This window comes from Klebsiella sp. JB_Kp031 (genome assembly GCF_040064295.1).
GTDB lineage: Bacteria > Pseudomonadota > Gammaproteobacteria > Enterobacterales > Enterobacteriaceae > Klebsiella > Klebsiella quasipneumoniae.
Genome location: NZ_JBEAJW010000028.1, coordinates 1 through 57,671 on the forward strand (window position 1 = coordinate 1; position 57,671 = coordinate 57,671).

Below are 57,671 nucleotides of genomic sequence, written 5' to 3' on the forward strand. Positions count from 1 at the left end.
TCTGGGCACATCTGATGGCATGAGGCCCGAAGGTCCCCCACTTTGGTCTTGCGACATTATGCGGTATTAGCTACCGTTTCCAGTAGTTATCCCCCTCCATCAGGCAGTTTCCCAGACATTACTCACCCGTCCGCCGCTCGTCACCCGAGAGCAAGCTCTCTGTGCTACCGCTCGACTTGCATGTGTTAGGCCTGCCGCCAGCGTTCAATCTGAGCCATGATCAAACTCTTCAATTTAAGTTTGATGCTCAAAGAATTAAACTTCGTAATGAATTACGTGTTCACTCTTGAGACTTGGTATTCATTTATTGTCCGAAGACATTAAGAATCCATGTCACTTTGAGTGCCCACACAGATTGTCTGATAAATTGTTAAAGAGCAGTGCCGCTTCGTTTTTCGCTGCGGCGCGGGGTGTGCATATTACGCTTTCCCGCTGCAGAGTCAAGCATTTATTTTTGCTTTTCTCTGCGAGGTTCTCACCGGAACCTCGCTGACCCGGCGGCTTGCTTGCCGTTGTTCCGTGTCAGTGGAGGCGCATTATAGGGAGTAATTCCGAGGTGACAAGGGGAAATGCAAAAAAACTTTTCAACCGTCTCTTTTTTCAACAATGCGGCGAGGAATGTCGCAAAAAACCGCCGTTTTGCTGTTTTAACCGACGAAACGGGGCGCCTGGTGGCATACTGTTAGAGTAGAGAAAAGAAAGGAACGGCATTTATGTCTTTAAGCGCACAGCAACTGGCGGCACAAAAGAACATCTCCTGGGTACTAGCCGAGAAGCTCGCCCAAAAAATACTGACTGGCGAATATCAGCCGGAAAGCATTCTTCCCGGCGAAATGGAGTTAGGGGAGCAGTTCGGCGTGAGTCGTACCGCCGTCCGCGAAGCGGTGAAGACACTCACTGCAAAAGGCATGCTGCTGCCCCGCCCTCGCATTGGCACCCGGGTCATGCCGCGCAGCAGCTGGAACTTCCTTGATAAAGAGCTCCTCTCCTGGTGGCTAACAGAAGATAACTTCGAAGAGGTGGTGAGCCACTTTCTCGTCATGCGCAGCAGCCTGGAGCCACAGGCCTGTTTTCTCGCCGCCGCCCACGGCACCGCAGAGCAGAAAGCGCAGCTCAATACCCTAATGGAAGAGATGATTGCCCTGAAACGCCATTTTCAGCGCGATCGCTGGATAGCAGTCGATATGGCCTGGCATGAACATATCTATGAAATGAGCGGTAATCCTTTCCTCAGCTCATTCGCTTCTTTATTTCATTCGGTCTACCACACTTACTTCACATCAATTACGCAAAATGAAGTGGTGAAGCTCGATCTCCACCAGGCGATTGTCGATGCCATTCTCAACAGTGATGCGCCGGGTGCCTTACTTGCCTGCCAGGCGCTGCTAAACGCCCCCCACCACGTAAATCAATAACAAGGATTTGGCATGAGCGGAAAAAAAGGGCGCAGCATGGCCGGCCTGCCGTGGATTGCGGCGATGGCCTTCTTTATGCAGGCGCTGGATGCCACCATTCTTAACACTGCCCTCCCGGCTATCGCCCACAGCCTGAATCGTTCCCCGTTAGCAATGCAGTCGGCCATCATCAGTTATACGCTGACGGTGGCGATGCTGATCCCGGTCAGCGGCTGGCTGGCCGATCGCTTCGGCACGCGTCGGGTCTTTATCATCGCCGTTAGCCTGTTTACTCTCGGCTCCCTCGCCTGCGCGCTCTCCAGTTCATTAACGGAACTGGTCATTTTTCGCGTCATTCAGGGGATCGGCGGGGCGATGATGATGCCGGTGGCGAGGCTGGCCCTCCTGCGCGCCTATCCGCGCAGCGAACTGCTGCCGGTTCTGAACTTTGTCACCATGCCAGGACTGGTGGGACCGATTCTGGGTCCGGTGCTCGGCGGGGTATTTGTTACCTGGGCCAGCTGGCATTGGATTTTCCTGATAAACATACCCATCGGCGTGATCGGCATTCTGTACGCCCGTAAATACATGCCAAATTTCACAACGCCGCGCCGACGCTTCGATATAACCGGTTTTCTGTTATTTGGCTTAAGCCTGGTGTTATTTTCCAGCGGTATTGAACTGTTTGGCGAAAAAATTGTGGCGACATGGCTGGCGCTGGCGGTGATCGCCGTCAGTCTGATACTGCTCATGGCCTATGTCCGTCACGCGCGCCGCCATCCTGCGCCGCTGATCTCGCTCTCTTTATTTAAGACCCATACGTTCTCGGTTGGCATTGCCGGCAACCTTGCCACGCGGTTGGGTACCGGTTGCGTGCCGTTTCTGATGCCGCTCATGCTACAGGTTGGCTTCGGCTATCCGGCTATTATCGCCGGCTGTATGATCGCCCCCACCGCTATCGGCTCGATTATTGCGAAATCTACCGTTACCCAGGTGCTGCGCTGGTTTGGCTATCGTAAGACCCTGGTGGGGATCACCGTGTTTATTGGCCTTATGATTGCCCAGTTCTCGCTGCAGTCGCCAGAAATGCCGCTGTGGATGCTTCTTCTGCCGCTGTTCGTGCTGGGGATGGCGATGTCCACGCAGTTTACCGCCATGAATACCATTACCCTGGCCGATTTGACGGATGACAATGCCAGCAGCGGCAACAGCCTGCTGGCCGTCACCCAGCAGCTTTCCATCAGTCTCGGGGTGGCCATCAGCGCTGCGGTGCTGCGCTTCTATGAAGGTTTTGACAGCGCCAGCACCGTAGAGCAGTTTCACTACACCTTTATTACCATGGGCGTGATAACCATCGTGTCGGCGCTGATGTTTATGCTGTTAAGAGCGAAGGATGGCCGCAACCTGATTAGCGAGCGGCACAAACGCTAAGCGGAACCGCGGACCACCAGCTCCGGGGTTAACTGTACGCGCTGCTGTTTTTGCTGCGGGTCGGCCATGCGATGGATCAGCACGTCGATGGCCAGTTCCCCCAGCTCATCTTTTGGCTGATGAATGGTGGTCAACGGCGGCGTCATATAGCGAGCCAGTTCAATATCATCGTAACCCACCAGCGCCATATCCTGCGGGATCTGCAGCCCGGCCTGGTATAACGCCTGATAAGCGCCAACCGCCATGGCATCGTTACCGACAAACACCGCCTGCGGCCGCTGCGGCAACGCCAGCAGCCGCTGCATCGCGCTAAACCCGCCGCCAAACTCAAAATCGCTGGTCACCACGTATCCCTCTGCTACGGGCAGACCGCAGCGCGCCATCGCGGCATGGTAACCTTCAAGGCGCAGACGCGCCGGGGTTTTATCCAGCGGGCCGGCAATGCAGGCGATGTGTGAATACCCTTGATCGATCAGGTACTGGGTCGCCATATCACCACCGAGCAGCGAGTTATCCTGAATCAGATCGCTATCGCCATCAAACGGCGCCCAGTCCATCATGACCGTCGGAACCGACGGATAGCGCTGCATAATTTCCGGAGAGGGTTGGTGGGTCTCAGTGCACAGCAGCAGTAATCCATCGACGCGTTTTTGCATTAACGTCTCCAGATTACGATTCATTCGCTGCTCATCACCTTCCGTATTACAGAGTACGAGACTATAACCCCGCTCAAAGCAGCTGCGCTCCACGCCCCGCACCAGCTCCGAATAAAACGGATTGGTACTGGCGGTGATCAGCATGCCGATGGTGCGGGTTTGATTAAGCTTGAGGCTACGCGCCAGCGCAGAGGGGGCGTAGTTAAGGCTTTTGATCGCGGCGTCGACTTTGGCGGTGATCGCCTCGCTGACAAAGCGGTCCTTATTGATGACGTGTGACACCGTCGATGTGGAAACGCCCGCTACGCGGGCCACATCTTTCATCGTAGCCAAGCATTACCCCTGTTGCGCTAAAAATTCATCGATCTCTGTGCGCCACGGCACGGAAGGCTGCGCGCCTTTGCGGGTTACGGCAATCGCCGCCGCGGCATGCGCAAAGCGGATCGCCTCCGGCAGGTCGGTCCCTTCCAGCAGCGCGGTTACCAGCGCGCCGTTGAAGGTGTCGCCGGCGGCGATAGTATCAATAGCCTGCACACGAAACCCTGGGATCCGGCGGCTTTCGCCTTCGGCACTGAGCCAGACGCCGCGGCTGCCGAGGGTGATCATCACGGTACCAATGCCTTTGGCATGCAGCACGTCGGCGGCTTTTGCCGCATCCTCGTCACTCTCAACGCGAATACCCGTCAGCTTTTCCGCTTCGGTTTCGTTGGGGGTAATGATATCCACCAGCGCCAGCAGTTCATCGGACAGTTCACGCGCTGGCGCGGGATTAAGCACCACGGTGGTCTGATGGTGATGGGCGATTTTCGCCGCCGCCAGCACGCTCTCCAGCGGTGACTCGAGCTGCATCAACAACGCCTGCGCGCTGGCGATCCGCGCTTTTTCCGCCTCTACCTGAGCGACGGATAATGCCGCATTGGCGCCGGCATGAATACCGATGACATTCTCACCTTCGGCGTTAACGAAGATTAACGCCACGCCGGTTGCTTCCCCGGCGACCGCGCGCACAGGCGCCACATCGATTTTATCGCTTGCCAGCTGGCGGCGGATGCGTTCACCGATGTCGTCATCGCCGGTGCAGGCGATAAACGCGATATCCGCCCCGCTGCGCCCGGCGGCCACCGCCTGGTTGGCCCCTTTCCCCCCAAACGCCAGCTGGTAGTGGTTGCCGGTGACGGTTTCACCCGGTGTCGGGAAAGCGTCAAGGTTGAGAATGTGATCGGCATTGATGCTGCCAAGGACGACAAGTTTGCCTGCAGTTTTCATCGTTTCTGTTCCCGGGAAAGCGCGCCACGGGTATCGGGTGGCGCATGCCCTGCTTTTCTTTTTTATATTGTCCCTCGGACCGTTGCCAGTCCGAATCGCATATTACTGCTTAACGACCAGCTTCAGCTCAACCGGGTAGTTAGCCTCCACTTTTTCGCCCTTCAGTACCTTATCAGCAGTCTCAACGCCTTTCGCGCCGATCTGCTCCGGCAACTGTGCGACGGTCGCCGCCAGTTTGCCACTGTTTACTGCTTTTTCGCCATCCGGAGTGCCGTCAAATCCAACCACCATCACATCGGACTTGCCTGCGGTCTGCAGCGCGCGCAGGGCGCCGAGCGCCATTTCATCATTCTGCGCGAACACCGCCTGGACGTCAGGATGGGCGGTCAGCAGGTTCTGCATCACGTTCAGCCCTTTGGTACGGTCGAAATCGGCCGGCTGGCTGGCCAGAACATTGAACTTGTGCGCCGCCACAGCCTGTTTGAAGCCTTCGCCACGCTCGCGCGCCGCGGAAGTCCCGGCAATGCCCTGCAGCTCAATAACTTTCGCACTTTCACCCAGCTTTTTCGCGATGTAATCGCCCGCCATTTTTCCGCCCTGCACGTTGTCAGAGGCGATGTGGCTCACGACATCGCCTTTTGTCGCCTGACGGTCAAGGGTGATGACCGGGATTTTTGCCTGGTTCGCCATCTTCACAGCATTGCCGACGGCATCAGAGTCGGTGGGGTTGATCAGCAACAACTTCGCGCCGCGCACCGTTAAATCCTGAACGTTAGCCAGCTCTTTCGCCGGGTTGTTCTGGGAATCGAGCACCACCAGGTTGTAGCCCAGTTTGTCAGCTTCTTTTTGCGCGCCGTCTTTCAGAGACACGAAGAACGGGTTGTTGAGAGTAGAGATAACCAGAGCGATGGTGTCTTTGGCCATCGCGTTCGCGCTAACGGTCGCACTTAGCGCAACAGCAGAGACCAGGGTCGCCAGTTTTTTCATATTCATAGTTAAGATGTCCTGTAGAGTTCTCAGTTACTGCTTTTTGTTATCTACCAGTACCGCCAGCAAAATCACCACCGCTTTAACGATCATCTGGTAATAGGAAGAAACGCCTAAAAGGTTCAAACCATTATTCAGGAAGCCAAGGATCAGCGCGCCAATCAGCGTGCCGACAATGCGTCCTTTGCCGCCCGCCAGGCTAGTGCCACCGAGCACGACTGCCGCAATGGCGTCCAGCTCATAGCCTGTCCCGGCCGTTGGCTGTGCGGAGGAGAGGCGCGCCACTTCGATAATCCCGGCCAGCGACGCCAGCATCCCGCACAACGCGTAAACGATAATTTTGACTTTATTGACGCTAATCCCGGACAGACGCGTCGCTGCCTCATTACCGCCAAGGGCATAGATATAACGGCCCAGGCGAGTATGGTGCAGCATGTACCAGGCCGCCAGGAAGACAATCGCCATGATCCATACCGGCGTCGGGATCCCCAGCGGACGCCCGATACCAAACCAGCCGAACAGATCGGCATTATCGCTAAAGCCGGTATTGATCGGGCTGCCGTTGGTGTACACCATGGTCACGCCGCGCAGCAGCAGCATCATCACCAGGGTGGCGATGAAAGCCTGCACGCGGCCTTTCGCCACAATCACCCCGGTGACTGCGCCGATCGCCGCACCTAATGCGAGGGCAGCAGCGACCGCCACCAGCGCATTCACCTCAATGCCAACGATCGACGCCGCCACCGCGCCGGTGAGCGCCAGCAGGGAACCGACGGACAGGTCGATCCCCGAGGTCAGTATGACCAACGTCATCCCTACCGCCATAATGGCGTTAACGGAGGTCTGCTGCAGAATATTGAACAGGTTATTGACGGTAAAAAAGTTGGGGCTCATGGTCGATACCACCGCGATCAGCACCAGCAGGGCAATCAGCGATTTTTGCTCCATCAGCCACGCTTTCGTGAAATAACGGCGACCAGAAACAGCCTGGGTTGTCATCTTTCTTACTCCTGATTCACACGGTTAAGCTTGCCCACAGCGGCAGCCATCAATACTTCCTGGGTGGCCTGCTCGCGTGTGAATTCACCGCCGAGATGCCCTTCATGCATCACTATGATGCGATCGCTCATGCCCAACACTTCCGGCATCTCGGAGGAGACCAGAATGATGCTCAGGCCATCGGCTTTGAACTGATTGATGAGCTGGTAGATCTCTTTCTTCGCCCCGACGTCGACGCCACGGGTCGGCTCATCGAGGATCAGGACCTTCGGCCGGGTCATCAGCCCGCGGGCGATGGCGACCTTTTGCTGGTTGCCGCCGGAGAGCAGGCCGATCGCCTGCTCCATGGACGGCGTTTTCACGTTAAACAGCCGGATGAAATCACTGACCGCCTGCTGTTCATCTTTATGCTTGAGGCTCCCTCCCGTCCGGCTAAAGTAGCGCAAGGCGGTCAGGGACATATTTTCTTTTACCGACATCCCGAGCACTAAGCCGTCGCGCTTACGGTCTTCGGAGATATAGACAATGCCGTTCGCCAGACCATCCTGCGGCGAACGGGTCACCACTTCGTGACCGTCGAGCGTCACAGAGCCGCTGCTGCGCGGCAGTGCGCCATACAACACTTTCATCAGCTCGGTCCGCCCGGCGCCCATCAGCCCGGCGACGCCGAGGATTTCCCCCTGGCGCAGGGTAAAGGTCACGTTTTCCACGCCCGGGCCGCAGAGATTATCGACTTTCAGACGCACCGCGCCCGGCGCCTTAGCCAGATGCGGATACTGATCTTCCAGCTTCCGGCCAACCATCATTTCGATCAGACGGTCTTCATCCAGCGAGGAGACCTCGCGTTCGGCGATAAACTGCCCGTCGCGGAACACGGTCACGTCGTCGCAAATCTCGAAGATCTCTTTCATGCGGTGGGAGATGTAGACGATGCCGCGCCCCTGCGATTTTAGTTCGCGGATCACGCGGAACAGCGATTCGGTTTCGGTATCGGTCAGCGCGTCGGTCGGTTCATCCATAATGATGACCTTCGACTCGAAGCTCAGCACTTTGGCGATCTCCACCATTTGCTGATCGCCAATCGACAAATCGCCCACCAGCTTCTGGCTGGTAAAACGGAGATTCAGCTTCGCCAGCAACTTGTCGGCTTCGGCATACATCCGCTTCCAGTCGATTTTGCCAAAGCGGTTAACGAACTCGCGGCCAAGGAAGATGTTCTCGGCGATCGTCAACTGCGGGATCAGGTTCAGTTCCTGATGGATAATGCCGATCCCGGCTTCCTGGGAAGATTTTGGGCCGTTAAAGGTGGTCTCTTTACCGAGCCATAATAAAGCGCCGGCGTCACGGGTGTAGATCCCGGTCAGCACTTTCATCATGGTGGATTTACCGGCGCCGTTCTCACCCACCAGCGCCATCACCCGGCCAGGATAGACATTCAGCGAGGCGCCGGAGAGCGCCTTGACGCCAGGGAACGCTTTATCGATCCCTTTCAGTTGCAATAAGGCTTCCATGACGGCGACCTCAGAACGTAACGCCGGCACAGAGAATGATATTCGCGAACGGGGAACACTCCCCGCTGCGAATTACCGCCTGACTGTCTGCGGTTTGTTTTTTGAACTGCTCATGACTGGTGTAACGAATTTCAATGGTATTTCCCTGGTGCTGCTGCAGCTGCTCAAGATGGTTGAGCAACGTCGCGTGGAGCTGCGGATTATGTGTCTTAATTTCCTCCGCGATGACAGCCGCTTCAACCTGCATTTCCGTCGTCACCACTTCCAGAACCTGCATAAATGAAGGTACGCCCTGGGTTAACGCCATATCGATGCGCGCGCTGCTGCGGGGAACCGGCAATCCGGCATCGCAGACCACCAGCGTATCGGTGTGACCCAGGCGGGAGATGACCGCGGAAATATCAGCGTTAAGTACGGTGCCTTTTTTCATTTTTTCTCTTTTGCTCCACTAGCGAAACGTTTCGCTACAATAATTATTATCAATGTGTGAGCAGAAAACCATCACCAGAAGAGAGAAATGTGATCGCCATCGAAACGTTTCGCGAGACAGCGACAGGACATGACAAACGGAGTGAGAAACAAAAAGCCCTTCGCAACGGAAGGGCTTTTTTGACATCAGATTTCGACCTGAGTACCGAGCTCGATAACCCGGTTTGGCGGGATTTCAAACTGATCCGGCGCGCGCAGGGCGTTACGCTGCAACAGCAGATAAAGCTTGCCGCGCAGACGCAGATACCACGGCCGTTTGCCGATAATCAACGACTCATGGGACATAAAGAACGAGGTCTCCATCATCCGGCAGCTGAGTCCTTCCAGGCCACAGCGATGGAACACCTCTTCGACATTTGGCGTTTCCCGCCAGCCGTAGCTGGCCACCACCCGCCAGAACGAGGGCGACAGCTGCTCAATCTGCACCCGGCGAACGTTATGCACGTAAGGCGCGTCCTCGGTGCGCAGGGTCAGGAGGATCACTCGCTCATGCAGCACCTTGTTGTGCTTCAGGTTATGCAGCAGGGCAAACGGGATCACGTTCAGGGCGCGGGACATATACACCGCGGTACCCGGGACGCGTACCGGCGGCGATTTCTCCAGTGAAGAGATCATCGCTTCCAGCGAGTTGCCGTGCTCGTGCATCCGACGCAGCAGGCGGAAGCGCTCGCTCTTCCAGGTGGTCATCACCGTAAACATCACCAGACCCAGGGATAACGGCAGCCAGCCGCCGGAGACAATCTTATCGAGGTTCGCCGAGAACAGCGGAACATCAATGCACAGGAAGGCCACCAGCATCAGCCCAACGAACAGCTTATTCCAGTGCCAGTTTTTGCGCGCCACCGTTGCCGAAAGGATGGAGGTCAGCACCATGGTGCCCGTTACCGCGATACCGTACGCCGCCGCCAGGTTAGAGGAGTGCTCGAAGCTGACGATGACGATCACTACCGAGACATACAGCAGCCAGTTAATAAACGGGATATAGATCTGCCCGGACTCCATTTCCGAGGTGTGGATGATGCGCATCGGCGACAGATAGCCCAGACGCACCGCCTGACGGGTTAAGGAGAAGACCCCGGAGATCACCGCCTGCGAGGCGATAACCGTCGCCAGCGTGGCGATAATCAGCATCGGGATCAGCGCCCACTCCGGCGCCAGCAGGAAGAACGGGTTTTTAATCGCTTCCGGATGCTTAAGCAGCAATGCCCCCTGGCCAAAATAGTTCAGCACCAGCGAAGGCAGTACGACGGAGAACCAGGCGACGCGGATCGGCAGTTTGCCGAAGTGCCCCATATCGGCGTACAGCGCTTCCACCCCGGTAATCGACAGCACCACCGCGCCAAGCGCAATAAAGGAAACGGTCTTGTACTGCAGGAAGAAGTGCACCGCCCAGTAGGGGTTCAGCGCCTGCAGAACTTCCGGGTTAGCGTAAATGCTTCGCGCGCCAAGCACCGCCAGCAACAGGAACCAGATCAGCATAATCGGCGCAAACAGCTTGCCGACCATCCCGGTCCCGTGCTTCTGGATCATAAACAGCAGGGTAAGCACGATAATGGAGATCGGCACAATCCAGCTATCGAGCTGCGGGGCGATAATTTCTAACCCCTCTATCGCCGACATGACCGAAATCGCCGGGGTTATCACCACTTCGCCATAGAAGAAACTGCCGCCGATCAGGCCGAGGATCACCAGCACAGAGGTCATCCGCGCCGAGGTATTGCGTCCGGCCAGTGACATCAGCGTTAAGATCCCGCCTTCCCCGGCGTTATCCGCCCGCATCACGAAGGTGATGTATTTAATCGATACGGTAAAGATTAACAGCCAGAAAATCAGCGACAAAAAGCCAAAAACGGCATCGCGCTCAACGCCAAAGCCAAACTGACCTGACAGGCATTCACGCAGGGTATACAGTGGACTGGTACCGATATCACCGTACACCACGCCGATGGCCGCCAGCGTTAACGCCGGCAACGATTGTTTATTATCAGTGCTCATAGACTAGTCTTTTCGTTTATAAAACAAATGTGTGCCTAGTCCCTTGGCCCACAAAAAGCGCACAGTATGCACGATTATTTGTGAAATCGTACCCCTAACAGACACCATATTAACCTGGCTCAAAAAAAATAAATCGATTCTTCAGGCTATTACCGCCCCTGCTCTAACATCTATACTCGTCCCAATAACGATACATGACAAAGCACGCAACTCAATTATGGCTCAAACACATTTACTGGCTGAAAGAATTTCCCGACTCAGCGCGGCACTCGAAAAAGGACTCTTTGAACGCAGCCACGCGATACGCCTGTGCCTGCTGGCGGCGCTCAGCGGCGAGAGCGTATTTTTGCTCGGTCCGCCGGGGATCGCCAAAAGCCTGATTGCCCGCCGCCTCAAGTTCGCCTTCCAGCAGGCGCGCGCTTTTGAATACCTGATGACCCGCTTTTCCACCCCGGAAGAGGTTTTTGGCCCACTGTCCATTCAGGCGCTGAAAGATGAAGGGCGCTACGAGCGTTTAACCGCCGGCTACCTGCCGGAAGCAGAAATCGTGTTCCTCGATGAAATATGGAAAGCGGGTCCGGCTATCCTCAACACCCTGCTGACGGCGATTAACGAACGTCACTTCCGCAATGGCGCTCACGAAGAGAAAATCCCAATGCGCCTGCTGGTGGCCGCCTCGAACGAACTCCCCGAAGCCGACAGCAGCCTGGAAGCGCTGTATGACCGAATGCTGATCCGTCTGTGGCTTGATAAAGTGCAGGATAAAGGAAATTTCCGTTCGATGCTGGTCAGCCAGCAGGATGAAAACAGCAATCCGGTGCCCAGCGCGCTGCAGGTAAGCGACGAGGAGTTTACGCAATGGCAGCAGCAGATCGGCAATATCAAACTACCGGACGCGGTGTTTGAGCTGATATTCCAGCTGCGCCAGCAGCTGGATGCCCTGCCAAACGCGCCGTACGTTTCAGATCGCCGCTGGAAAAAGGCCATTCGCCTGCTGCAGGCCAGCGCCTTCTTCAGCGGCCGCGACAGCATCGCCCCGATAGATCTTATCCTGCTGAAAGATTGTCTGTGGCACAACGTCGAGAGCATGCACCTGATGTCGCAGCAGCTGGAAACGCTGATGACCTGCCACGCCTGGCAGCAGCAGGCAATGCTGACGCGGCTCGGGGCGATTGTGCAGCGACGCATTCAAATCCAACAGCAGCAAAGTGACAAAACGGCGCTAAAGGTCACCCGCCTTGGCGGCATGTTTAGCCGCAAGCCGCACTATGAGCTGCCGGCGGAGATCCAGGGATCCACCCTGACCCTGCTGCTGCAGCAGCCGCTCAAACTTCACGATATGGAAGTGATCCACATTACTTTTGAGCGCGAGGCGTTAGCCAGCTGGCTGGAAAAAGGCGGCGAGATCCGCGGCAAGCTCAACGGGATCGGCTTTGCCCAACTGCTCAATATGGATGTCGACACCAGCCAGCATCTGGTCGTTCGCGACGTCAGCCTGCAGGGCTCACGCCTCGCGCTGCCCGGCAGCGCGTCGCAGGAGAACATGCCGGCGGAAATTCGCCAGCAGCTGGAGGCGCTGGACGATGAGTGGCACCAGCAACATAACCGCTTCAGCGAGCAGCAGAAGTGCCTGTTTATCCCGGTCGAGTGGCTGGGAAGAATCGAAGCCAGCCTGCAGGACGTCGGCGCGCAGATTAAACAGGCGAAGCAGCCATGACGCTGGATATGCTGAATGTCATGCTGGCAGTCAGCGAAGAGGGAATGATCGAGGAGATGCTGCTGGCGCTGCTGGCCTCACCGCAGCTGGCGGTTTTCTTTGAGAAATTTCCCCGCCTGAAAAACATCATCGCGGCGGATATTCCGCGCTGGCGGGAAGCCGTTCGCGCCCGCTTAAAAGAGGTTAACATCCCGCCGGATCTGGACGCCGAAGTACAAACCTATCAGCAGGCTCAACTGCTCTCTACCTCACAGTTTATCGTCCAGCTACCGCAGATCCTCGGCAAGCTGCACCAGCTCCAGTCCCCTTTTGCCGCCCAGGCGCAGAAGCTGGTGGACGACAATGCTACCTTTACCCCGGCGCTGCATACGCTGTTTTTACAGCGCTGGCGCCTGAGCCTGGTGGTGCAAGCCACCAGCCTTAACCAGCAGTTGCTGGATGAGGAGCGCGATCAGTTGCTTAGTGAGGTCCAGGAACGAATGACACTCAGCGGTCAGCTCGATCCGGTGCTGGCGGAGAATGACACCGCCGCCGGACGCCTGTGGGATATGAGTGCCGGCGAACTGAAACGTGGCGACTATCAGCTGATCGTGCGCTATGGCGATTTTCTTAACCAGCAGCCGGAGCTGCTGCAGCTGGCGGAACAGTTGGGGCGTTCACGGGAAGCGAAATCCGTGCCGAAGAAAGACGCGCCGATGGAGACCTTCCGTAGCCTGGTGCGCGAGCCAGCGACGGTGCCGGAACAGGTCGACGGCCTCCAGCAGAGCGATGACATTCTGCGCCTGCTGCCGCCGGAGCTGGCGACGCTCGGCATCACGGAGCTGGAGTTTGAATTTTATCGCAAGCTGGTGGAGAAACAGCTCCTGACTTACCGGCTGCACGGTGACGCCTGGCGCGAAAAAATCACCGAACGCCCGGTGACGCGGCAGGATTTTGATGAACAGCCTCGCGGGCCCTTTATTGTCTGCGTCGATACGTCAGGATCGATGGGCGGTTTTAACGAGCAGTGCGCCAAAGCCTTTTGTCTGGCCCTGATGCGCGTCGCGCTGGCGGATAACCGCCGCTGCTTTATTATGCTGTTCTCCAGCGAAGTGGTGCACTACGAACTGACCTGCGAGGGCGGCCTGGAGCAGGCGATCCGCTTTCTGAGCCAGCGCTTTCGCGGCGGCACCGATCTGGCCAGCTGTTTTCGCGCCATTATTGAACGTCTGCAAAACCCGCAGTGGGTGGATGCGGATGCCGTGGTGATCTCAGACTTTATTGCCCAGCGGTTGCCGGATGAGGTGATTGCGCAGGTGGGGGAGCTACAGCGAAAGCATCAGCACCGTTTTCACGCGGTGGCGATGTCGGTACACGGCAAACCCGGCATCATGCGCATCTTCGATCATATCTGGCGCTTTGATACCGGGTTGCGTAGCCGCCTGCTGCGACGCTGGCGGCGCTAATCGTTACAGCAGCGCGGGAACGCTTTCGCGAACCTGTGCCGGCCATACGCCGCACTGCACCTGGCCGATATGGTCGAGCTGCAGCAGCAGCATCGTCAGGCGAGACTGGCCAATGCCGCCGCCGATAGTCTGCGGCATCTCGCCGCGCAGCAGCGCCTGGTGCCACTCCAGTTGCAGGCGATCTTCGTCGCCAGTCAGCGCCAGCTGGCGTTTTAGCGCCGCGGCGTCAACGCGGATCCCCATTGATGAGATCTCGAACGCATCTTCCAGCACCGGGTTCCACACCAGGATATCGCCGTTCAGTCCGGCAAAGCCTTCAGAAACCTCAGTGCTCCAGTCATCATAATCCGGGGCACGTACATCATGGCGCTTGCCATCAGAGAGTTTGCCGCCGATGCCGATTAAGAAGACGGCGCCCAGCTCTTTGGCAATCGCTCGCTCGCGGCCTTTGGCATCAAGATCCGGATAGCGACTCAGCAGCGCCTGGCTGTGAACAAAGTGGATCTGTTCCGGCAGGAACGGTGTCAGGCCAAATTCCTGGCTGACCGCCAGCTCGGTGGCTTTGATCCCGGCGTAGATCGCTTCGACGGTCGCCTTCAGCGTGCCGACGTGGCGCTCTTCATCCCCCATCACCCGCTCCCAGTCCCACTGGTCGACATAGACGGAGTGGATCGGCGTAAGACGGTCTTCATCGGGGCGAAGGGCCTTCATGTGCGTGTACAGCCCTTCGCCCGCGCTGAAGTCGTGTTGTCCCAGGGTTTGACGCTTCCATTTCGCCAGCGAATGAACCACTTCGAACTGGGCGTCGGGCAGTGTTTTCACTTTCACCTGAACCGCTTTCTCGCAGCCGGACAAGTTATCCTGCGTCCCATCGCCCACGCGGCTTAAGATTGGCGCCTGGACTTCAATCAGGCCAAGCTTCTCTTCCAGCTGACGGGAAAAATGGGATTTAACGAAACTGATCTGGCGTTGTTTTGCGATATAAGCGGTTTTCATTTTTATGACTCCTGCGTCCTGTTGCCATTGATTAAGCAACAAAACAGGCCGCCAATACAATAATCAATCAATAAAAAGGCTCGTCAACTTTTAATTCAACAAAATATAGAGCTAAAATAGTAAGAACCGTCAAACTTCATAAGAAAAAGATATGGAAAATTATCAGATCGACAATCTGGACCGCGGCATTCTCGATGCGCTCATGGCCAACGCCCGTACCGCCTATGCCGAACTGGCCAAACAATTCAGCGTCAGCCCGGGTACTATTCATGTGCGCGTCGAAAAGATGAAACAAGCGGGCATCATTACTGGCGCGCGCATTGACGTCAGCCCCAAACAGCTGGGCTATGACGTCGGCTGCTTCATCGGCATTATTCTCAAGAGCGCCAAAGACTATCCCTCCGCCCTCGCCCGCCTGGAAAGCCTGGAGGAGGTGACCGAGGCTTACTACACCACCGGCCACTACAGCATCTTTATTAAGGTGATGTGTAAATCCATCGATGCCCTGCAGCAGGTACTTATCAACAAGATCCAAACAATTGATGAAATTCAGTCCACTGAAACCCTGATCGTGCTGCAGAACCCGATCATGCGCACCATTAAGCCCTGATCGTTTTTTTTAATCCCACATTTTTCCACAGGTAGATCCCAGCTCGCTCACAGCGTACAATACGCCACTCTGAACAGTTGAGCGGGCGATCGGCGATCTATGGCAGACATTACACTTATCAGCGGCAGCACCCTGGGCAGTGCGGAATACGTAGCGGAGCATCTGGCGGAAAAGCTGGAAGAAGCAGGCTACAGCACTGAAATCCAGCACGGCCCGCTGGTGGACGATCTGCAGGCGCAAGGGATCTGGTTAGTTATCTCTTCCACCCATGGCGCCGGCGACATTCCCGACAACCTGGTTCCCTTCTATGACGCACTGCTGGCGCAGCAGGCCGATCTTTCCGCCGTGCGCTTTGGCGCCATCGGGATCGGCAGCCGTGAATACGACACTTTTTGCGGCGCGATCGATAAATTAGAAGCGGCGCTGAAGGCCTGCGGGGCAAAACAGATCGGCGAGACCCTGAAGATCAACGTGCTGGAACATGAAATTCCGGAGGATCCGGCGGAAATCTGGCTGGGATCCTGGAAAAATTTGCTCTGAGAATTGTAAAGATCGTCCGTTCTTCTGTGGATAACCATGCTTAAAAGCTTGGATCAACCGGTAGTTATCCAAAGAATAACCGGAGTATGGTTTTTGAGCTGTGTATAACCCTTCATTCTGATCCCAGCTTATACGGACCAGGATCACCGATCATTCACAGATAGTGATCCTTCTTAAGCTTTTGATCTTACTTCGTGGATCCGACTTATCCACAAAGAGAGTCGATCCTAATAAGAGATCACAATAGAACAGATCTCTATATAAAGATCTTCTTTTTAATACTCAGGATCCCGGAGTCTTTCTCAAAAGACCAAAGCCGAGTAGAATCCACGGCCCGGGCTTCAATCCATTTTCAAACCGCGTTATGCGAGGCAGACCACCATGTTTTATCAGGATCCTTTTGACGTCATTATCATTGGCGGGGGTCACGCAGGCACTGAGGCCGCAATGGCCGCAGCGCGTATGGGTCAACAGACCCTGCTTTTGACACACAATATCGACACGCTGGGGCAGATGAGCTGCAACCCGGCGATTGGCGGCATTGGGAAAGGACACCTGGTAAAAGAAGTGGACGCGCTCGGCGGTCTGATGGCCAAAGCGATCGATCAGGCAGGCATTCAGTTTAGGATACTAAACGCCAGCAAAGGCCCCGCGGTGCGCGCCACTCGCGCCCAGGCTGACCGCGTGCTGTACCGTCAGGCGGTACGCACTGCGCTGGAGAACCAGCCGAACCTGATGATCTTCCAGCAGGCAGTGGAAGATCTGATTGTCGAAAACGATCGTGTCGTAGGCGCGGTCACCCAGATGGGCCTCAAATTCCGTGCTAAAGCGGTGGTACTGACCGTCGGGACCTTCCTTGACGGCAAAATCCATATTGGTCTGGATAACTACAGCGGCGGACGCGCCGGCGACCCGCCGTCGATCCCGCTGTCTCGTCGCCTGCGTGAACTGCCGCTGCGCGTAAGCCGGCTGAAAACCGGGACCCCGCCGCGCATTGACGCGCGCACCATCGATTTCAGCGTGCTGGCGCAACAGCATGGCGATAACCCAATGCCGGTCTTCTCGTTTATGGGATCTGCCGATCAGCATCCGCGTCAGGTGCCGTGCTATATCACCCACACTAACGAGAAAACCCATGACGTGATCCGCAATAACCTCGATCGCAGCCCCATGTACGCCGGGGTGATCGAAGGGATCGGTCCACGCTACTGCCCGTCGATCGAAGACAAAGTCATGCGTTTTGCCGATCGCAACCAACATCAGATCTTCCTCGAACCGGAAGGCCTGACCTCAAACGAAATTTATCCGAACGGCATCTCCACCAGCCTGCCGTTCGATGTGCAAATGCAAATCGTCCGCTCGATGCAGGGGATGGAGAATGCGCGGATCGTCCGTCCTGGCTACGCTATTGAGTACGATTTCTTCGACCCGCGCGATCTGAAGCCGACGCTCGAGAGCAAATTCATTCAGGGTCTGTTCTTCGCCGGTCAGATCAACGGCACCACCGGTTATGAAGAAGCTGCGGCTCAGGGTCTGCTGGCCGGTCTTAACGCAGCTCGTTTCTCGGCGGAAAAAGAGGGCTGGGCACCGCGTCGCGATCAGGCCTACCTCGGCGTGCTGGTGGATGACCTGTGTACTCTGGGTACCAAAGAACCGTACCGCATGTTTACCTCTCGTGCTGAATATCGTCTGATGCTGCGCGAAGACAACGCCGACCTGCGTCTGACTGAGCAGGGGCGTGAACTGGGTCTGGTGGATGATGAACGCTGGGCGCGTTACAACGAGAAGCTGGAAAGCATTGAGCGTGAACGCCAGCGCCTGAAATCGACCTGGGTGAACCCTCAGGCTGAGAGCGCTAACGAAGTGAACGCTCACCTGACCGCGCCGCTGTCGCGCGAAGCCAGCGGTGAAGATCTGCTGCGTCGTCCGGAAATGACCTACGAGCAGCTGGTTCAGCTCTCGCCGTTCGCGCCGGGGCTGGAAGATCGGCAGGCGGCTGAGCAGGTTGAGATCCAGGTGAAGTATGAAGGCTATATCGCGCGCCAGCAGGATGAGATCGAGAAACAGCAGCGCAACGAGAATACCTTGTTACCGGCGACACTCGACTACCGTCAGGTCACCGGACTGTCTAATGAAGTGATCGCTAAACTAAACGACCATAAACCGTCGTCGATAGGGCAGGCGTCACGTATTTCCGGGATCACCCCGGCGGCGATCTCTATTTTGCTGGTTTGGTTGAAAAAGCAGGGGATGCTGCGTCGCAGCGCCTGATTGCGGCAGCCTGCCGCGCTGATTTCCCAGTTGCATAATCAGCGTTCGCCTTTATCATTCCTGGCCCGGTAAGCGTTAGCGCCTCCGGGCTCATTATTTTTTGAAGGTACTTACCGTGCTCAACAAACTTTCTCGTCTGCTGGATGAAGCGGGTATTTTGCTCACCGATCACCAGAAAAATCAGCTGGTGGCTTACGTCGGGCTGCTCGATAAGTGGAACAAAGCCTATAACCTGACCTCCGTTCGCGATCCAAATGAGATGCTGGTGCGTCATATCCTGGACAGCATCGTCGTCGCGCCTTATCTGCAGGGCTCGCGCTTTATCGATGTCGGTACGGGACCGGGGCTGCCTGGGATCCCGTTGGCTATCGTGCGCCCGGAGTCGCATTTCACCCTGCTGGACAGCCTTGGCAAACGCGTGCGCTTCCTGCGTCAGGTGCAGCATGAGCTGAAGCTGGATAACGTTACCCCGGTGCAGAGCCGCGTGGAAGCTTTCCCGGCTGAGCCGCCGTTTGATGGCGTGATAAGCCGCGCCTTCGCATCGCTTAATGATATGGTGAGCTGGTGCCATCATTTGCCGGCCGCGAACGGTCACTTCTATGCGCTCAAAGGGTTAGCGCAAAAAGACGAAATGGAAAACCTGCCGGAAGGGTATGCCATAGCCGAGGTCATTGAGCTACATGTTCCTCAGCTGGAAGGGGAGCGGCACCTGGTGGTGATTACGCCAAAATCGAGTTAATTTTTATCAAAAAATGTGGAAAAAATGTGGCCCGTGAATGTTACAAAAATAAAGGACACCTCCCGTTCTTATCGGGCTGCATTTAACCATGTTTTTACTATGGTTTTTCTTGCGGTTAACTTAGCGTAACTGATTCACTGACAAAATAGTCAACTTTGAAAATATCAGGGTGCTAAAAATCGACAACGATAAACAGCATAGCGATGTTAAATTTTTATTATAAATGTCAATAAAAGGTTTTTATTGTATGTGGGGTTGTTTTAGATAATGTCCTCACTTTTTATCTTGAATATCAAAAGCATGAAAAATAGTGTTTTATGTCCTTGATTCATTAAAGGGCGCTTGAAATGTTTATTATGTGATCTAATGCACGCTTTAATTGCCGTGTTTCCACGTTATTTGCAGTTTTGTATGACCGCTCACAGAACGCTGAAATGCGCGGAAAGTTGTCCGTTGGAAAATAATTAAACATTTATTCACTATTTTGCTACTTATTGTTTGAAATCACGGGGCGTCACCGTATAATTTGTCCGCTTTTTGATGCTTGACTCTTCGTCTTAAAGGACGTTTTATACGACACGCGACATACCTCAAAGGGAGCAGGAGTAAAAACGTGATGTCAGTGTCGCTCTTGAGTCGAAACGTTGCTCGCAAGCTTCTGTTTATTCAGTTACTGGCAGTAATGGCAAGTGGACTGCTGTTCAGCCTCAAAGACCCCTTCTGGGGCATTTCCGCGGTATGCGGCGGTTTGGCAGTGGTTTTGCCAAATCTGATGTTTATGATTTTTGCCTGGCGTCATCAGGCGCATACACCAGCAAAAGGCCGTGTGGCCTGGACCTTCGCCTTCGGTGAAGCCTTCAAGGTGTTGCTGACCTTCGCCCTCCTGGCGGTGGCGCTGGCCGTTTTAAAAGTGGTATTTTTGCCACTGATCGTGACGTGGGTTTTGGTGCTGGTGGTACAAGTTCTGGCGCCAGCTGTAATCAACAACAAAGGGTAAAAGGCATCATGGCTTCAGAAAATATGACGCCGCAGGAATACATAGGTCACCATCTGAACAACCTTCAGATTGACCTGCGTACTTTCTCGCTGGTGGATCCGCACAACCCCCCGGCCACCTTCTGGACGCTCAACATTGACTCCATGTTCTTCTCGGTGGTTCTCGGTCTGCTGTTCCTGGCCATGTTCCGTAGCGTTGCTAAGAAAGCGACCAGCGGCGTACCAGGGAAATTCCAGACCTTCATCGAAATGATCATCGGCTTCGTCCATGGTAGCGTCAAAGACATGTACCATGGCAAGAGCAAGGTTATCGCGCCGCTGGCGCTGACCGTGTTCGTCTGGGTCTTCCTGATGAACCTGATGGACCTGCTGCCAATCGACCTGCTTCCTTATATCGGCGAACACATTTTCGGCCTGCCTGCACTGCGCGTGGTTCCGTCTGCTGACGTGAACATCACCCTGTCGATGGCGCTTGGCGTGTTCATCCTGATTCTTTTCTACAGCATCAAAATGAAAGGCGTGGGTGGGTTCGTTAAAGAACTGACCATGCAGCCGTTCAATCACTGGGCGTTCATTCCTGTCAACTTAATCCTTGAAGGGGTAAGCCTGCTGTCCAAACCGGTCTCTCTCGGTCTGCGACTGTTCGGCAACATGTATGCCGGTGAGCTGATTTTCATTCTGATTGCTGGTCTGTTGCCGTGGTGGTCACAGTGGGTTCTGAATGTGCCTTGGGCCATTTTCCACATCCTGATTATTACGCTGCAAGCCTTCATCTTCATGGTTCTGACGATTGTCTATCTGTCGATGGCGTCTGAAGAGCATTGATTTTTACCAACACTACTACGTTTTAACTGAAACAAACTGGAGACTGTCATGGAAAACCTGAATATGGATCTGCTGTACATGGCTGCCGCTGTGATGATGGGTCTGGCGGCAATCGGTGCTGCGATCGGTATCGGCATCCTCGGAGGTAAATTCCTGGAAGGCGCAGCGCGTCAGCCGGATCTGATCCCTCTGCTGCGTACTCAGTTCTTTATCGTTATGGGTCTGGTGGATGCTATCCCGATGATCGCTGTAGGTCTGGGTCTGTACGTGATGTTCGCCGTCGCGTAGTAAGTTGTTAGAAACCTAAGCCACAGAGTTAATTAAAGAGGTATTGTGCTGTGAACATGAACGCAACAATCCTCGGCCAGGCCATCGCGTTTGTTATCTTCGTATGGTTCTGCATGAAGTACGTATGGCCGCCTTTAATGGCTGCCATCGAAAAACGCCAGAAAGAGATTTCTGACGGTTTAGCTTCTGCAGAACGCGCTAAGAAAGATTTGGACCTTGCACAGGCCAACGCGACCGACCAGCTGAAAAAAGCGAAAGCGGAAGCCCAGGTAATCATTGAGCAGGCGAACAAGCGCCGCTCTCAGATTCTGGACGAAGCTAAAGCTGAAGCAGAACAGGAACGCACCAAAATCGTTGCACAAGCGCAGGCTGAAATTGATGCTGAGCGTAAACGTGCACGCGAGGAGCTGCGTAAGCAGGTCGCTATCCTGGCTGTTGCTGGCGCCGAGAAGATCATCGAACGTTCCGTGGATGAAGCTGCTAACAGCGACATCGTGGATAAACTTGTCGCTGAACTGTAAGGAGGGAGGGGCTGATGTCTGAATTTGTAACGGTAGCTCGCCCCTACGCCAAAGCAGCTTTTGACTTTGCCGTCGAACACAACAGTGTTGAACGCTGGCAGGATATGCTGGCGTTTGCCGCCGAAGTGACCAAAAACGATCAAATGGCAGAGCTTCTCTCCGGTGCTTTGGCGCCGGAAACGCTCTCAGAAGCGTTTATCGCTATCTGCGGCGAGCAACTTGACGAAAATGGCCAGAACCTGATTAAGGTGATGGCGGAAAATAATCGTCTGAAGGTGCTCCCGGACGTTCTTGAGCAATTCATTCACCTGCGCGCGGCCAGTGAGGCCATCGCAGAGGTAGAAGTCATATCTGCCAACCAACTGAGTGATGAACAGCTTGCCAGGATCGTCAGCGCGATGGAAAAACGTCTGTCACGCAAAGTTAAGCTGAATTGCAAAATCGATAAGTCTGTTATGGCAGGTATTATCATCCGTGCGGGTGATATGGTCATTGATGGCAGCGTACGCGGCCGTCTTGATCGCCTTGCAGACGTCTTGCAGTCTTAAGGGGACTGGAGCATGCAACTGAATTCCACCGAAATCAGCGAACTGATCAAGCAGCGCATTGCTCAGTTCAATGTTGTGAGCGAAGCTCATAACGAAGGTACTATTGTTTCTGTAAGTGACGGTGTTATCCGCATCCACGGCCTTGCCGAATGTATGCAGGGTGAGATGATCTCCCTGCCGGGTAACCGTTACGCTATCGCACTGAACCTGGAGCGCGACTCCGTCGGTGCGGTGGTGATGGGTCCGTACGCTGACCTCGCCGAAGGCATGAAGGTGAAATGTACTGGCCGTATCCTGGAAGTTCCGGTTGGTCGTGGCCTGCTGGGCCGCGTGGTTAACACCCTGGGCGCGCCAATTGATGGTAAAGGTCCGCTGGAAAACGACGGTTTCTCCGCCGTTGAAGCGATCGCGCCGGGCGTAATCGAACGTCAGTCCGTCGATCAGCCGGTACAGACCGGTTATAAATCCGTTGACGCCATGATCCCAATCGGTCGTGGTCAGCGTGAACTGATCATCGGCGACCGTCAGACCGGTAAAACTGCGCTGGCTATCGATGCCATCATCAACCAGCGTGATTCCGGCATCAAGTGCGTCTATGTTGCTATCGGCCAGAAAGCGTCCACCATCTCTAACGTGGTGCGTAAACTGGAAGAGCACGGCGCGCTGGCTAACACCATCGTGGTGGTAGCGACTGCATCCGAATCTGCTGCACTGCAATACCTGGCGCCATACGCCGGTTGCGCAATGGGCGAATACTTCCGCGACCGCGGTGAAGATGCGCTGATCGTATACGATGACCTGTCTAAACAGGCTGTTGCTTATCGTCAGATCTCCCTGCTGCTCCGTCGTCCGCCAGGACGTGAAGCGTTCCCGGGCGACGTATTCTACCTCCACTCTCGTCTGCTGGAGCGTGCTGCGCGTGTTAACGCCGAATACGTTGAAGCCTTCACCAAAGGTGAAGTGAAAGGGAAAACCGGTTCTCTGACCGCGCTGCCGATTATCGAAACCCAGGCGGGTGACGTTTCCGCGTTCGTTCCGACCAACGTAATCTCCATTACCGATGGTCAGATCTTCCTGGAAACCAACCTGTTCAACGCCGGTATTCGTCCTGCGGTTAACCCGGGTATCTCGGTATCCCGTGTGGGTGGTGCAGCGCAGACCAAGATCATGAAGAAACTGTCCGGTGGTATCCGTACCGCGCTGGCGCAGTATCGTGAACTGGCGGCGTTCTCCCAGTTTGCATCCGACCTCGACGATGCAACCCGCAAACAGCTGGACCACGGTCAGAAAGTGACCGAACTGCTGAAACAGAAACAGTATGCGCCGATGTCCGTCGCGCAGCAGTCTCTGGTTCTGTTCGCAGCAGAACGTGGTTATCTGGCTGATGTAGAACTGGCGAAAATCGGTAGCTTCGAAGCCGCACTGCTGGCTTACGTCGACCGTGATCACGCTCCGCTGATGCAAGAGATTAACCAGTCCGGTGGCTATAACGACGAAATCGAAGGCAAGCTGAAAGGCATCCTCGATTCCTTCAAAGCAACCCAGTCCTGGTAACGTCTGGCGGTCTGTCTTAGGGCAGGCCGCAAGGCATTGAGGAGAAGCTCATGGCCGGCGCAAAAGAGATACGTAGTAAGATCGCAAGCGTCCAGAACACGCAAAAGATCACTAAAGCGATGGAGATGGTCGCCGCTTCCAAAATGCGTAAATCGCAGGAGCGCATGGCGGCCAGCCGTCCTTACGCAGATACTATGCGCAAAGTGATTGGTCACCTTGCGAACGGTAATCTGGAATATAAGCACCCTTACCTGGAAGAACGCGACGTTAAGCGCGTGGGCTACCTGGTGGTGTCGACCGACCGTGGTTTGTGCGGCGGCTTGAACATTAACCTGTTCAAGAAACTGCTGGCGGAAATGAAAGCATGGTCCGATAAAGGCGTTCAGTGCGACCTCGCAATGATCGGCTCTAAGGGCGTCTCTTTCTTTAACTCCGTTGGCGGCAACGTTGTTGCACAGGTGACCGGTATGGGGGATAACCCATCCCTGTCCGAACTGATCGGCCCGGTAAAAGTGATGTTGCAGGCCTATGATGAAGGCCGTCTGGACAAGCTGTACGTTGTCAGCAACAAATTTATTAACACCATGTCTCAGGTTCCGACGATCACTCAGCTGCTGCCGTTACCGGCATCAGAAGACGCTGATCTGAAACGTAAATCCTGGGATTACCTGTATGAGCCCGATCCGAAAGCGCTGCTGGATACCCTCCTGCGCCGCTACGTCGAGTCTCAGGTTTATCAGGGCGTGGTTGAAAACCTGGCCAGCGAGCAGGCCGCCCGTATGGTGGCGATGAAAGCCGCGACCGATAATGGCGGCAGCCTGATTAAAGAGCTGCAGTTGGTATACAACAAAGCTCGTCAGGCCAGCATTACTCAGGAACTCACCGAGATCGTCTCGGGGGCCGCCGCGGTTTAACCAGGTTATTTCGTAGAGGATTTAAGATGGCTACTGGAAAGATTGTCCAGGTAATCGGCGCCGTGGTCGACGTCGAGTTCCCTCAGGATGCCGTACCACGCGTGTACGAAGCCCTTGAGGTACAGAATGGTAATGAAGTTCTGGTGCTGGAAGTTCAGCAGCAGCTGGGCGGCGGTATCGTGCGTACCATCGCCATGGGTTCTTCCGATGGTCTGCGCCGCGGTCTGGATGTAAAAGACCTCGAGCACCCGATCGAAGTCCCGGTTGGTAAAGCTACGCTGGGTCGTATCATGAACGTACTGGGTCAACCGGTCGACATGAAAGGCGACATCGGCGAAGAAGAGCGTTGGGCTATCCACCGCGCAGCACCGTCCTATGAAGAGCTGTCCAGCTCTCAGGAACTGCTGGAAACCGGCATCAAAGTTATCGACCTGATGTGTCCGTTCGCGAAGGGCGGTAAAGTCGGTCTGTTCGGTGGTGCGGGTGTCGGTAAAACCGTAAACATGATGGAGCTGATCCGTAACATCGCGATCGAGCACTCCGGTTACTCCGTGTTTGCGGGCGTAGGTGAGCGTACTCGTGAGGGTAACGACTTCTACCACGAAATGACCGACTCCAACGTTATCGATAAAGTATCCCTGGTGTACGGCCAGATGAACGAGCCGCCGGGAAACCGTCTGCGCGTTGCGCTGACCGGCCTGACCATGGCTGAGAAATTCCGTGACGAAGGTCGTGACGTACTGCTGTTCGTCGATAACATCTATCGTTACACCCTGGCCGGTACGGAAGTATCCGCACTGCTGGGTCGTATGCCTTCAGCGGTAGGTTATCAGCCGACCCTGGCGGAAGAGATGGGCGTTCTGCAGGAACGTATCACCTCCACCAAAACCGGTTCTATCACCTCCGTACAGGCGGTATACGTACCGGCGGATGACTTAACTGACCCATCCCCAGCCACTACCTTTGCTCACTTAGATGCAACCGTAGTACTGAGCCGTCAGATCGCTTCCCTGGGTATCTACCCGGCCGTTGACCCGCTGGACTCCACCAGCCGTCAGCTGGATCCGCTGGTTGTTGGTCAGGAACACTACGACACCGCGCGTGGCGTGCAGTCCATCCTGCAGCGTTATCAGGAACTGAAAGACATCATCGCCATCCTCGGTATGGACGAACTGTCTGAAGAAGACAAACTGGTGGTAGCTCGCGCACGTAAGATCCAGCGCTTCCTGTCCCAGCCGTTCTTCGTGGCTGAAGTCTTTACCGGTTCTCCGGGCAAATACGTGGCGCTGAAAGACACCATCCGTGGCTTTAAAGGCATCATGGAAGGCGAATACGATCACCTGCCAGAGCAGGCGTTCTACATGGTCGGTTCCATCGACGAAGCCGTGGAAAAAGCCAAAAAACTTTAACGCCTTAATCGGAGGGTGATATGGCAATGACTTACCACCTGGACGTCGTCAGCGCAGAGCAACAAATGTTCTCTGGTCTGGTCGAAAAAATCCAGGTAACGGGTAGCGAAGGTGAACTGGGTATTTACCCGGGACACGCACCGCTGCTCACCGCCATTAAGCCTGGTATGATTCGCATCGTTAAACAGCACGGTCATGAAGAGTTTATCTATCTGTCCGGCGGCATTCTTGAAGTGCAGCCTGGCAGCGTGACCGTCCTGGCGGATACCGCAATTCGTGGTCAGGACCTCGACGAAGCGCGAGCGCTGGAAGCGAAACGCAAAGCGGAAGAGCACATTAAGAGCTCTCACGGCGATGTGGATTACGCTCAGGCGTCTGCGGAACTGGCCAAAGCGATCGCTAAACTGCGCGTTATCGAGTTGACCAAAAAAGCGATGTAACACCGGCTTGAACGTAAAAAGCCAGTCTGGTTTCCAGGCTGGCTTTTTTTATGCCCAACTGCTGACGAGCGGATGAAGTGAAAACAGAATTCACCCTTAATTGTTATTGATTAGTTAAATGATGAAGCGTAGACTCCGTTTTATGTGATGTATATCACATAAAATAGCGTTATCAAACTGCACCTGCGTCAGGAAATCATCATGAAACTGTTCCATAAAATCATCGCTAAATTTAGCGTCCTGAGCTTCTAAGCTCCGCGCTATCCCCCCCGCTGACACGACGTATCGCCCATGAAAACGACAACACTGGCGATGTGAAACCGGGCAAAGAAGGTCACCTGACGGTGGCCTTTCGTTTTTTATCGCTACATCAATCACTTTGCCGCCCTCCCCCGCCAGCGACTGGCGACGATTATCCTGGTTCTTCCCGCTGAGGGTACTGAAAATCGCTTTCCGCAGCGGCTTTATTCAGGTGGCGAAAAAACAGCAAAAGCAGTGAGATAGTCAATGGTTATCCTCCCCGCCCTCCTTTTTCAGCGTTAAACTGATTTGCAGTGGTTAAAAATAGCGTCATAAAATGGTGTATAGCAGTGAGCCTGGACGTTTTCTCCACGTCTCGTTTTATGATGAAAAATATGTAGAAATTTCAACGTGAAAGGCTTTTACTTTTCGTTCTAACTACCGTCAGGATGAGTATGTCAAATAGTGCGATGAGCGTGGTTATCCTTGCCGCAGGCAAAGGGACCCGCATGTATTCCGATCTTCCTAAGGTGCTGCATACCCTGGCCGGGAAGCCAATGGTGCAGCATGTCATTGATGCCGCTAACGATTTAGGCGCATGTGCGGTACACCTGGTGTATGGCCACGGTGGCGATCTGCTGCGTCAGACGCTGCATGAAGACAACCTGAACTGGGTGCTGCAGGCCGAGCAGCTCGGAACGGGGCACGCCATGCAGCAGGCGGCGCCGTTCTTCAATGATGATGAAGACATCCTGATGCTCTACGGCGATGTGCCGCTGATCTCCGTCGAGACGCTACAGCGCCTGCGCGCCGCGAAGCCGCAGGGCGGGATTGGTCTGCTGACCGTGAAGCTGGATGATCCAACCGGCTACGGCCGCATTACCCGTGAAAATGGCCAGGTGACGGGCATCGTTGAGCACAAAGATGCCAGCGAGGCGCAGCGCCAGATTCAGGAAATTAACACTGGGATCCTGATCGCCGGTGGAGCGGACCTCAAGCGCTGGCTGGCGAATCTCACCAATAACAACGCCCAGGGCGAATACTACATCACCGATATCATCGCCATGGCGCATCAGGAAGGTCGCGAGATCGTTGCCGTGCATCCCCAGCGCCTGAGCGAAGTCGAAGGGGTCAACAACCGCCTGCAGCTTGCGCGCCTGGAGCGCGTCTACCAGGCTGAGCAAGCGGAAAAGCTGCTGCTGGCGGGAGTGATGTTGCGCGATCCGGCGCGTTTCGATCTGCGCGGTACGCTGCAGCACGGGCGCGATGTGGAGATCGATACTAACGTTATTCTGGAGGGCCGCATCGTGCTGGGCGATCGAGTGAAAATCGGCGCCGGCTGCGTGATCAAAAACAGCACCATCGGCGATGATTGCGAAATCAGCCCCTACAGCGTGGTGGAAGATGCCCAGCTGCAGGCGGCCTGCACCATCGGTCCATTTGCCCGTCTGCGCCCGGGCGCCGAACTGCTGGAAGGCGCCCACGTTGGCAACTTCGTGGAAATGAAAAAAGCGCGTCTCGGCAAAGGCTCCAAGGCGGGTCATCTGACCTATCTGGGCGATACGGAGATCGGTGATAACGTCAATATCGGCGCGGGCACCATCACCTGCAACTACGATGGCGCGAATAAACATAAAACGATTATTGGCGACGATGTCTTTGTCGGCTCGGATACCCAGCTGGTGGCCCCGGTTACGGTAGGCAACGGCGTCACTATCGCCGCCGGCACCACCGTCACACGCAATATCGCCGATAACGAACTGGTGTTGAGCCGCGTGCCGCAGGTCCATAAGCAGGGCTGGCAGCGTCCGGTGAAGAAAAAATGAACAGAATTGTCGCCGGGGGTGTACAACGCCCGGCGAACCAGGATGAGAGGGTCAACATAGATCCCCGTCCGCAGGCAGTACCATAACAATAACCCCACTCTCTACAAGGCTCGGGGCGCCCGGGAAACGGGCAAATACAGGTCAGCGACAACGCATGGCATATCGCCATTATCAGGAAATTTAACTATGTGTGGAATTGTTGGCGCAGTCGCGCAGCGTGATATTGCTGAAATCCTTCTCGAAGGTTTACGTCGTCTGGAATACCGTGGCTATGACTCTGCCGGTCTGGCGGTAGTCGACAGCGAAGGTCATATGACTCGCGTGCGTCGCCTGGGTAAGGTACAGATGCTGGCTCAGGCGGTCGAAGAGCAACCGTTACACGGTGGTACCGGGATCGCCCATACTCGCTGGGCGACGCACGGCGAACCGTCTGAGAGCAATGCGCATCCGCATGTTTCTGAACACATTGTGGTGGTCCATAACGGGATCATCGAAAACCACGAGCCGCTGCGTGCATTGCTGCAGTCTCGCGGCTATGTCTTCGTCACTGAGACCGATACCGAAGTTATCGCCCATCTGGTGCACTGGGAGCTGGAACAAGGTGGAACCTTGCGTGAAGCCGTGCTGCGCGCCATCCCGCAGCTGCGCGGCGCTTACGGCACCGTAATCATGGATACCCGCGACCCGGGAACCCTGCTGGCGGCCCGCTCCGGTAGCCCGCTGGTTATCGGTCTGGGCATGGGGGAAAACTTTATCGCTTCCGACCAGCTGGCGCTGCTGCCGGTTACCCGCCGCTTCATCTTCCTTGAAGAAGGCGACATTGCGGAAGTGACTCGTCGCTCGGTGGTGATTTTCGATAAATCCGCTGCGCAAGTGAAGCGTCAGGAGATCGAATCCAATCTGCAGTATGACGCCGGCGATAAAGGTATCTATCGCCACTATATGCAGAAAGAGATTTTCGAACAGCCAAATGCGATTAAGAACACCCTGACCGGGCGTATCAGCCACGGCGAAATCGATCTCAGCGAGCTGGGGCCGAACGCCAATGAAATGCTGGCTCAGGTTGAACATATTCAGATTGTTGCCTGCGGGACCTCCTATAACTCCGGGATGGTCTCCCGCTATTGGTTCGAGGCGTTAGCCGGCGTGCCGTGCGATGTGGAAATCGCCTCCGAATTCCGCTATCGGAAGTCTGCGGTGCGTCGTAACAGCCTGATGATCACCCTTTCCCAGTCTGGTGAAACCGCCGATACCCTGGCGGCGCTGCGTTTGTCGAAAGAGCTGGGCTATCTCGGCTCGCTGGCCATCTGCAACGTGCCGGGCTCGTCGCTGGTGCGTGAATCCGATCTGGCGCTGATGACCAAAGCCGGAACGGAAATTGGCGTGGCCTCGACCAAGGCCTTTACCACTCAGCTGACGGTGCTGCTGATGCTGGTGGCGAAACTGGCGCGATTGAAAGGCCAGGATGCGTCCATTGAGCATGATATCGTCCACGGCCTGCAGGCGCTGCCGAACCGTATCGAGCAGATGCTCTCCCAGGACAAGCGTATTGAGCAGCTGGCAGAGCGTTTCTCTGATAAGCATCATGCGCTGTTCCTTGGCCGTGGCGATCAGTACCCGATCGCTATGGAAGGGGCGCTGAAGCTGAAAGAGATCTCCTATATTCACGCGGAAGCCTACGCGGCAGGCGAGCTTAAGCACGGCCCGCTGGCGCTGATTGATGCGGAAATGCCGGTGATCGTAGTGGCGCCGAACAATGAGCTGCTGGAAAAACTGAAATCCAACATCGAAGAGGTTCGCGCCCGCGGCGGTGAGCTGTACGTTTTCGCCGACGGTGACGCCGGCTTCAACGGCAGCGACAACATGCACATCATTGAGATGCCGCATGTCGAAGAGAGCATCGCGCCTATCTTCTACACCGTACCGCTGCAGCTGCTGGCTTATCACGTTGCGCTGATCAAAGGCACTGACGTTGATCAGCCGCGTAACCTGGCGAAATCGGTCACGGTTGAGTAACGTATTATCTCTTTTGCAAAGGGCTGCCGGCGGCGGCCCTTTTTTATTTTTACCTGCTGTTTTTCGCCGATCTTGTGCGCAATATCTGGGGAGGCGATAGATGACAAACGATCGTTTTGCTCTGTGATTTCGCTGTCATAAAAAGAAAATTATTCTGTCATTGTGTGGTCATGCTAGTAGATAACCATTTGAGTTATAAGCGTATTATTTGACGTGAAATCCCCCCTCCCGGCGTGTCATAAAACTGTCATAATTCGTACATTTTACTGTCACCTCTTTGACCTATTTTGCTCACCATAGCCTCGAAACAATGATTTACGAATCCCAGCAGGAGACATTATGAACGTTATGCGTACCACCGTCGCAACAGTTGTCGCCGCGACCTTATCGATGAGCGCTTTCTCTGCTTTCGCAGCAGCAAGCCTGACTGGCGCAGGTGCAACTTTTCCTGCGCCGGTGTATGCCAAATGGGCTGACACCTATCAGAAAGAAACTGGCAATAAAGTGAACTACCAGGGTATTGGTTCCTCTGGTGGCGTTAAACAGATTATTGCCAACACCGTGGATTTCGGTGCTTCTGATGCTCCGCTGGCTGATGACAAACTGACCCAGGAAGGCCTGTTCCAGTTCCCGACCGTGATTGGCGGCGTGGTGCTGGCGGTTAACCTGCCTGGCGTGAAATCCGGCGAGCTGGTGCTGGATGGCAAAACCCTCGGCGATATCTACCTGGGTAAAATTAAAAAATGGGATGACGAAGCGATCGCTAAGCTCAACCCGGGTCTGAAGCTGCCGTCGCAGAATATCGCCGTGGTTCGCCGCGCCGATGGTTCCGGTACCTCCTTCGTCTTCACCAGCTACCTGTCCAAAGTGAATGAAGAGTGGAAATCGAAAATCGGCGCAGGCTCTACCGTTAACTGGCCAACCGGTCTGGGCGGTAAAGGCAACGACGGTATCGCCGCTTTTGTTCAGCGTCTGCCGGGCTCGATTGGTTACGTCGAATACGCTTACGCCAAGCAAAACAACCTGGCGTACACCAAACTGGTCTCTGCCGACGGCAAGCCGGTTAGCCCGACTGAAGACAACTTCGCTAACGCCGCAAAAGGCGTTGACTGGAGCAAGTCTTTCGCTCAGGACCTGACTAACCAGAAAGGTGAAAACGCATGGCCGATCACCTCAACCACCTTCATCCTGGTGCATAAGGCGACGAACAAGCCTGAGCAGACCGCAGAAGTGCTGAAGTTTTTTGACTGGGCGTATAAAAACGGCGGGAAAGAAGCCAATGCGCTGGATTACGCGACGCTGCCGGAAAGCGTGGTAGAGCAGGTTCGTGCGGCATGGAAAACCAACGTCAAAGACAGCAGCGGTAAAGCGCTGTACTAACAGTAGATTTTTGACGAAGATGGCGGGGGCGTTCAGGCGCTGCCCGCCCTACGGTTCAGACTGTAGGCCCGGGAGCCAACGCCACCGGGCATTTATTCGAACAAGTTTTAATACGTAAAGAGTAATCTATGGCTGCAACCAAGCCTGCATTTACCCCTCCGGGGAAAAAGGGTGACATAATTTTCAGTGCGCTGGTAAAACTGGCTGCGCTGATTGTGCTATTGATGCTGGGCGGCATCATCGTTTCCCTGATCATCTCTTCCTGGCCGAGCATTCAAAAGTTTGGCTTTGCCTTTTTGTGGACCAAAGAGTGGGATGCGCCCAACGAAATCTTCGGCGCGCTGGTGCCGATCTACGGAACTCTGGTGACCTCCTTTATCGCGCTGCTGATCGCCGTCCCGGTGAGCTTCGGCATCGCGCTGTTTCTGACTGAACTGTCCCCCGCCTGGCTCAAGCGCCCATTGGGCATTGCGATTGAGCTGCTGGCGGCAATCCCGAGTATCGTGTACGGCATGTGGGGCTTGTTTATTTTCGCCCCGCTGTTTGCGACTTACTTTCAGGAGCCGGTGGGGAACGTCCTGTCGACCATCCCGTTCGTCGGCGCGCTGTTTGCCGGTCCGGCGTTTGGGATTGGCATTCTCGCCGCTGGCGTCATTCTGGCCATCATGATCATCCCTTATATCGCCGCGGTCATGCGCGATGTTTTCGAACAGACGCCGGTGATGATGAAAGAGTCGGCCTATGGCATCGGCTGCACCACCTGGGAAGTGATCTGGCGCATCGTTTTACCGTTCACCAAAAACGGGGTGATCGGCGGCGTGATGCTCGGTCTGGGCCGTGCGCTGGGTGAAACCATGGCGGTCACCTTTATCATCGGTAACACCTACCAGCTCGACAGCATATCGCTGTATATGCCGGGGAACAGCATTACCTCCGCGCTGGCCAACGAATTTGCCGAAGCGGAAACCGGCCTGCACGTGGCGGCGCTAATGGAGCTGGGCCTGATCCTGTTCGTTATCACCTTTATCGTTCTGGCGGCGTCGAAGTTTATGATTATGCGCCTCGCGAAGAATGAGGGGGCACGCTAATGGCGACCATTGAAATGCAAAGCACCGCCGAGCTGGCGGAGTCCCGCCGCAAGATGCAGGCCAAACGCCGCATGAAGAACCGTATCGCTCTGGCGCTGTCGATGGCCACCATGGCGTTTGGTTTGTTCTGGCTTATCTGGATCCTGATGGCGACCATAACCCGCGGCTTCGACGGCATGAGTCTGGCGCTGTTTACCGAAATGACGCCGCCGCCGAATACCGCGGGCGGTGGTCTGGCCAACGCCCTCGCCGGCAGCGGCCTGCTGATCCTGTGGGCAACCGTCTTTGGTACGCCGCTGGGTATCCTCGCCGGAATTTATTTGGCGGAGTATGGCCGCAAGTCGGTGCTGGCTGAAATTATCCGCTTTATCAACGATATTCTGCTTTCCGCACCGTCTATCGTGGTCGGCCTGTTCGTCTACACCATCGTGGTGGCGCAGATGCAGCACTTCTCGGGCTGGGCGGGCGTTATCGCCCTGGCGCTGCTGCAGGTGCCTATCGTTATTCGTACCACCGAAAACATGCTGAAACTGGTGCCGGATAGCCTGCGTGAAGCGGCCTATGCGCTGGGGACGCCGAAGTGGAAGATGATCTCGGCGATCACCCTGAAAGCCTCCGTCTCAGGGATTATGACCGGGATCCTGCTGGCTATCGCCCGTATCGCTGGGGAAACGGCGCCCTTGCTGTTCACCGCGTTGTCTAACCAGTTCTGGAGCACCGACATGATGCAGCCGATTGCCAACCTGCCGGTGACCATTTTCAAATTTGCCATGAGTCCGTTTGCGGAGTGGCAGCAACTGGCATGGGCCGGGGTATTGATTATCACCCTGTGCGTCTTGCTGCTGAACATCCTGGCGCGCGTTATCTTCGCCAAGAAGAAACACGGTTAATTTTTTGCGGCGCAGCCACGGCTGCGCTGAATGAGGAAGAGATTGAGATGAGTATGGTGAATACAGCTCCGGGTAAGATTTCAGTTCGTAACCTGAACTTCTACTACGGCAAATTCCATGCCCTGAAGAACATCAACCTGGATATCACCAAAAACCAGGTAACGGCGTTTATCGGTCCGTCAGGCTGTGGTAAATCCACCCTGCTGCGCACGTTCAACAAAATGTTTGAACTGTATCCAGAGCAGCGTGCGGAAGGTGAGATCCTACTGGATGGCGACAATATTCTGACTAACACCCAGGATATCGCCCTGCTGCGCGCTAAGGTTGGCATGGTGTTCCAGAAGCCAACGCCGTTCCCGATGTCCATTTACGACAACATCGCTTTCGGGGTGCGCCTGTTTGAAAAACTGTCCCGTGCCGATATGGACGAGCGCGTGCAGTGGGCGCTGACCAAAGCCGCATTATGGAACGAAACCAAAGATAAACTGCACCAGAGCGGGTATTCTCTCTCCGGTGGTCAGCAGCAGCGTCTGTGTATTGCCCGCGGTATCGCGATCCGCCCGGAAGTGCTGCTGCTTGATGAGCCGTGCTCCGCGCTGGACCCGATCTCCACCGGGCGTATCGAAGAACTGATCACCGAGCTGAAACAGGACTACACCGTCGTTATCGTGACTCACAACATGCAGCAGGCTGCGCGTTGCTCCGACCATACGGCATTTATGTATCTTGGCGAGCTGATTGAGTTCAGCAATACGGATGATCTGTTCACCAAGCCCGCGAAGAAACAAACTGAAGATTATATTACTGGCCGCTACGGTTGATTTGCCCTTGTGCTTTCAGGCTCTCACCAGTTGGGCAATCAGGAGACACCATGGACAACCTAAATCTTAACAAACATATTTCCGGCCAGTTCAACGCTGAACTGGAGTATATCCGCACCCAGGTGATGACCATGGGGGGGCTGGTGGAGCAACAGCTTTCTGATGCGATCACCGCAATGCATAACCAGGACAGCGAACTGGCGAAACGCGTGATTGACGGCGACAAACAGGTCAACATGATGGAAGTGGCGATCGATGAAGCCTGCGTGCGCATCATCGCCAAGCGCCAGCCGACCGCCAGCGACCTGCGCCTGGTGATGGCGATCATCAAGACTATCGCTGAGCTGGAACGCATTGGCGATGTGGCGGATAAAATCTGCCGTACCGCGCTGGAGAAGTTTTCCCAGCAGCATCAGCCGCTGCTGGTGAGCCTTGAATCGCTGGGCCGCCATACGGTGCAGATGCTGCATGACGTGCTGGATGCCTTCGCGCGTATGGATCTCGACGAGGCGGTACGTATCTATCGCGAAGACAAGAAAGTCGACCAGGAATATGAAGGCATCGTACGTCAGCTGATGACCTACATGATGGAAGACTCGCGCACTATCCCCAGCGTCCTGACGGCGCTGTTCTGCGCGCGCTCCATCGAGCGTATCGGCGACCGCTGCCAGAATATCTGCGAATATATTTTCTACTTCGTCAAAGGCCAGGATTTCCGTCATGTGGGCGGCGATGAACTGGATAAATTGCTCGCTGGTAAAGATCCGAAAGAGTAATAATCATTTTGTCTAATTCTGATGAATGGATTTATCAGAATTAGATATGATTCCTCCACCGGCAGCGATATTGCTGAGATTATCGTCACAATTAACAGGCTGCCCGTTTGAGTTCTTCATTTTATCGCGTAACAATCAGCATCCACTGACTGAGCGCGCAAGCTCAGAATGTTTTAAACGGATTGTTACTGCGACAGCAGGCAAAACCTGATATTGCCCCCACGGCGGCGATATCAGGTTTTTTTATGCGTGCGAAGAATGACTTAATAAGGGTTGCTACCGCGATGCGCGGGCAAAACCTGAAGAGGATTATCTGTTAAGGCAGATCGTCTTCTTCGGGTTTTTTTGCTTTTTTCCAGGCGCAAAAATAACAGTCCCCGCGCCCTTAAGCGGTATGGATAAAGCTATTTGAACCCGCGCGATGCTTGTCGCTGTCGTTTTTATTAATGCCAATACTTATATAAGGGAATATTATGATGAGAAAAACCAGGATCGCTTCGGCGATAGCCTTGCTGGCGCCGCTTTGTTATTCAACCTCCCTGATCGCGAGCCAGCTGACGGTAGAGCAACGGCTTGAGTTGCTGGAAAAAGCGCTCAGCGATACGCAAAAAGAGCTCAAAAAATATCAAGACCAGGAGAGAAAAAGAGACCAGATTTGGGCCTCATGGTCTCCGCCTGCAGAGAGCCAGAAGCGCAACGTCGCGGCGGCAGCCGGACCGAAAGCAGCGGTGAAACCGGATGCGGTACTGGTCAAAAATCAACAATCTGCTACAGACAGTGCACCCGCCTACAGCGCGATGACGCTGAAAGATTTTAGCAGGTTCGTCAAAGATGAAATTGGCTTTAGCTATAACGGCTACTTCCGCTCGGGCTGGGGAACCGCCTCGCATGGCTCGCCAAAATCGTGGGCCATCGGCTCGCTTGGCCGTCTGGGCAATGAATATTCCGGCTGGTTCGATCTGCAGCTGAAGCAGCGGGTGTTTCAGGAAGGCGATAAACGCGTCGACGCCATCGTGATGCTCGACGGGAACGTTGGCCAGCAGTATTCCACTGGCTGGTTTGGCGACAATGCCGGCGGCGAAAACTACATCCAATTCTCGGATATGTACGTTAACACCAAAGGATTCCTGCCGTTTGCCCCGGAGGCCGATTTCTGGGTCGGCAAACACGGTGCGCCAAAAATCGAGATCCAGATGCTGGACTGGAAAACGCAGAGAACCGATGCGGCGGCTGGCGTGGGGCTGGAAAACTGGCAGGTTGGCGTCGGGAAATTCGATATCGCGCTGGTGCGGGAAGATGTTGATGACTACGATCGTTCCTTGAGCAATAAGCAGCAAATAAACACCAATACCCTTGATATCCGTTACAAAGAGATCCCGCTGTGGGATAAAGCCAGCCTGATGGTCAGCGGACGCTATGTCGCTGCCAACCAAAGTTCTTCTGAGAAATATAAAGAGGGCAATGAAGGCTATTATCCATGGAAAGATACCTGGATGGCCGGCACCTCGTTAACGCAAAAATTTGCTAACGGCGGCTTTAACGAATTCTCTTTCTTACTGGCGAATAACTCCATTGCCAGCAGCTTCTCGCGCTATGCCGGATCCAGCCCCTATACAACCTTTAACGGCCGCTATTATGGCGACCATACCAATGGCACCGCCGTGCGCTTAACCTCGCAAGGGGAAACCTATTTACGTGATGACATTATTATGGCGAATGCCATCGTTTACTCTTTTGGTAACGACGTTTACAGCTACGAGACCGGGGCTCACTCCGATTTTGAATCCATCCGTACGGTCCTGCGACCGGCTTATATCTGGAATAAATATAACCAGACCGGCGTCGAACTGGGGTACTTCAAGCAGCAAAACAAAGATGTTACCGGCAAAAAATATAACGAGTCCGGCTATAAGACCACGCTGTTCCATACCTTCAAAGTTAATACCAGTATGCTGACCTCGCGCCCGGAAATTCGCTTCTATGCCACCTATATTAAAGCGAAGGATATCGACCTGGATAAGGCCGCGAATAACACCACCAGCATTTTTGAAGACGGTAAAAACGATCAGTTTGCCGTAGGGGCGCAGGCGGAAATCTGGTGGTGACACGATAACAGAACGGACACAACATAAGAGGAATAACGATGAAACGACATGCAATTTATTTCGCCCTGGCGCTGGCGGGCGCGGCGTTCACCATTCAGGCGGCACCGTTGCCCGCGGTGCCGGACCCCTCCCTGCCGGTGAGCCACTTTATCACCCAAGTTAACGCGGATAAAAGTATCACTTACCGCCTGTTTGCCCCTGATGCCCGGCGGGTTTCGGTAGTCACCGGCGCCACGCCGGACACCTTTGTCTCGCACGACATGACCAAGGCAGCGGACGGAGTCTGGACATGGAAAAGCGAGCCGATGAAGCCCAATCTCTATGAATACTATTTCGATGTGGATGGCTTCCGCTCGGTAGATACCGGCAGCCGCTATCAGAAGCCGCAGCGCCAAGTGAACACCAGTTTGATTCTGGTGCCGGGCAGTATTCTTGACGATCGGGCGGTCGCGCACGGCGATCTGCGCACCCTTACCTATCACTCAAAGGCACTGAACGCTGAACGTCGTCTCTATGTCTGGACGCCGCCGGGTTATAGCGGAACCGGCGATCCGCTGCCGGTGCTCTATTTCTATCATGGCTTTGGCGACAGCGGCCTGTCGGCCATCGATCAGGGGCGGATCCCGCAAATCATGGATAACCTGCTGGCGGAGGGCAAGATCAAGCCAATGCTGGTGGTGGTCCCGGATACCGAAACCGATATCCCGGAAGCCATCGCGGAAAACTTCCCGCCGCAGGAGCGACGCAAAACCTTCTATCCGCTGAATGCGCAGGCGGCTGATAACGAGCTGATGAACGATATCATTCCGCTGATTGATGCGCGTTTTAATGTGCGTAAAGACGCGGATGGCCGGGCGCTCGCCGGGCTGTCGCAGGGCGGCTATCAGGCGCTGGTCTCCGGAATGAATCATCTGGAGAGCTTTGGCTGGCTCGCCACGTTTAGCGGCGTCACAACCACCACGGTGCCGAATGCTGGTGTGGAAGCACAGCTGAAACATCCTGAAGCCATCAATAAACAGCTGCGTAACTTTACCGTGGTCGTTGGGGAAAAAGATTCCGTGACCGGCAAAGACATCGCGGGTCTGAAAAGCGAGCTGGAAAAACAGAAGATCAACTTTGACTATCACGCCTATCCCGGCCTGAACCATGAAATGGACGTCTGGCGCCCTGCCTACGCGGAGTTTGTGCAAAAACTGTTTAAATAGCCGGAGGGGGCGTTTAGCCCCCGTTTTCCGCGAGTGAAGAAAGACAAGATGAAAGTGCTTGTGTCCGAAGATAATGAGTTAAGCCGGTCGCCAGCCATCCTGTTCTGGGCGAGATCACAGCGCTACCGGGCTACCCTTGCTGCCAACCGTCGCCCGGCCGGGCGACGCCGGGGGCTAGCGAGTGATATCCCAACCGCGCGCTTTCCACAATGCCGGCAGCGCAGCCAGATCGGTAAAGGTTGTCACTTTGGGATGATCGATTGGCGGGTTGTGCGGATCGGCGCAGAAGTAGAACACCTCCATGCCGGCGGCTATTCCCGATTGTGCACCTGCACTGGAATCATCAACCAGAATGCAGTTCTCAACGTTAACGTTCATCGCCTTTGCGGCATGGAACATCAGCGCCGGATCGGGTTTCCAGCGCTGAATATCGTAGCCGCTGTACAACCGGTCAGCGAAATGGTGCAGCAGGCCGGTGCGGCCGAGAGAGTGTTGCATCTTACTGACCGGGCCATTGGAGACCACGCACATCGGGACGCTTACCGCATCCAGCAGCGCCTGGGCTCCAGCAATCACCTCCAGTTCGCTATCGAACAGGCGGGCGACTTCCGCACGGTAAATCGGCTCCAGGGTGGCCTTTTGCAGGTTAACGCCATGCTCGGCGTTGATGGTGTCGATTATTTCGTACAGCTTTACGCCTTTGAAGCGCTTAAAAATCTCTGCCAGCTCCAGCGTAATGCCAAATTCCTGGAACATGTGCACGTAGGCGCGGGAGCAAATTACCTCGCTGTCGACCAGCGTGCCGTCACAGTCAAAAAATACTGCTTCTGGTTGAGTCATAGCCATTCCATATTAACAAGTTTAACGTTTTCGTCATGTCCAATGCCGCGACGCAATCGTTGCCGTATAAGCAAAATAAATGAAAAAAATTACCATACAACCGCGCCTGGCGCTGTAATTTGGTATAGGATAGCGTCGAATTTTCCCTCCTTACGTTCGGAAACCGATAATGAGTCAACAACAAACCAGCCAGTCTTCTGGCCAGGGTCTGCTGGAGCGCGTATTTAAACTGCGCGAGCACGGCACCACGGTGCGCACGGAAGCCATCGCCGGTTTCACCACGTTCCTGACGATGGTGTATATCGTTTTTGTTAACCCACAAATTCTTGGCGTAGCGGGCATGGATACCAGCGCCGTGTTTGTGACCACCTGTCTGATTGCCGCTTTCGGCAGTATCATGATGGGGCTGTTCGCGAACCTGCCGGTTGCTCTGGCGCCGGCGATGGGCCTGAACGCCTTTTTCGCCTTTGTGGTGGTGCAGGCGATGGGCCTGCCATGGCAGGTCGGCATGGGCGCGATTTTCTGGGGCGCCGTCGGCCTGCTGCTGCTGACGATCTTCCGCGTACGCTACTGGATGATCGCCAATATTCCGCTGAGCCTGCGCGTGGGCATCACCAGCGGGATCGGCCTGTTTATCGGTATGATGGGCCTGAAGAACGCCGGGGTTATCGTCGCTAACCCGGAAACGCTGGTCAGCATTGGTCATCTGACTTCCCACAGCGTGCTGCTGGGCGTGCTGGGCTTCTTTATCATCGCGATTCTGGCGTCGCGCAACATTCATGCCGCGGTACTGGTCTCTATCGTGGTGACCACCCTGCTGGGCTGGATGCTGGGGGATGTGCACTACACCGGTATCGTCTCAGCGCCGCCGAGCGTGACTTCGGTGATCGGTCATGTCGATCTGGCGGGCTCCCTGAATCTGGGCCTGGCCGGGGTAATCTTCTCCTTTATGCTGGTCAACCTGTTTGACTCCTCCGGGACGCTGATCGGCGTGACGGATAAAGCGGGTCTGGCGGACGCCAACGGTAAATTCCCGCGCATGAAGCAGGCGCTGTTTGTCGATAGCGTCTCGTCGGTGGCAGGTTCCTTCATCGGCACCTCATCGGTAACAGCGTATATCGAATCCTCCTCCGGCGTTTCCGTAGGCGGGCGCACCGGCCTGACCGCCGTTGTCGTCGGTATCCTGTTCCTGCTGGTTATCTTCCTCTCTCCGCTGGCGGGGATGGTTCCGGCCTATGCGGCCGCCGGCGCGCTGATTTACGTCGGCGTGCTGATGACCTCCAGCCTGGCGCGCGTGAAGTGGGATGACCTGACGGAAGCGGTACCGGCGTTTATCACCGCGGTGATGATGCCGTTTAGCTTCTCGATCACTGAAGGTATCGCCCTGGGCTTTATCTCCTACTGCGTGATGAAGATCGGCACCGGCCGTCTGCGCGACCTCAGCCCTTGCGTAATTATCGTCTCGCTGCTGTTCGTGCTGAAGATTGTCTTTATTGATGCACATTAATCCGCACGCATGATGAAAAAGCCCGGCATCGCTGCCGGGCTTTTTTTATGCTTTTACCCGCTTAATATAATCGCCAAAGGCGGTCAGCTGGCCGCGCAGATGGTCGAGGGTGCTCTGATCGACCACTTCACCTGACTGCGGATCCACTTTGTTCTGGATCACGCCGCCCATAAATTCCGGTTTATTCATTACCATCGCATCGAGGAACACCAGAATCTGCCGCAGATGATACTGGCAGCGCGCGCCGCCGATGGCGCCCATTGAGCTGGTTTGAATCAGCACCGGCTTGCCGGACAGCGGCTGCTCTGGCAGGCGTGAAAGCCAGTCGATGGCGTTTTTCAGGCCGCCAGGCACGGAATAGTTATACTCGGGGGTGACGATCACCACGCCATCCGCCTCGCGGATCTGTTGCGCAATCTCCTGCACGCGCTGCGGGAATCCCTCTTCTTCCTGAATATCAGCATCGTACAGCGGAATATCGCCGATAGACGGCAGCGCGGAGATGTCCATGCCCGCCGGCGCGATGCCGGGCAGGGTACGCGCGACCATTCCATTAAACGACCCTTTACGCAGGCTGCCGAGTAACGTAACCACTTTCAAGGTATCTGACATGATTGCTCCTTTGGATCATGATGCCGGCAAGACCGGTCAATTGAGGGATAAGGTTTTTTCCGTGGGTAGGCTGGTAAAGCGCATCAGGCGGGCTGACGGCTCGCGCGCGCGCCGCTGAGCGTCCGCCAGGCTGTGCCAGTCGCCTCCCTTTGCGTCATACTCCCAGACCTTCAGCGGGCCGATATTCGGGGTAGCGGCAATCGACCACACCAGCAGCGATTCGGCGTCACAGACGGCTTCGATCGGCAGGCTGCCGGCGGTACGCAGGCGGCCGGAGCCAGGCAGCAGCTGCAGCTGCGTTGATGTTTCACCGGTCAGCTTCAGCACGCTGCGCCGCAGCGCCACCAGTTGGCTGCGCGCTTCGTCCGGGTCATGCTGAATGTTAACCCACAGATTCTCATTGTTACTGAAATTTTGCCGGTCGGCGTCGTGGCTGCGGACAGTGCGCTGCAGCTCCATATCGAGGCCACAATCCCCTTCGGTGGTCAGCGCTACGCCAACGATATTGCCAGTATAAGAGATAGAGAAGCGGGGAAGGTGACGATCGCTAAAAACCGGTCGGCCATTGGCTTCGTTAACGATTTCAGGCAGCTCGCCGATGCCGTAAAGCATAAACAGCAGTTCGGCGAGCAGCGACCGCGAAGCGCGAAAGCGGGCTTGCCGGTATTCAGGGAGCCGACGTGCGGATTGATGACAGGCCGCTGACAAACGTGTCGATAGCGGCTCCCCGGTACTGAGTATCCCTCGTGCAAAATGCGTTGCCATACGTCGCTCCGTGAGTAATGGTCTGAATGAAAACTGCGGGCGCTATTATCGCCTGGTATTAACAGGTTTTAATGCCGAAATCCCCCCTTGAAAAGGGAATTTGTTTGGATTTTACAAATTATTGCGCAAATAAGGTGCTACGGACACGAAACAAAGCTTACAGCGTACCGGAATAGAGCGCTTTCAACGTATCTCTAAGCCAGACAAGCTTCGGGTTGTAGCTGTTGCGTTTATGCCATAGCAAGGTGAAGGGGACGCGAAGCTTTTCAAGATGCTGCGGCTCCAGCGGCAGCGGCCGGGAGACCAGCGGTAGCTGATGCTGCTGATTATAGTGCTGGCAGTAGCGTGGCGCGGTGGCCAGCATGGTGTGCTGCGGTTGAGCCGCCATAAAGAGGGATTGCTCAAACCCCGGCACGGTCAGCGCCACATTACGCTTATGCCCCAGCTCCTGCAGCACGTCGTCCAGCGCCCAGGTATCGCGTTGTTCCCAGCAGATGGTGATATGCGGATAGCGTAAGAATGCCGCCAGATCCCACTCCTCCCTGAGCGCCGGATGATCGGCGCGCAGCCAGACCTGCGGCAGGTCGGTGAACAGCACATCAAAATCGATATACCACGGCAGCAGGCTCAGCAGCTCCCGCGACTGCGGATGGCTTTCGCGTCCGCAGAAGCCGATATCCACCTCGCCGCGGATGATGGCGTCCAGGGAGTCGTAGTCCCAGTTGCGCAAACGAATCAATGCCTGCGGGTAGCGCTGATAGATGCGCTGGGAGAGGGTGTTAAACAGGATCATCAGCAATGGCGTTTCCGCCGCCAGCTCGAACTTGAGGCCGCTCGGCATGGTGTGGTGCGGTTTATCGAGGATCTGGTTGCCCATCTGCATCCAGTCCGCCAGATCCTGCTCCATGCTGCTGACCAGCGGTGTAGGCGCCAGGCCCAGCGGCGTTTTGACAAACAGCGGATCGTCAAACCAGGCGCGCAGCTTGGCCAGCGACTTGCTCACCGCCGAGGGCGAAACGTTCATCCGCTTCGCCGTACGGGTGACGCTGAGCTCCTGGGTCAGGAGCTGCAGGCAGAGCAGTAAATTAAGATCGAGACTCGAAAGCGGCTTCTTCATTGTGTTGCGCAACCCGCGGCGGGGTGGCGACCAGTAGCAGAACAAGACTCACTATGCTACAGGCAATGAGTATCCCGATCAGCATATTCATTGCGCTGAGTCCGATGATGGCGGCGAGCCAAATCCACAGCGACGAACCGCACACCTGCGCGATGCCGAGGACCGAGCTGGCGACACCGGCGCGCAGCGTGAATGGCCCCAGGGCCTGGCTCATTGCGACGCCGAAGCCGACGGAGAAGCCGGCGCAAATCATGCCCAGCCCGACCAGGGTGACGACCTGCTGGGTGGCGAGGCTCAGCGCCACGCCTGCCGCCAGGAACAGCAGCTGCGAGGTTATCATCAGGGTGCGTGGTTTAAACAGCGACAGGGCGAACGGCGTCGAGAAGGAGACCGCCATGCTGACCATCGCCATCAGCGCCATCGTCATGGAATAGGTGCCGCGATCGAACCCCATCTCCTCCATCATCAGTACCGGCGAGACGTTCACGTAGGTGAGGATCGCCGTCACGCTGAGGGTGGTGATGAGAATGCGGCTGAGGAAAAAGCGGTTCAACAGCGATTCGCCCGCGCCATGCTGCGGCATAGCCGTCTGCGCAGGCGCCGTCGGACGCGTCTCGCGCAGGATAAATACCGCCAGCAAACCCACTGTTACCCCCATGCCGATCATGGTGTAGAACAGACTCTGCCACGGGTATTTCAGCATGATCAGGTGGCCGAGCACCGGCGCCAGCACGGGGATGATGCAGGTAATGCCGTTGAGCAACGACAGCACTTTGGCCCGTCGACGGTCGTTCAGCGTATCGCGCAGAATAGCGAAAGCCACCACGTAGCAGCAGCCGGCGCCGATCCCCTGGATAAAGCGTCCGGTAAGGAAGTGGCTGCTGGTGTGCGCCTGCGCGCAGAGCAGGGAGGCGATAACAAAGATCGCCGCCCCCACCATGGCGACAGGCTTACGCCCCGAGCGGTCGGCGATACGGCCAGCAAACAGCATCGCGGAGGCCATTCCGGCCAGATAGACCGAGAAGGCGATATGTAATTGCGCCTCGCTGGCTCCCAGATCCTGAGCAATACGCGGCAGGCCGACGAGATACATATCGATGCCGGAGGGATAGAGCAGAATCAGGGCAAAGCTGCAGAGAAGAAAGCGTGTCATGAGATCCTCGCGATGTGAATGGCGTTCAGCATAGTGAGGAACGTCCCGCAAGACGAGTTGCCATTTGGACAACGCTATTTTCCTGGCAGGAAACGCGAACTAGCGGCCCCGGCATCGCCACACGCGGGCCATCCCTTCGCTTTCCGGCCGAACGCTTTCGAAGCCAAACTTCGCGTACAGCTCCGGAACATCCGCCACCAGCGTAACGTAGGCGCCGTCAAAGGCGTTAGCGTCCAGCCAGGCAACCAGCTTCTCCATCACCAGCCGCCCAAGGCCCTTTCCCTGGTGAGCCGGATCGACGGCGACGTCGACAATGTCGAAATTAATTGCGCCGTCGCCGACGATGCGCCCCATGGCGATAGGCGTCTCCTGCCAGAGGATATGTACGCCATAACAGCTGCGCGGCAGCCCGGCTCTGGCGCCTTCCAGGGGGCGCGGCGACATACCCGCTACCTCTCGCAGGTGGCAAAACGCTTCGGCGGAGGGCACCTTCTCGATCACGGTATATTCAACGGTCATGCTTTAGTCTCGTGGTTAAGGGGAGATAAAAGTAGAGAACGTTGCGCCGCAAAGGGCAAGAAAAAACCCGCATTAACGCGGCGTTAATGCGGGTGAGTGAACATTTACGGACTAAACGTTATTTGCCGATACAGAAGCTGGAGAAGATGCGGCCCAGCAGGTCATCGGAGGTGAACTCCCCGGTGATCTCGCTCAGCGCCTGCTGCGCGAGACGCAGCTCTTCCGCCAGCAGCTCGCCGGCCCAGGCGCCCAGCAGCTGGGCTTTGCCCTGCTGCAGATGGTCCGCCGCCTCTTCCAGCGCCTGCAGATGGCGACGGCGGGCGAGGAAGCCGCCTTCCATATTGGTATCGAAGCCCATGCTCTGCTTGAGGTGGTTACGCAGCACCTCGACGCCTTCGCCAGTGCGTGCCGACAGGCGGATCAGTGAGTGGCCATTTACTTCGCTGATACCCAGCGCTTCGCCGGTGACATCGGCTTTATTACGCACCACGGTAATCGGCAGTTTAGCGGGCAGGCGCTCGATAAAATCTGGCCAGATCTCCGCCGGATCAACGGCGCTGGTGGTGGTGCCATCGACCATAAACAGCACCCGATCGGCCTGGGCAATCTCCTGCCAGGCGCGCTCGATGCCGATACGTTCCACTTCGTCATTGGCGTCGCGCAGGCCTGCGGTATCAATGATATGCAGCGGCATGCCGTCGATATGGATATGCTCGCGCAGCACGTCGCGGGTGGTGCCGGCGATGTCGGTGACGATCGCTGCTTCGCGGCCCGCCAGGGCGTTTAGCAGGCTCGATTTACCGGCATTTGGCCGCCCGGCGATCACCACCTTCATCCCTTCGCGCAGCAGACTGCCCTGACGGGCTTCGGCGCGGACGGCGTCGAGGTCGGCCATCACCTCGTTCAGCTGGGCTTCAATTTTGCCGTCGGAGAGGAAATCAATTTCTTCATCCGGAAAATCAATCGCCGCTTCCACATAGATGCGCAGGTGAGTGAGCGCTTCCACAAGGTGGTTAACCCGCGCGGAGAAGGCCCCCTGCAGTGAGTTCAGCGCCGAGCGCGCCGCCTGTTCTGAGCTGGCGTCGATAAGGTCGGCGATGGCCTCTGCCTGCGCCAGGTCGAGCTTGTCGTTAAGGAACGCGCGCTCAGAGAATTCGCCGGGCCTGGCGATGCGCAGGCCCGGCAGGGTCAGAATACGTTTAAGCAGCAGGTCGAGAATGACCGGGCCGCCGTGGCCCTGCAGCTCAAGCACATCTTCCCCGGTAAAGGAGTTCGGCCCGGGGAACCACAGCGCAATCCCCTGATCCAGCGGCGTACCGTCAACGTCGTTGAACGGCAGGTAGTCGGCATAGCGCGGTTTCGGCAGCTTGCCGAGTACCGCCTGCGCGACGTCGCGCGCTTTGAGGCCGGAGATGCGCAGGATGCCCACACCCCCGCGTCCCGGTGGGGTTGCCTGGGCGACGATAGTGTCGTTATGGCTCATGGTGACTCTCTATGTAGATGTAAAAAAGGCGGTCCATTGACCGCCTTCTCTGGCATTAACGTTACCGTAACTACTCTAAGTTATTCAAGTCGCAGATGCGTTGCCTTGAAGAATGAAGAGTATCAGGATTTCTTCTTCTCGCGGCTATGCAGGCCACGCTTCTCCAGACCACGGTAAATCAGCTGCTGCTGAATAATGGTCACCAGGTTGCTGACGATGTAGTACACCACCAGGCCAGACGGGAACCACAGGAAGAACACCGTGAAGATGACCGGCATAAAGGTCATGATCTTCTGCTGCATCGGGTCAGTCACGGTGGTCGGCGACATCTTCTGGATGAAGAACATCGTCGCGCCCATGATGATCGGCAGGATGTAGTACGGGTCCTGAGCAGACAGGTCGTGGATCCACAGGATAAACGGCGCATGACGCAGTTCAACCGAGGCGCTCAGCATGTAGTACAGCGCAAGGAAGATCGGCATCTGAATAATCAGCGGGAAGCAGCCGCCCAGCGGGTTCACTTTCTCCGCTTTATACAGCGCCATCATCTCCTGGCTTTGACGTTGTTTATCGTCGCCCAGACGCTCGCGCATGGCCTGAATCTTCGGCTGCAGCATACGCATCTTCGCCATGGAGGTGTACTGCGCTTTGGTCAGCGGGTACATGATGCCACGAACGATAAAGGTGATGACGATGATCGAGAAGCCCCAGTTGCCGAGGAAGCTGTGGATGAACTTCAGCAGCTTGAACAGCGGTTGGGAGATGAACCACAGCCAGCCGTAGTCGACGGTCAGATCCAGGTGCGGCGCGACGGCAGCCATTTTGTCCTGAATCGCCGGGCCGACCCACAGCGTGCTCTGCAGTTTGTCGGTTTGGCCAGGCTGTACCAGTACCGGCTGGGATTTATAGCCGATAGCAACAATGCCGTTGCCGAGGTTGGCGGTATAGAAGTTATTCGTCCCGTTATTCTGCGGCACCCACGCGGTGGTGAAGTACTGCTGCAGCATGGCAACCCAACCGTTTTTGGTGCTAACGTTCAGGTTTTCGTTATCCAGAATGGTATCGAATTTGTATTTTTCGTATTTCGAATCCGCGGTGGAGAACGCTGCGCCACGGAAAGTATGCATCGTGGACAGGCCGCCGGTCTGCGTATCGCGACTGGACGGCAGCGCAGCGGTCTGCTTCAGCTGACCGAAGGTCGAGACTTCCAGCGGTTTCTCGCTGGCATTCTGCACGCTATAACCGACGTTCACCGCATAGCCACCGCGTTTCAGGGTGAAGGTTTTGGTGAAGACGTTGCCGGCTTTGTCGGTGTAGGTCAGCGGGATGACGAGCTCATCCTGGCCATCGGCCAGCACAAACGCCTCTTTATCGACGCTGTACAGCGGACGCGGGCCGTTTGCCGGGTTATCCGGACCGTCACGGCCGGTTAAGCCGCTCTGCGCCTGGTAGACAAACTGCGGGGTGGTTTCCAGTAACTGGAACGGTTCGGTCGATTTCAGCGTTTTTGGATACGCCAGAAGCAGCGCCTGCTCAATATCGCCACCGTTGGTGTTGATAGTCAGCTCAAGCACGTCGGTTTTAACCGTAATCAGTTTCCCCTGGCCACTGGCCGGTACGCCCTGGTCGGCGGCGCTACCCGCTGCTGTGGTCGTAGTCTGCGTGGTCTGCTGCTGGGGTTGCGGATTTTTGTCCTGCTCCCAGGCTTGCCAGATCATGAAAGACACGAACAACAAAGCGATGATAAGAAGATTGCGTTGCGAATCCATCGTTAGTGTTCTCTGGTATCAAATGGTCCAGGCGGGACGGGATCGTCACCACCAGGGTGTAAAGGGTGGCATTTTAATACGCGTTTCATCGTCAACCAACTGCCTTTTATCACTCCAAACCTGCGTAAGGCCTCAATTCCGTATTGAGAACAGGTTGGGGTGAAACGACAATGCGGCCCGAGTAGCGGACTAATCAGGCGCTGATAAACTCGAATCAGGCCGATCAGGACCCGCGAGCCAGGCGACAATGGCGGCGCCATAATTTTTCCAACGCTTCCGAGAGAGCACGGTTATCGAGGTCGGCAACCCCTCTTTTCGCCACCACCACGAAATCCATAGGTGGGAGTTCATGTTGACGCAAACGAAAACTTTCACGCGTCAGACGTTTAATCCGATTGCGTTCATGTGCGCGTTTCACGTTTTTCTTGGCGACGGTGAGACCGATGCGGGGATGCCCCAGCGAATTCAGGCGGCCGAGGATGGTGATTTGCGGCGTGCCAGCCCGTTGTGGCTGCTGGAAGACGAAAGTGAAATGACTGGGAGTTAACAAGCGTAACTCCCTGGGAAATGCGAGCTTAACCACGCAGGGTTAGCTTTATTACTTGGAAACGGTCAGACGAGCGCGGCCTTTAGCACGACGACGTGCCAGAACCTGACGACCATTTTTAGTAGCCATACGAGCACGGAAGCCGTGAGAACGGTTGCGCTTCAGTACAGACGGTTGAAAAGTGCGTTTCATGGCGATTTCTACCTAAACTTGAATAAATTCACTGACTTTTGCGTAGACCCGAACGAACTTCGAACGACTTACGCCTCAGCGTGGGTGATTAAAGAGGCCGGATTGTAATAATTGTACACTCCGGAGTCAATTCTCTTTCCTTATTTCTCGCACCTCGTCGCACAAAAAATAAGCTGAGACGTGTGACGAAAACGGGCATTACGCGCCGGGTGGGGGATTATACGGCCTGGCCAGTAAAGCGCAAGGATCCTGAAGGATCTTTGTTAGATCGTTTGCGCCCAAAAGCGGCATAGCTCATTAATTTTTCCAATATGCGGCGGAAATCGTGCTTCACTCCTTCCAGGATCGATTACACTTACCCGGTTTCGATCCTTCCTGTGGATAAATCGGGAAGAATCTGTTGAGAAACACAAGATCTCTTTCTCAGTTTAGGCTATGATCCCCGGTCCCGATCGCGATCCCCGGATCCGCAGCGGGAAATAACCGCAGATAGCGGTTCGCACGTCACCCCTTTTGTGCAGGGGCTTTTCGGCTAATGCAGGGTCTTGTCGACGTGTGCCAACAATCACGATTGTTTCAGTTTTTCTTTGATATCGATTTTATGTTCGAGTGGAGTCCGCCGTGTCACTTTCGCTTTGGCAGCAGTGTCTTGCCCGATTGCAGGATGAGTTACCAGCCACAGAATTCAGCATGTGGATCCGCCCATTGCAGGCGGAACTGAGCGATAACACGCTGGCACTGTATGCGCCAAACCGTTTTGTGCTCGACTGGGTAAGGGACAAATACCTCAATAATATCAATGGACTCCTCAATGATTTTTGCGGTGCGGACGCCCCGCAGCTGCGTTTTGAGGTGGGCGCTAAGCCCACCAGCTCGCTGCAGAAAGGAGCGGTAAGCCCGGCCGCAGCGACTATCCCGGCGGCGCAGGTGCAGACCGCGCGCGTGGCGCCGACGATCGTGCGCCCTGGCTGGGATAATGTCCCGGCGCCAGCGGAGCCGACCTACCGTTCTAACGTTAACGTGAAACACACGTTTGATAACTTCGTCGAAGGTAAATCTAACCAGCTGGCCCGCGCGGCGGCGCGTCAGGTGGCGGATAACCCGGGCGGCGCCTACAACCCCCTGTTCCTTTATGGCGGGACGGGTCTGGGCAAAACCCACCTGCTGCACGCGGTGGGGAACGGTATCGTGGCCCGTAAACCGAACGCCAAAGTGGTCTATATGCACTCGGAGCGTTTCGTTCAGGACATGGTTAAAGCGCTGCAGAACAACGCCATCGAAGAATTTAAGCGCTACTACCGATCCGTTGACGCCCTGCTGATCGATGACATTCAGTTCTTCGCCAATAAAGAGCGATCCCAGGAAGAGTTTTTCCATACCTTCAATGCTCTGCTGGAAGGTAATCAGCAGATCATTTTGACCTCGGATCGTTATCCCAAAGAGATCAACGGCGTAGAAGATCGTCTGAAATCCCGCTTCGGCTGGGGGCTGACGGTGGCGATCGAGCCGCCGGAGCTGGAAACCCGCGTCGCGATCCTGATGAAAAAAGCCGATGAGAACGACATCCGCCTGCCGGGTGAAGTAGCGTTCTTTATTGCCAAGCGTCTGCGCTCAAACGTGCGTGAGCTGGAGGGGGCGCTGAACCGCGTTATCGCCAACGCCAACTTCACCGGCCGGGCGATCACCATCGATTTCGTGCGCGAAGCGCTGCGCGATTTGCTGGCGCTGCAGGAAAAACTGGTCACCATCGACAATATTCAAAAGACGGTGGCGGAGTACTACAAGATTAAGGTAGCGGATCTGCTGTCCAAACGCCGCTCCCGTTCGGTGGCGCGTCCTCGCCAGATGGCGATGGCGCTGGCCAAAGAGCTGACCAACCACAGCCTGCCGGAAATCGGCGATGCGTTTGGCGGCCGCGACCATACCACCGTGCTGCACGCCTGCCGCAAGATTGAGCAGCTGCGTGAAGAAAGCCACGACATTAAAGAAGATTTTTCCAATTTAATCAGAACATTATCCTCGTGACGCTATGAAATTTACCGTAGAACGTGAACATTTATTAAAACCGCTGCAACAGGTGAGCGGTCCGTTAGGTGGTCGTCCGACGCTGCCCATTCTCGGTAACCTGCTGCTTCAGGTCGCGGACGGCGCGCTGTCGCTGACCGGTACCGATCTTGAAATGGAGATGGTGGCGCGCGTGGCGCTGGTTCAGCCGCACGAAGCGGGCGCCACCACCGTTCCGGCGCGTAAATTCTTTGATATCTGCCGCGGCCTGCCGGAAGGCGCGGAGATCGCGGTGCAGCTGGAAGGCGATCGCATGCTGGTGCGTTCCGGCCGCAGCCGCTTCTCGCTGTCGACCCTGCCCGCTGCCGATTTCCCGAATCTTGACGACTGGCAGAGCGAGGTGGAATTTACCCTGCCGCAGGCGACCATGAAGCGTCTGATCGAAGCGACCCAGTTCTCGATGGCGCACCAGGATGTTCGTTACTACTTAAACGGTATGCTGTTCGAAACCGAAGGCAGCGAACTGCGCACCGTTGCTACCGACGGCCACCGTCTGGCGGTCTGTTCGATGCCGCTGGAAGCGTCGCTGCCGAACCATTCGGTGATCGTGCCGCGTAAAGGGGTGATTGAGCTGATGCGGATGCTCGACGGCGGTGATACGCCGCTGCGCGTGCAGATTGGCAGCAATAACATCCGCGCCCACGTCGGCGATTTTATCTTCACTTCGAAGCTGGTTGATGGCCGTTTCCCGGATTATCGCCGCGTATTGCCGAAAAATCCGGATAAACACCTCGAAGCGGGCTGCGATATTCTGAAGCAGGCTTTTGCCCGCGCGGCGATTCTCTCCAATGAGAAATTCCGCGGCGTGCGGCTGTACGTGAGCGAAAATCAGCTGAAAATCACCGCCAATAACCCGGAGCAGGAAGAAGCGGAAGAGATTCTGGACGTGACCTACGCCGGAACGGAGATGGAGATTGGCTTCAACGTTAGCTACGTGCTGGATGTGCTGAACGCGCTGAAGTGCGAGAATGTACGGATTCTGCTGACGGATTCGGTGTCGAGCGTGCAGATTGAGGATGCGGCTTCGCAATCCGCCGCCTACGTTGTCATGCCAATGCGATTGTAGAATCTGCAAAGGGGCTGGTTTACTTGCCATTTCGCCTTCCGGCAGTGCTCGAAATGCTCACGTACTTCGTGTACGCTCCGCTTTCTGCGCGCTGGCGGTAGACGAACTGGCTGCGACACCCACGCCCCTTGAATGATGACGAGCTGATATGTCGCTATCCCGACTCCTGATCAAAGACTTCCGCAATATTGAACATGCGGATCTCGCTTTATCTCCCGGCTTTAACTTCCTGGTTGGCGCCAACGGCAGCGGCAAAACCAGCGTGCTGGAAGCCATCTACACGCTTGGCCACGGCCGGGCGTTTCGCAGTTTGCAAATTGGCCGGGTGATCCGCCACGAGCAGGATGCGTTTGTTCTGCACGGGCGTTTACAGGGCGAAGAGCGGGAAACCGCCATCGGCCTGACCAAAGACAAACAGGGCGACAGCAAGGTGCGTATCGACGGCACCGACGGCCACAAAGTGGCGGAGCTGGCGCACCTGATGCCGATGCAGCTGATTACGCCGGAGGGGTTTACTTTACTCAACGGCGGCCCCAAATACAGAAGAGCATTCCTTGACTGGGGATGCTTTCATAACGAAGCCGGATTCTTCACCGCCTGGAGCAACCTGAAGCGCCTGGTCAAGCAGCGCAACGCCGCGCTGCGTCAGGTCAGCCGCTATGCCCAGCTGCGGCCATGGGATCTGGAATTAATCCCGCTGGCGGAGCAGATCAGCCGCTGGCGTGCCGAATACAGCGCCGCTATCGTCGAAGACATGGCGGATACCTGTCAGCAATTTTTACCGGAATTCTCGCTCTCTTTCTCCTTCCAGCGCGGCTGGGAAAAAGAGACCGACTACGCTGAAGTGCTGGAGCGGAATTTCGAGCGCGACAGAATGTTAACCTATACCGCCCACGGCCCGCATAAAGCGGATTTCCGTATTCGTGCCGACGGGGCGCCGGTGGAAGATACCTTGTCGCGCGGGCAGCTTAAGCTGCTGATGTGCGCCCTGCGTCTGGCGCAGGGCGAGTTCCTCACCCGCGTCAGCGGGCGGCGCTGCCTGTACCTGATAGATGATTTTGCCTCGGAACTCGATGATGCCCGCCGCGGTCTGTTATCCAGTCGCCTGAAAGCGACGCAGTCGCAGGTTTTCGTCAGCGCGATCAGCGCTGAGCACGTTATGGACATGTCGGACAAAAATTCGAAGATGTTCCGCGTGGAAAAAGGTAAAATAACGGATTAACCCAAGATTAAATGAGCGAGAAACGTTGATGTCGAATTCTTATGACTCCTCCAGTATCAAAGTCCTGAAAGGGCTGGATGCGGTGCGTAAGCGCCCGGGTATGTATATCGGCGACACGGATGACGGCACCGGTCTGCACCACATGGTATTCGAGGTTGTGGATAACGCTATCGACGAAGCGCTCGCGGGTTACTGCAAAGATATCGTGGTGACCATCCACAGCGATAACTCCGTCTCCGTCCAGGATGACGGCCGCGGCATCCCGACCGGCATTCACCCGGAAGAGGGCGTCTCCGCAGCGGAAGTTATCATGACCGTCCTGCACGCTGGCGGTAAATTCGATGATAACTCCTATAAAGTCTCCGGCGGTCTGCACGGCGTAGGCGTCTCGGTGGTAAACGCCCTGTCGCAGAAGCTGGAGCTGGTTATCCAGCGCGATAACAAAGTTCACAAGCAGATGTACGAACACGGTGTGCCGCAGGCGCCGCTGGCCGTGACTGGCGAAACCGACAAAACCGGCACCATGGTGCGTTTCTGGCCAAGCCTGGAAACCTTCACCAACGTCACCGAGTTTGAATACGATATCCTGGCGAAACGCCTGCGCGAGCTGTCGTTCCTGAACTCCGGGGTCTCTATCCGCCTGCGCGATAAGCGCGACGGCAAAGAAGATCATTTCCACTACGAAGGCGGCATCAAGGCGTTCGTTGAGTATCTCAATAAGAACAAAACGCCGATCCATCCGAATATCTTCTATTTTTCTACGGAAAAAGACGGTATCGGTGTGGAAGTGGCCCTGCAGTGGAACGATGGCTTCCAGGAAAACATTTACTGCTTTACCAATAACATTCCGCAGCGTGACGGTGGTACTCACCTTGCCGGCTTCCGTGCGGCGATGACCCGTACCCTCAACGCCTACATGGACAAAGAGGGCTACAGTAAAAAAGCGAAAGTCAGCGCCACCGGCGACGACGCCCGTGAAGGCCTGATTGCCGTGGTATCGGTGAAAGTGCCGGATCCGAAATTCTCCTCACAGACCAAAGACAAGCTGGTCTCCTCCGAGGTGAAATCGGCGGTTGAGCAGCAGATGAACGAACTGCTGAGCGAATACCTGCTGGAAAACCCGTCCGATGCGAAAATCGTGGTCGGCAAAATTATTGACGCCGCGCGCGCGCGCGAAGCCGCGCGTCGTGCCCGTGAGATGACCCGCCGTAAAGGCGCGCTGGATCTGGCTGGCCTGCCGGGCAAACTGGCGGACTGCCAGGAACGCGACCCGGCGCTCTCCGAACTGTACCTGGTGGAAGGGGACTCTGCGGGCGGCTCTGCTAAACAGGGGCGTAACCGCAAGAATCAGGCGATCCTGCCGCTGAAGGGTAAAATCCTCAACGTTGAGAAAGCCCGCTTCGATAAAATGCTCTCTTCCCAGGAAGTGGCCACGCTGATCACCGCTCTGGGCTGCGGCATCGGGCGCGATGAGTACAACCCGGACAAACTGCGCTATCACAGCATCATCATCATGACCGATGCGGACGTCGACGGCTCGCACATTCGTACCCTGCTGTTGACCTTCTTCTATCGTCAGATGCCGGAGATCGTCGAGCGCGGCCACGTCTATATTGCCCAGCCGCCGCTGTACAAAGTGAAGAAAGGCAAACAGGAACAGTACATTAAAGACGACGAAGCGATGGATCAGTATCAGATCGCTATCGCTCTTGACGGTGCGACCCTGCATACTAACGCCAATGCGCCGGCGCTGGCGGGCGAACCGCTGGAAAAACTGGTTGCCGAGTTTAACGCCACCCAGAAAATGATTGGCCGCATGGAGCGCCGCTTCCCGAAAGCGCTGCTGAAAGAGCTTATCTATCAGCCGACCCTGACCGAGGCCGATCTGGCTGACGAACAGAAGGTGACCCGCTGGGTGAACACGCTGGTATCCGAGCTGAATGAGAAAGAGCAGCACGGCAGCCAGTGGAAATTTGATCTCCACGAGAACAAAGAGCTGCAGCATTTTGAACCAGTTATTCGCGTTCGTACCCACGGCGTGGACACCGACTATCCGCTGGATAATGAGTTCATTATGGGGCCGGAATATCGCCGTATCTGTACCCTGGGCGAGAAACTGCGCGGCCTGATGGAAGAAGATGCTTACATCGAGCGCGGCGAACGTCGTCAGCCGGTGGCCAGCTTCGAGCAGGCCCTGGACTGGCTGGTGAAAGAGTCCCGTCGCGGCCTCTCTATCCAGCGCTATAAAGGTCTGGGCGAGATGAACCCGGATCAGCTGTGGGAGACCACCATGGATCCGGACAGCCGCCGCATGCTGCGCGTCACCGTCAAGGATGCCATTGCTGCCGATCAGCTGTTCACCACCCTGATGGGTGATGCGGTTGAACCACGTCGCGCCTTTATCGAAGAAAACGCCCTGAAAGCGGCGAATATCGATATCTAAGCCGTGTTCCCCCGGAGCGAGTTTGCCCGGGGTAACGGAATGTCTGAGCCCGGTCGCATGGCGCGACCGGGCTTTTCTTTGCCAGTAAAAGAGGAATCCTCTGCTGCGGTTCCATCCCCCTTTCTGGCCGACACTTTTACTGTTTTTTGAGCGGAATCGCGTTAGCATGAGGGAAGACTCATCTTACCCGGGGATCCTATGGCTATTAAACTGATTGCAATCGATATGGACGGCACTCTGCTGCTGCCAGACCATACCATCTCTCCTGCGGTGAAAGCCGCCATTGCCGCGGCGCGTGAGCGCGGCGTCAACGTGGTGCTGACCACCGGCCGCCCTTACGCCGGCGTTCACAGCTATCTGAAAGAGCTGCATATGGAGCAGCCGGGTGATTACTGCATTACCTACAATGGCGCGCTGGTGCAAAAAGCCGGGGACGGCAGCACCGTGGCGCAAACCGCGCTGAGCTATGACGACTATCGCTTCCTCGAACAGCTCTCCCGCGAAGTCGGCTCCCACTTCCACGCGCTCGATCGCAATACGCTGTATACCGCAAACCGCGATATCAGCTACTACACCGTGCATGAATCCTATGTGGCAACCATCCCGCTGGTGTTCTGCGAAGCGGAAAAGATGGACCCTGAAATCCAGTTGCTGAAAGTCATGATGATCGATGAGCCGGCGATCCTCGACCAGGCCATCGCCCGTATCCCGGCGGAAGTGAAAGAGAAGTACACCGTGCTGAAAAGCGCGCCTTACTTCCTCGAAATACTGGATAAACGCGTCAATAAAGGCACCGGCGTGAAGTCGCTGGCCGATGCGCTGGGTATCAAACCAGAAGAGATTATGGCGATTGGCGATCAGGAAAATGATATCGCGATGATTGAATTTGCCGGCGTCGGCGTGGCGATGGATAACGCCATTCCGGCGGTTAAAGAGGCGGCGAACTTCATTACCAAATCGAACCTCGATGATGGCGTCGCCTTCGCTATTGAAAAATACGTTTTAGCGTAAGCTTCCTTCAGGCCCGGCGTTCTTCGGGCCTGTCTTCTCTTTTTTCATGAACAGATGTTAATCCGCATTTAAATCCCTTATTCCGCACAGGGGATTCTATAAGCTACCCGCCCTCTTTTTTTGCAATTCAGAACTAACATCAGATTTTTCATGAATAAACGCCATTATTTGATGTTGGTTACGCTGCCATTCGCCTCTGTTCAGATTTGCGCGGCCGCGGAACCAACGACGCCGCTTGAGCCGGCGTACGCCTATCACGGCGCCGAGCCTGCGGATCTGCCGGCGCCGGTCGACACCGAGACTGAGACAGCGGAATCGGCGCCGATATTGCCATTTCTAGGCGATGAGGCCAGAAAACGTGGCTACGTCCTGCCGCTGCCGTTTGGCGTCAGCATTAATTATATGGATATGCGGCAGAATATTAATGTCGACAGCATTAGCTTCACCGGCCTGTCGCTGGACGGCCGCAATAT

General features: G+C 55.8%; 52 protein-coding genes and 1 rRNA gene (1 of these 53 running past the window's edge). 33 read left to right on the forward strand and 20 right to left on the reverse strand.

What is annotated here, in order from left to right:
* Positions 1–236 (reverse strand): 16S ribosomal RNA (locus tag ABLV64_RS12565); the annotation flags it as partial.
* A gap of 477 nt (positions 237–713) precedes the next feature.
* Between ABLV64_RS12565 and ABLV64_RS12570 the strand changes: the two genes are divergently transcribed.
* Positions 714–1,415, forward strand: coding sequence for a FadR/GntR family transcriptional regulator (locus ABLV64_RS12570; protein ID WP_004202329.1), 702 nt, complete (start codon positions 714–716; stop codon positions 1,413–1,415).
* A 12-nt stretch (positions 1,416–1,427) separates the two neighbouring features.
* Positions 1,428–2,825: a multidrug transporter subunit MdtD gene (mdtD, locus tag ABLV64_RS12575; protein ID WP_023319405.1), complete on the forward strand. Its 1,398-nt coding sequence runs from the start codon at positions 1,428–1,430 to the stop codon at positions 2,823–2,825.
* Here the strand turns inward: mdtD and rbsR are convergent.
* The 7 genes from rbsR to kup form a co-directional block, all read right to left on the reverse strand.
* Positions 2,822–3,814, reverse strand: a complete 993-nt coding sequence (gene rbsR, locus ABLV64_RS12580; protein WP_004202326.1) for a ribose operon transcriptional repressor RbsR — start codon at positions 3,812–3,814, stop codon at positions 2,822–2,824. The two genes, mdtD and rbsR, sit on opposite strands and share 4 nt — an antisense overlap.
* Before the next feature lie 3 nt (positions 3,815–3,817).
* The gene (gene rbsK, locus ABLV64_RS12585) at positions 3,818–4,747 is read right to left on the reverse strand and encodes a ribokinase (RefSeq protein WP_004202324.1); all 930 of its coding nucleotides are present in this window, start codon (positions 4,745–4,747) and stop codon (positions 3,818–3,820) included.
* A 102-nt stretch (positions 4,748–4,849) separates the two neighbouring features.
* Positions 4,850–5,740 carry a ribose ABC transporter substrate-binding protein RbsB gene (gene rbsB, locus ABLV64_RS12590; RefSeq protein ID WP_004202323.1) on the reverse strand — a complete coding sequence of 297 codons (891 nt, stop codon included), beginning with the start codon at positions 5,738–5,740 and terminating at the stop codon, positions 4,850–4,852.
* 27 nt (positions 5,741–5,767) lie between these two features.
* Positions 5,768–6,733 (reverse strand): ribose ABC transporter permease, encoded by a 966-nt coding sequence (gene rbsC, locus ABLV64_RS12595; protein WP_004202322.1) that lies wholly within the window; start codon positions 6,731–6,733, stop codon positions 5,768–5,770.
* 5 nt (positions 6,734–6,738) lie between these two features.
* Positions 6,739–8,244, reverse strand: coding sequence for a ribose ABC transporter ATP-binding protein RbsA (rbsA, locus tag ABLV64_RS12600; RefSeq protein WP_004202321.1), 1,506 nt, complete (start codon positions 8,242–8,244; stop codon positions 6,739–6,741).
* Positions 8,245–8,254: 10 nt separating this feature from the next.
* A complete protein-coding gene (rbsD, locus tag ABLV64_RS12605; protein WP_004202320.1) occupies positions 8,255–8,674 on the reverse strand; it encodes a D-ribose pyranase in 420 nt (139 codons plus the stop codon).
* 185 nt (positions 8,675–8,859) lie between these two features.
* Positions 8,860–10,728, reverse strand: a complete 1,869-nt coding sequence (gene kup / locus ABLV64_RS12610; protein ID WP_004202319.1) for a low affinity potassium transporter Kup — start codon at positions 10,726–10,728, stop codon at positions 8,860–8,862.
* A 217-nt stretch (positions 10,729–10,945) separates the two neighbouring features.
* On the opposite strand from kup, the gene ravA reads away from it, so the two are divergent.
* Both ravA and viaA read left to right on the forward strand, forming a co-directional pair.
* The gene (gene ravA, locus ABLV64_RS12615; protein WP_004202318.1) at positions 10,946–12,445 is read left to right on the forward strand and encodes an ATPase RavA; all 1,500 of its coding nucleotides are present in this window, start codon (positions 10,946–10,948) and stop codon (positions 12,443–12,445) included.
* Positions 12,442–13,890, forward strand: coding sequence for an ATPase RavA stimulator ViaA (viaA, locus tag ABLV64_RS12620; protein WP_004202317.1), 1,449 nt, complete (start codon positions 12,442–12,444; stop codon positions 13,888–13,890). The genes ravA and viaA overlap by 4 nt, the downstream gene beginning before the upstream one ends.
* 3 nt (positions 13,891–13,893) lie before the next feature.
* Here the strand turns inward: viaA and asnA are convergent, their stop codons facing one another.
* Entirely contained in the window at positions 13,894–14,886 is a 993-nt protein-coding gene (gene asnA, locus ABLV64_RS12625; protein WP_004202316.1) for an aspartate--ammonia ligase, read from the reverse strand.
* 151 nt (positions 14,887–15,037) lie between these two features.
* Between asnA and asnC the strand changes: the two genes are divergently transcribed.
* The 22 genes from asnC (at position 15,038) to ABLV64_RS12735 (ending at position 38,888) form a co-directional block, all read left to right on the forward strand.
* On the forward strand, positions 15,038–15,496 hold the full coding sequence (gene asnC / locus ABLV64_RS12630) for a transcriptional regulator AsnC (RefSeq protein ID WP_002882510.1): 459 nt from the start codon (positions 15,038–15,040) through the stop codon (positions 15,494–15,496).
* Positions 15,497–15,595: 99 nt separating this feature from the next.
* Entirely contained in the window at positions 15,596–16,036 is a 441-nt protein-coding gene (gene mioC, locus ABLV64_RS12635) for an FMN-binding protein MioC (RefSeq protein ID WP_017899651.1), read from the forward strand.
* Positions 16,037–16,417: 381 nt separating this feature from the next.
* On the forward strand, positions 16,418–18,307 hold the full coding sequence (gene mnmG, locus ABLV64_RS12640; RefSeq protein WP_004202313.1) for a tRNA uridine-5-carboxymethylaminomethyl(34) synthesis enzyme MnmG: 1,890 nt from the start codon (positions 16,418–16,420) through the stop codon (positions 18,305–18,307).
* A 115-nt stretch (positions 18,308–18,422) separates the two neighbouring features.
* Complete coding sequence (rsmG, locus tag ABLV64_RS12645) at positions 18,423–19,046, forward strand: 16S rRNA (guanine(527)-N(7))-methyltransferase RsmG (RefSeq protein ID WP_004202311.1); 624 nt, start codon at positions 18,423–18,425, stop codon at positions 19,044–19,046.
* Between the two features lie 616 nt (positions 19,047–19,662).
* Positions 19,663–20,043, forward strand: a complete 381-nt coding sequence (gene atpI / locus ABLV64_RS12650; protein ID WP_004202310.1) for a F0F1 ATP synthase subunit I — start codon at positions 19,663–19,665, stop codon at positions 20,041–20,043.
* Positions 20,044–20,051: 8 nt separating this feature from the next.
* Positions 20,052–20,867: a F0F1 ATP synthase subunit A gene (gene atpB / locus ABLV64_RS12655; RefSeq protein WP_004202309.1), complete on the forward strand. Its 816-nt coding sequence runs from the start codon at positions 20,052–20,054 to the stop codon at positions 20,865–20,867.
* Positions 20,868–20,915: 48 nt separating this feature from the next.
* Entirely contained in the window at positions 20,916–21,155 is a 240-nt protein-coding gene (gene atpE / locus ABLV64_RS12660) for a F0F1 ATP synthase subunit C (protein ID WP_000429386.1), read from the forward strand.
* A 50-nt stretch (positions 21,156–21,205) separates the two neighbouring features.
* Positions 21,206–21,676 (forward strand): F0F1 ATP synthase subunit B, encoded by a 471-nt coding sequence (gene atpF / locus ABLV64_RS12665; protein ID WP_004107293.1) that lies wholly within the window; start codon positions 21,206–21,208, stop codon positions 21,674–21,676.
* Positions 21,677–21,690: 14 nt separating this feature from the next.
* Entirely contained in the window at positions 21,691–22,224 is a 534-nt protein-coding gene (atpH, locus tag ABLV64_RS12670; protein ID WP_004202307.1) for a F0F1 ATP synthase subunit delta, read from the forward strand.
* 12 nt (positions 22,225–22,236) lie between these two features.
* Positions 22,237–23,778 (forward strand): F0F1 ATP synthase subunit alpha, encoded by a 1,542-nt coding sequence (gene atpA, locus ABLV64_RS12675; RefSeq protein ID WP_004144995.1) that lies wholly within the window; start codon positions 22,237–22,239, stop codon positions 23,776–23,778.
* Positions 23,779–23,828: 50 nt separating this feature from the next.
* Positions 23,829–24,692, forward strand: coding sequence for a F0F1 ATP synthase subunit gamma (atpG, locus tag ABLV64_RS12680; RefSeq protein ID WP_004144996.1), 864 nt, complete (start codon positions 23,829–23,831; stop codon positions 24,690–24,692).
* A gap of 26 nt (positions 24,693–24,718) precedes the next feature.
* Positions 24,719–26,101: a F0F1 ATP synthase subunit beta gene (atpD, locus tag ABLV64_RS12685; protein ID WP_004144997.1), complete on the forward strand. Its 1,383-nt coding sequence runs from the start codon at positions 24,719–24,721 to the stop codon at positions 26,099–26,101.
* A 20-nt stretch (positions 26,102–26,121) separates the two neighbouring features.
* Positions 26,122–26,541, forward strand: a complete 420-nt coding sequence (locus ABLV64_RS12690) for a F0F1 ATP synthase subunit epsilon (protein WP_001251971.1) — start codon at positions 26,122–26,124, stop codon at positions 26,539–26,541.
* Between the two features lie 695 nt (positions 26,542–27,236).
* Positions 27,237–28,607, forward strand: a complete 1,371-nt coding sequence (gene glmU, locus ABLV64_RS12695) for a bifunctional UDP-N-acetylglucosamine diphosphorylase/glucosamine-1-phosphate N-acetyltransferase GlmU (protein WP_217325181.1) — start codon at positions 27,237–27,239, stop codon at positions 28,605–28,607.
* 186 nt (positions 28,608–28,793) lie between these two features.
* On the forward strand, positions 28,794–30,623 hold the full coding sequence (glmS, locus tag ABLV64_RS12700; protein WP_004202303.1) for a glutamine--fructose-6-phosphate transaminase (isomerizing): 1,830 nt from the start codon (positions 28,794–28,796) through the stop codon (positions 30,621–30,623).
* 339 nt (positions 30,624–30,962) lie between these two features.
* Positions 30,963–32,003 carry a phosphate ABC transporter substrate-binding protein PstS gene (pstS, locus tag ABLV64_RS12705; RefSeq protein ID WP_004150308.1) on the forward strand — a complete coding sequence of 347 codons (1,041 nt, stop codon included), beginning with the start codon at positions 30,963–30,965 and terminating at the stop codon, positions 32,001–32,003.
* 128 nt (positions 32,004–32,131) lie between these two features.
* Entirely contained in the window at positions 32,132–33,091 is a 960-nt protein-coding gene (gene pstC / locus ABLV64_RS12710) for a phosphate ABC transporter permease PstC (protein WP_004202302.1), read from the forward strand.
* Complete coding sequence (gene pstA, locus ABLV64_RS12715) at positions 33,091–33,981, forward strand: phosphate ABC transporter permease PstA (RefSeq protein ID WP_004202301.1); 891 nt, start codon at positions 33,091–33,093, stop codon at positions 33,979–33,981. The genes pstC and pstA overlap by 1 nt, the downstream gene beginning before the upstream one ends.
* 47 nt (positions 33,982–34,028) lie before the next feature.
* The gene (pstB, locus tag ABLV64_RS12720) at positions 34,029–34,802 is read left to right on the forward strand and encodes a phosphate ABC transporter ATP-binding protein PstB (RefSeq protein WP_004145006.1); all 774 of its coding nucleotides are present in this window, start codon (positions 34,029–34,031) and stop codon (positions 34,800–34,802) included.
* 50 nt (positions 34,803–34,852) lie between these two features.
* A complete protein-coding gene (gene phoU / locus ABLV64_RS12725; RefSeq protein ID WP_004107251.1) occupies positions 34,853–35,578 on the forward strand; it encodes a phosphate signaling complex protein PhoU in 726 nt (241 codons plus the stop codon).
* Between the two features lie 473 nt (positions 35,579–36,051).
* Positions 36,052–37,683, forward strand: a complete 1,632-nt coding sequence (locus ABLV64_RS12730; RefSeq protein ID WP_065878506.1) for a carbohydrate porin — start codon at positions 36,052–36,054, stop codon at positions 37,681–37,683.
* A gap of 38 nt (positions 37,684–37,721) precedes the next feature.
* Positions 37,722–38,888 carry an alpha/beta hydrolase-fold protein gene (locus tag ABLV64_RS12735; RefSeq protein WP_065878504.1) on the forward strand — a complete coding sequence of 389 codons (1,167 nt, stop codon included), beginning with the start codon at positions 37,722–37,724 and terminating at the stop codon, positions 38,886–38,888.
* Between the two features lie 174 nt (positions 38,889–39,062).
* On the opposite strand, the gene yieH is transcribed toward ABLV64_RS12735, so the two are convergent.
* Positions 39,063–39,728 carry a 6-phosphogluconate phosphatase gene (gene yieH / locus ABLV64_RS12740; protein WP_004202295.1) on the reverse strand — a complete coding sequence of 222 codons (666 nt, stop codon included), beginning with the start codon at positions 39,726–39,728 and terminating at the stop codon, positions 39,063–39,065.
* Between the two features lie 169 nt (positions 39,729–39,897).
* On the opposite strand from yieH, the gene ABLV64_RS12745 reads away from it, so the two are divergent.
* Positions 39,898–41,235, forward strand: coding sequence for an NCS2 family permease (locus tag ABLV64_RS12745; protein WP_004202294.1), 1,338 nt, complete (start codon positions 39,898–39,900; stop codon positions 41,233–41,235).
* 45 nt (positions 41,236–41,280) lie between these two features.
* On the opposite strand, the gene ABLV64_RS12750 is transcribed toward ABLV64_RS12745, so the two are convergent.
* From ABLV64_RS12750 to rpmH, 10 genes are all read right to left on the reverse strand, one after another.
* Complete coding sequence (locus ABLV64_RS12750; protein WP_004202293.1) at positions 41,281–41,847, reverse strand: NADPH-dependent FMN reductase; 567 nt, start codon at positions 41,845–41,847, stop codon at positions 41,281–41,283.
* 36 nt (positions 41,848–41,883) lie between these two features.
* A complete protein-coding gene (locus ABLV64_RS12755) occupies positions 41,884–42,459 on the reverse strand; it encodes a phosphopantetheinyl transferase (RefSeq protein ID WP_072140520.1) in 576 nt (191 codons plus the stop codon).
* A 310-nt stretch (positions 42,460–42,769) separates the two neighbouring features.
* On the reverse strand, positions 42,770–43,729 hold the full coding sequence (gene yidZ, locus ABLV64_RS12760; RefSeq protein ID WP_004202291.1) for an HTH-type transcriptional regulator YidZ: 960 nt from the start codon (positions 43,727–43,729) through the stop codon (positions 42,770–42,772).
* Positions 43,698–44,882, reverse strand: coding sequence for an MFS transporter (locus ABLV64_RS12765; RefSeq protein WP_348843298.1), 1,185 nt, complete (start codon positions 44,880–44,882; stop codon positions 43,698–43,700). Before ABLV64_RS12765 ends, yidZ begins: the two co-directional genes overlap by 32 nt.
* Positions 44,883–44,981: 99 nt before the next feature.
* Positions 44,982–45,401: a GNAT family N-acetyltransferase gene (locus ABLV64_RS12770; RefSeq protein ID WP_004202289.1), complete on the reverse strand. Its 420-nt coding sequence runs from the start codon at positions 45,399–45,401 to the stop codon at positions 44,982–44,984.
* Between the two features lie 118 nt (positions 45,402–45,519).
* Complete coding sequence (gene mnmE, locus ABLV64_RS12775; protein WP_004202288.1) at positions 45,520–46,884, reverse strand: tRNA uridine-5-carboxymethylaminomethyl(34) synthesis GTPase MnmE; 1,365 nt, start codon at positions 46,882–46,884, stop codon at positions 45,520–45,522.
* A gap of 122 nt (positions 46,885–47,006) precedes the next feature.
* Complete coding sequence (yidC, locus tag ABLV64_RS12780) at positions 47,007–48,653, reverse strand: membrane protein insertase YidC (protein WP_017899657.1); 1,647 nt, start codon at positions 48,651–48,653, stop codon at positions 47,007–47,009.
* A 2-nt stretch (positions 48,654–48,655) separates the two neighbouring features.
* Complete coding sequence (gene yidD / locus ABLV64_RS12785) at positions 48,656–48,913, reverse strand: membrane protein insertion efficiency factor YidD (protein WP_004151536.1); 258 nt, start codon at positions 48,911–48,913, stop codon at positions 48,656–48,658.
* Positions 48,877–49,236, reverse strand: coding sequence for a ribonuclease P protein component (gene rnpA, locus ABLV64_RS12790; protein WP_004151535.1), 360 nt, complete (start codon positions 49,234–49,236; stop codon positions 48,877–48,879). The genes yidD and rnpA overlap by 37 nt, the downstream gene beginning before the upstream one ends.
* 15 nt (positions 49,237–49,251) lie before the next feature.
* Positions 49,252–49,392: a 50S ribosomal protein L34 gene (gene rpmH / locus ABLV64_RS12795; protein WP_000831330.1), complete on the reverse strand. Its 141-nt coding sequence runs from the start codon at positions 49,390–49,392 to the stop codon at positions 49,252–49,254.
* A 621-nt stretch (positions 49,393–50,013) separates the two neighbouring features.
* Here rpmH and dnaA point away from each other — a divergent pair.
* From dnaA to ABLV64_RS12825, 6 genes are all read left to right on the forward strand, one after another.
* The gene (dnaA, locus tag ABLV64_RS12800; RefSeq protein WP_004202285.1) at positions 50,014–51,417 is read left to right on the forward strand and encodes a chromosomal replication initiator protein DnaA; all 1,404 of its coding nucleotides are present in this window, start codon (positions 50,014–50,016) and stop codon (positions 51,415–51,417) included.
* Positions 51,418–51,421: 4 nt separating this feature from the next.
* Positions 51,422–52,522 (forward strand): DNA polymerase III subunit beta, encoded by a 1,101-nt coding sequence (dnaN, locus tag ABLV64_RS12805; RefSeq protein WP_004145090.1) that lies wholly within the window; start codon positions 51,422–51,424, stop codon positions 52,520–52,522.
* Positions 52,523–52,670: 148 nt separating this feature from the next.
* A complete protein-coding gene (gene recF / locus ABLV64_RS12810) occupies positions 52,671–53,744 on the forward strand; it encodes a DNA replication/repair protein RecF (protein WP_004202283.1) in 1,074 nt (357 codons plus the stop codon).
* 28 nt (positions 53,745–53,772) lie between these two features.
* Positions 53,773–56,187: a DNA topoisomerase (ATP-hydrolyzing) subunit B gene (gene gyrB / locus ABLV64_RS12815; RefSeq protein WP_004202281.1), complete on the forward strand. Its 2,415-nt coding sequence runs from the start codon at positions 53,773–53,775 to the stop codon at positions 56,185–56,187.
* 198 nt (positions 56,188–56,385) lie between these two features.
* A complete protein-coding gene (gene yidA / locus ABLV64_RS12820) occupies positions 56,386–57,198 on the forward strand; it encodes a sugar-phosphatase (protein ID WP_004202280.1) in 813 nt (270 codons plus the stop codon).
* Between the two features lie 150 nt (positions 57,199–57,348).
* A protein-coding gene (locus ABLV64_RS12825) for a hypothetical protein (RefSeq protein WP_004202278.1) crosses the window boundary here: on the forward strand, positions 57,349–57,671 show its 5' end (the start). It continues 760 nt past the right edge of the window; the window shows 323 of its 1,083 coding nt (coding positions 1–323); it begins with the start codon at positions 57,349–57,351; its stop codon lies off the right edge, out of view.

Excerpts from the sequence above, each read along its gene's own strand:
- ABLV64_RS12570 (WP_004202329.1), top strand. The coding sequence starts at position 714 with ATGTCTTTAAGCGCACAGCAACTGGCGGCACAAAAGAACATCTCCTGG.
- mdtD (WP_023319405.1), top strand. The coding sequence starts at position 1,428 with ATGAGCGGAAAAAAAGGGCGCAGCATGGCCGGCCTGCCGTGGATTGCG.
- rbsK (WP_004202324.1), bottom strand. The coding sequence starts at position 4,747 with ATGAAAACTGCAGGCAAACTTGTCGTCCTTGGCAGCATCAATGCCGAT.
- rbsB (WP_004202323.1), bottom strand. The coding sequence starts at position 5,740 with ATGAATATGAAAAAACTGGCGACCCTGGTCTCTGCTGTTGCGCTAAGT.
- rbsC (WP_004202322.1), bottom strand. The coding sequence starts at position 6,733 with ATGACAACCCAGGCTGTTTCTGGTCGCCGTTATTTCACGAAAGCGTGG.
- rbsA (WP_004202321.1), bottom strand. The coding sequence starts at position 8,244 with ATGGAAGCCTTATTGCAACTGAAAGGGATCGATAAAGCGTTCCCTGGC.
- rbsD (WP_004202320.1), bottom strand. The coding sequence starts at position 8,674 with ATGAAAAAAGGCACCGTACTTAACGCTGATATTTCCGCGGTCATCTCC.
- kup (WP_004202319.1), bottom strand. The coding sequence starts at position 10,728 with ATGAGCACTGATAATAAACAATCGTTGCCGGCGTTAACGCTGGCGGCC.
- ravA (WP_004202318.1), top strand. The coding sequence starts at position 10,946 with ATGGCTCAAACACATTTACTGGCTGAAAGAATTTCCCGACTCAGCGCG.
- viaA (WP_004202317.1), top strand. The coding sequence starts at position 12,442 with ATGACGCTGGATATGCTGAATGTCATGCTGGCAGTCAGCGAAGAGGGA.
- asnA (WP_004202316.1), bottom strand. The coding sequence starts at position 14,886 with ATGAAAACCGCTTATATCGCAAAACAACGCCAGATCAGTTTCGTTAAA.
- asnC (WP_002882510.1), top strand. The coding sequence starts at position 15,038 with ATGGAAAATTATCAGATCGACAATCTGGACCGCGGCATTCTCGATGCG.
- mioC (WP_017899651.1), top strand. The coding sequence starts at position 15,596 with ATGGCAGACATTACACTTATCAGCGGCAGCACCCTGGGCAGTGCGGAA.
- mnmG (WP_004202313.1), top strand. The coding sequence starts at position 16,418 with ATGTTTTATCAGGATCCTTTTGACGTCATTATCATTGGCGGGGGTCAC.
- atpI (WP_004202310.1), top strand. The coding sequence starts at position 19,663 with ATGTCAGTGTCGCTCTTGAGTCGAAACGTTGCTCGCAAGCTTCTGTTT.
- atpB (WP_004202309.1), top strand. The coding sequence starts at position 20,052 with ATGGCTTCAGAAAATATGACGCCGCAGGAATACATAGGTCACCATCTG.
- atpE (WP_000429386.1), top strand. The coding sequence starts at position 20,916 with ATGGAAAACCTGAATATGGATCTGCTGTACATGGCTGCCGCTGTGATG.
- atpH (WP_004202307.1), top strand. The coding sequence starts at position 21,691 with ATGTCTGAATTTGTAACGGTAGCTCGCCCCTACGCCAAAGCAGCTTTT.
- atpA (WP_004144995.1), top strand. The coding sequence starts at position 22,237 with ATGCAACTGAATTCCACCGAAATCAGCGAACTGATCAAGCAGCGCATT.
- atpG (WP_004144996.1), top strand. The coding sequence starts at position 23,829 with ATGGCCGGCGCAAAAGAGATACGTAGTAAGATCGCAAGCGTCCAGAAC.
- atpD (WP_004144997.1), top strand. The coding sequence starts at position 24,719 with ATGGCTACTGGAAAGATTGTCCAGGTAATCGGCGCCGTGGTCGACGTC.
- ABLV64_RS12690 (WP_001251971.1), top strand. The coding sequence starts at position 26,122 with ATGGCAATGACTTACCACCTGGACGTCGTCAGCGCAGAGCAACAAATG.
- glmU (WP_217325181.1), top strand. The coding sequence starts at position 27,237 with ATGTCAAATAGTGCGATGAGCGTGGTTATCCTTGCCGCAGGCAAAGGG.
- glmS (WP_004202303.1), top strand. The coding sequence starts at position 28,794 with ATGTGTGGAATTGTTGGCGCAGTCGCGCAGCGTGATATTGCTGAAATC.
- pstS (WP_004150308.1), top strand. The coding sequence starts at position 30,963 with ATGAACGTTATGCGTACCACCGTCGCAACAGTTGTCGCCGCGACCTTA.
- pstC (WP_004202302.1), top strand. The coding sequence starts at position 32,132 with ATGGCTGCAACCAAGCCTGCATTTACCCCTCCGGGGAAAAAGGGTGAC.
- pstA (WP_004202301.1), top strand. The coding sequence starts at position 33,091 with ATGGCGACCATTGAAATGCAAAGCACCGCCGAGCTGGCGGAGTCCCGC.
- pstB (WP_004145006.1), top strand. The coding sequence starts at position 34,029 with ATGAGTATGGTGAATACAGCTCCGGGTAAGATTTCAGTTCGTAACCTG.
- phoU (WP_004107251.1), top strand. The coding sequence starts at position 34,853 with ATGGACAACCTAAATCTTAACAAACATATTTCCGGCCAGTTCAACGCT.
- ABLV64_RS12730 (WP_065878506.1), top strand. The coding sequence starts at position 36,052 with ATGATGAGAAAAACCAGGATCGCTTCGGCGATAGCCTTGCTGGCGCCG.
- ABLV64_RS12735 (WP_065878504.1), top strand. The coding sequence starts at position 37,722 with ATGAAACGACATGCAATTTATTTCGCCCTGGCGCTGGCGGGCGCGGCG.
- yieH (WP_004202295.1), bottom strand. The coding sequence starts at position 39,728 with ATGACTCAACCAGAAGCAGTATTTTTTGACTGTGACGGCACGCTGGTC.
- ABLV64_RS12745 (WP_004202294.1), top strand. The coding sequence starts at position 39,898 with ATGAGTCAACAACAAACCAGCCAGTCTTCTGGCCAGGGTCTGCTGGAG.
- ABLV64_RS12750 (WP_004202293.1), bottom strand. The coding sequence starts at position 41,847 with ATGTCAGATACCTTGAAAGTGGTTACGTTACTCGGCAGCCTGCGTAAA.
- ABLV64_RS12755 (WP_072140520.1), bottom strand. The coding sequence starts at position 42,459 with ATGCTTTACGGCATCGGCGAGCTGCCTGAAATCGTTAACGAAGCCAAT.
- yidZ (WP_004202291.1), bottom strand. The coding sequence starts at position 43,729 with ATGAAGAAGCCGCTTTCGAGTCTCGATCTTAATTTACTGCTCTGCCTG.
- ABLV64_RS12765 (WP_348843298.1), bottom strand. The coding sequence starts at position 44,882 with ATGACACGCTTTCTTCTCTGCAGCTTTGCCCTGATTCTGCTCTATCCC.
- ABLV64_RS12770 (WP_004202289.1), bottom strand. The coding sequence starts at position 45,401 with ATGACCGTTGAATATACCGTGATCGAGAAGGTGCCCTCCGCCGAAGCG.
- mnmE (WP_004202288.1), bottom strand. The coding sequence starts at position 46,884 with ATGAGCCATAACGACACTATCGTCGCCCAGGCAACCCCACCGGGACGC.
- yidC (WP_017899657.1), bottom strand. The coding sequence starts at position 48,653 with ATGGATTCGCAACGCAATCTTCTTATCATCGCTTTGTTGTTCGTGTCT.
- yidD (WP_004151536.1), bottom strand. The coding sequence starts at position 48,913 with ATGGCGCCGCCATTGTCGCCTGGCTCGCGGGTCCTGATCGGCCTGATT.
- rpmH (WP_000831330.1), bottom strand. The coding sequence starts at position 49,392 with ATGAAACGCACTTTTCAACCGTCTGTACTGAAGCGCAACCGTTCTCAC.
- dnaN (WP_004145090.1), top strand. The coding sequence starts at position 51,422 with ATGAAATTTACCGTAGAACGTGAACATTTATTAAAACCGCTGCAACAG.
- recF (WP_004202283.1), top strand. The coding sequence starts at position 52,671 with ATGTCGCTATCCCGACTCCTGATCAAAGACTTCCGCAATATTGAACAT.
- gyrB (WP_004202281.1), top strand. The coding sequence starts at position 53,773 with ATGTCGAATTCTTATGACTCCTCCAGTATCAAAGTCCTGAAAGGGCTG.
- yidA (WP_004202280.1), top strand. The coding sequence starts at position 56,386 with ATGGCTATTAAACTGATTGCAATCGATATGGACGGCACTCTGCTGCTG.